Raw genomic sequence first — 57,671 nt, 5'->3', positions numbered from 1 at the left:
AGTACCTCTATGGCGGCATAAATTGTGAAAGGCCTTGAGCTCGTCATCATTTCCCGCAATTACCATCATCGAAGAGGTGCCGGATCGCACCGTTTGGTAGTCACCACTTGTCCCGAAATCGCCGGAAACGCCAATAAATGCCCAGGCATTGTCAAATATCGTTTTACGCTCATGCTCAAACCATTCCTGCGTGACGTAGGATTCTCTTGGTAGCCTGGTATTTCTGGGCATCAATTTGCCTCTAATGTGTCTAGAAGGAGGAGCGCGGCTTGCTTTGATTCCTTTGCAAGAGCCTTTACGTTGCCGAGCGGGTAAAGGGCCTCAGCATTAAAATAGATCCCCGTCACCCCGAGTGCGACTGCTGATACTTTCTCTGCATTCGCCTCCGGATATTCTTCGATGATTACCTGGTTTAGGACAGCGACGAAGGCGTGCATCCATCCACGCATCTTCCGGGCAAGTGCCTTGTTTGTCGACGCCGCTGCGACCAATGCGTTGGCAACAAGAACCAATTGTGCGTCAGAAGATGATGGATCAAACAACCAATCGCACAAAGTTCGAGTGCGGTTATGCTTTGGAAGCGCAGAAACCATACCTTCTGTGACATGGCGGCTGTTTTCAAGAAACTGCTCCAGCAAGGCATCCAGTAAATCTGTGCGGTTACCGACATTGTGCCGAATGAGTGCACGGGCCAATCCGGCCTGTTTTGCCGTCTTCTCTAAAGTCGCTCCTTCAACTCCATACCTGGCAACACATGTTGCAAATGCATCGAGTATCTGTTTTCGACGTTCGTCTTTGACAGTGGGTCGGGCCATGGTGTCTTCTTAGTTGTTTATCAAACTTGACAATCAATATAGTTGCTGCCATTTAATTATCAATAGTGATAATGAAAGTGAACGCGATGGATGCTCTTTTTTCTCCGATCAGCGAGACCAACCTGGAATGGCTGGAGGTCTTCATTGACGACTGGTTCTTTGTTTTCGCGTTGGTATTTCTGGCTTTCGAGTTCATCCGCTACGCGATTTACCGGAAGCTCAGTTGGACCCTGATAGGTGATACGGTCACGAATTACATTACGCTCGCATTCTTTATTGGATTGACGTTTTTGTTGCTGGGAACATTCTACGTCGGTGCGTATTATTACGCTTTTCAGTTCGCGGTCTTCGACATTGAGATCAACTGGGTGACGGTTCTGATCTGCGTTGTGCTGGCGGATTTGACTTACTACTGGGAGCACCGATTTATGCACCGGGTGAATTTTGCATGGGCGACCCACACCGTCCATCACTCTTCGCCTTTCTTCAATATTTCAGTCGCGTACCGCTTTGGCCCGATGGATTTCGTCTGGCCCGTATTCTTCCACCTGCCGCTGGTGGTTCTGGGTTTCAATCCGATTGTCGTGTTGTTCGCGGAGATGGTGGTACAGGTCTACCAGACCATATTGCACACAGAAGTTATTCGAAAATTGCCGCGGCCCATCGAGGCTATTATGAACACACCCTCTCATCACCGGGTGCATCACGGCTCCAACCGCAAATATCTCGATAAAAATTACGCGGGTATCTTCATAATTTGGGACCGGATGTTCGGGACCTTTGCCGAGGAAAAGGAAGAGGTTGTCTATGGCTTAGTGACGCCGATTAATTCCATCAATCCACTGGTTGCCTTTTTCCACGGTTTCTACCGATTGGGCAAAGGCGTATGGGAAATGAACGGATTCAAAAACAAACTTGGCGTAGTATTTGGTCCTCCGGGCTGGAAGCCTAGCGCGGCAAAATCTAAGAGCGTTTCAGCGGAATAAGCCGGGAGAGCAGAATGCCAAACACTAAGCAAAGATTTTTGGGAGTCGTTGCGACAATAGCAATCACGATTGGCGGGGCTTGGATGGCAAGTCAGATTCCATCTTCCGCGGCTGGCATAACAGTGGTTCCCAAACGCGTATCGAACGCCGGACTGAACATTCAAGTCAACAATGTCCGCAACACCAGGGAGAAAATTGTTGTGATCGTATTCGATAATAAGGCCGCTTATCAGAGCTTTGATGTTGAAAGGGCAGTTGGCTATCTCGAAATCGATCCGAAAATTGGTGGGCAGGCATCATTTCCTAATCTAACTCAGGGCCCCTACGTCGTTTTCCTTTTCCATGATGAAAATGGCAACCGTGACCTCGACATAAATGATGATACGCCGATAGAAGGATTTGCGACGTCCGGCGCAACCGATCCATATGAAACGCCTTCATTTGAAAAGGCATCGGTTTATCCCGGCGTTAATTCCCTCCAGATGAAATATCTCGAGTGAGATTTGAAGATTATCGCATCAGCAACTTCTGCTTTTGGCACTTTTAAGACTTCGAAAGTACCGGGATTGAATGTCTGTCAATAACCCATAAGCGACTTCACCCCTCCAACGCTAGTTTAGCTGATATCAGAAGAAAGATTGCATTGGGACATCTCGCTCTTCAAGTGTGGATAGCTGTCGTCCTGATCCTACAGGTAACTGAATTTGCGTAAATTGGACTTCAGGGTTTCTCGCCAGCTTAGGTGCTCACGTATACATGGCCCTTCGTGAGAATCCTGGCTGTTCGCGAAATGGTAGCGCGCATGACCGATTGGAAGGGAGACGATCTTTCACAGTTAACTAACTTATCGGAGACTCCGCTCTAATTGTTGTGCCTGATGCAGATGTTTCAATATGCGCATTAGCGATATTTCGGTGAAGAACGTATGTTCCGTTTGCAAAGTAATCTCAGACTCTGTAGAAATACCCGCTATTCGATTTTTGCTTTGCTCAGTCATTTCTGCAAGGAAATATCCGAAGTCCGCTTCATTTGAATTGTCCACTTTGTTTAATATCAAATGGATATGACTAGTAAGCCACGAAATAACTTCGCTTGCCGTCGATTTTCCAGCCGGATTGTCAGATTGGGCAAGAATGTAGCCATAGAGACTGTGCAACAGGTATCGGTAGTTTGTGACGCCTTCCTCTTTGAGTTCTAACAGGTCAACATCTCCATCCTCGTCAAAACTTTCTAGTTCGCGGATGGCACTAACCATGTTGATAAATAATCGTCTGTTTTGCCAGTGGTCGAGACGTGCCAGCGCATCTGGATTCCTGAAAATCCACTCGCATACTTCCCTCGTCGCTTGATTACTCTGACGGATCAAATGCTGCAAATGCGCTATAGGATGTGTCGGAACAAGCAACTTCTGAAAAAAAATGAGGCTCAAAACGCCAAGAAAAATACCGAGTAAGCGTTCAAAAGGAGGGCCAAGCGACTGCACCGGTGACAATTCTCCAAAGAGCCCGACGACGACCACGAGGAAGCACTGCATCCCGAAATAGGATATTTTGGGCTCGCCATAAAAAATCAGGCCACAGAAAAACACTACTGCAAAGAGCCAGGCTAGCATGACCGCAAGGTTTTCGATATTCAGTCCAAGAATTAGGAATGCAATGACAGCGCCAATTAAACAACCTGATAATCTTAAATATCCCTTAAACTGTGTCGAACCTATCGTTAGGGTAATGCAGGCAGCAATTGATATAACAATTTGCGAATAACCCGGTAGATCCAGATATAGCCACACAAAAGGTAGTGTCAGAACTGCAATGGCTCCAGAAAGCGCAAATCTGAATTTGTACGGATCAAGATAAAAGCCTGAAAAGCTATGGCTGAACGATCTGGTATTGAGGGTTACCACTGCTTTACCAGCCGGAGCTGCAAAAAAACTATGCGCAAGTTCCTGACATAGTAAACGAAAGCACCTGGCAATCTGAATGTAGTGAATGCGATCCTCTCGATTACTGGGATGAGTTTCTTCAAACGTCTTGATCAGGTTATCCAGCCGGACGACTTCGGATTCAGGGCAATCTATCGACTCTTCCACGGACAGGTTTTTTTGACCAAACGGCAAAATCGCTCGCAAACTGTCCCTGATCTCAATTAGAGCCTGGCGGCGTTCATCAGACAATGATCTATCGTTGAGCTGCACGATATTTTCATTGTAGCAATAGAGCATTATCTCAGCCATTCGGCGCAGGCCTAGGGCCATTTTCTGCTCGCGTATCAGCTTGGAATATTGCCCGGTTTCCAGGCCCGCATAATCAAGCAACTCGTCGAGGTCGAAGAGCTTGTCCATGAGCGATCGAGCTTGACGCTCAAATGCCTCTGTCGGATTAGAGGCTTTCGGCGATATTAATTGATCAAAAAAGCTGTTGCTAAGAGCCTCAAGTGCAAAAAATCCTTCTTCAAGTGCGTCAGAAATCTGCTTTCTCGCATGCTCAACAAAAATGGTATTACTGACCAAGAGGCCGACAAGAATACCGATCGCAATTTCAAAACTGCGGTAAAAGGCGAGATGAATAAAGGTTTGAGGCGTCGGATTTTCCAATCCACCGACAAGGACCAATAGTGCCGTTACATACAAAAATATCCAGGCATAAACATGGCGTCGAAAGACGGATGACAGATAGATTCCGCAAAAGGCAACCAACGTTACTACAAAAACTAAAATTAAATGATGTTCTACCAAGATGCTCGCCAAGATTAGCCCAAGCACTGCACCTGACACGGTTCCACCTATCCGAAGGAGGGCTTTGTAAATCGTGGCACCCACGGTTCTTTGCATTACAACAAAGGCGGATATTCCGGCCCAGTATGGTTGTTCCGCCTGCAAATACAGGGCCATAAAACAGGCAAGTACGCTAGCAATAGCGGTTTTAAGGGACCGCCTGACGGTCGGGTGAGAAAAATTCAGGTCCTTAAAGGCTAGTGTGATCCCTCCGGCTAATTGCCGGTAGAAGCCGTTCATCGAAGAATAATGACGCGGGCATCGATGCCAACTTGAAGTGTATCACCCTCTGGAATATCGATGAGGTTTATGCGTACCGGAATTCGGTAGCTATAGCGTATCCAGCTTGTTACCGGCTTGACATATGGTAAAGCAGGATCAGAAGTACTTATTGTACGAGACACTCCCCGTCCGAGACTTTCGACTTCGCCCTTAAAAAGCTGCCATGGATAGCTGGAAAGATAAACCCAGACAGGCTTGCCAGGATGAAGCATCGCTAAATTTGTATCTTTGATATTGGCGACAACCCTCGTCGTGTTCTCTTTCACAAAGCCAAACAGGGCTTCTCCCAGGTTGGCATAGTCACCTGAATAGAGACGCAGATTATTAATATAACCATTCCCCGGCGCATAAATTTTACTGATTCCCAATTGATATTCAGAAAGTCCCACAGCGCTTTCCAAATTTTCTATCTCGGCGGTAAAAATATCCGCCTGTTGCATGCTGAGTTCATACGCCTTTTGCGCTTGGACTACCTCAAGCTGTGTAATTTTTTGCTGCTCTTCTCGTTCCTGAAAGTTTTGCTGGGAAGTGGTTCCAGATTGAAATAACTTTTTGTAGCGGGCAAGTTCAACTGTTGCCAACTTGTTTTTAGCTTTGCTGATATTCAGCTCCGCCAGCAATTCTGCTGTTTCGGTCGTCAGATTAACTTGCTCCACCTTAACTTTCTTCAATTGTGCTTTGGCAGATTTGACCGCGAGAATAAAAGGTTCCTGATCAAGCGACAGAAGAAGCGTCCCGTCATTGACAAAATCATTATCGGCAACGGCTACGTCATTGACTATTCCCGGCACGCCAGCTGAAACACGGACAACATCCGCATCCACATAGGCATCGTTATTGTAGACGAAGAAATATCCGGAACTGTAATAGAGGCCCGCAAGTCCGATAATGAAAGGCACTAAATATTTCCAGAGTCTCATTTCCATCACACCAGGTTTAACAATCGCGGAAAAACTCTCCGGTAAGTTTTGCAGGTTTTCCTCGGCACAGTTTATTGTATAAGCGTATAATAACAATACTGTTTCTACAAATGTATAGTAATTTCTAGATTCTAAACAGTTTTTTGTAAATACCCAGAGGGCGTCATTTTGATATAGGTGGAATTAGTGTACTCGACGAAGTTCTAAAGTGTGCCCTTTACCTACGGAGGTCGAAGGCTCGACGAATAGGCCGCTTTTTGGAAAGATATCAAACTAAGAAAATTCAATAACATTTGTCGTTATGTACGATCACTAGGCTAGGACAGAAATCTGGTACAGGATTCAGTATTGCAAGGAGGCTATTAGGCTATGACCCTTTGATATAAATGAGGCGGAAGAATGCGGCGGTTTCTCTCCGACCCTTCGCCACCGACTTTTATATTTCGATAACTTAAGGCGATTTTTGTTTTTTAACCGCATTCTTACCCATCTCTAAAATTACGATGAAATGATGGAAATTTAGGGTTTCGCAAAACGGAGGCCCTGCCCTTTTCCGTCTTGCAGATTATATATTTAGGAAGTGGTCCGTACAATGGTATCATTATCAAACATCTATTTTGAGGATTGTCGCTGATGGAGATGCTTCCTGACATCGCCCCCATTTATCCGAGCTTAAAAGGTGCTGTACTGACACTGTTCCGCGACGCAGTGTCCGATCGAGCACTGCGATTAGAGCCCCGGAAACCTATTTTTAATGCTGTTTGAGGAAACATGAAGACGACAATTAAACACATTTTAATCGTAATGACGGTTCTTATAGTAATGATTGTCATTGCAGGTATGTATAAGTTTACCTACCTGTCTGGACTTCCAGGCTATGATGTGGATGGCAATCAATTGCCAAAAGCCGAAAGTACAAACGACTGAGGATTGGTTTGTCAGTATAATTAACCTGCTGCCAGTGGTGGAAATTTGCATAAATTTTCCACGGATAATTCCCACGACGATGTCACATTAACTTCCAATGGACGCAGATATCCCTCAGTTACAATTTCTCAGGTAGCGGCGCTTGCAGTTGCCCAAACATTAAAGGCTTCATTGCGGAGCTGCTTGAAATGAATTCGATGGAGTAGGTGGCGTTGGACATAGAAAGTATTGTAAGTGGCTGACTGAATATTGAGAAATCTTTGAGCAGATCCAGGTGACTTAAACTTCTGCATATTTCGTTCTCTTCGCCTGACAGGAAGATGTGAATTCTCTGCTCGATTGTTCGATCGTTTATTGTCAACGTGCTCAGCAGTTAAGCCCAAGGTTCGGAAGGCCTTGTGATAGGATTTCAGTTTATCTGTTACTATTTGCGTTGGCGCGAAACCATGTTTCTTCAATAATTTCCGCATTAATTTCAAGGCAGCTTTTGTGTTGCGCTTGGATTGCACGAAGAAATCCAGGACCTCTCCCTCATTATCAACGGCACGCCAGAGCCAGTGTCGCTTTCCTCGAATGACAATGACCATTTCATCCAAATGCCAAATATCATTGGGAGTAGGGCGACTTAGATCTAAGATTTCTGGCAATTGGTTCACCAAATTTAAGAAACCATCGTCGAACTGTTTCATAGGAGATATCCAACCCTCGCTGTGCCAACAAATCTTCAACATCTCGATAACTCAACGTAAATCGAGCGTACAGCCAGACAGCGTGCTGAATGATGTGAGAAGGAAAGCGATGACGCTGATAGGATATCTTTTGCATCAAGAAAGATTAATGCAGGGCCGGATTCTTATCCACGAAGTTATTGTGACAATACCCTGCTGCCTAAAAAAATACTGGGTCTTCTCTGCGCCTACAGTGAGTTAATGTGACAATGCCCACAAACGTGAAGCTGCCCTTGCCGAATGGCGACAGCTTGCCGCCTAAACGGTAGCACCTCAATTTCTTTCATTGCCTGCCGCCTTTCCACTGACAGTGCCCTTTTGCTCCTAATTGAAGTTAACGTGACAATGCGGACATCTTCCCTCAATGTCCACTCATGGCACAAAGCAGACATATCAGTTGCTCTAGAATTAGGTCAGCTAAGAACTATAAAGCGGACTAGTTATATCCGTGTCACAAATCTGGCACAATTGCTGACGAAAACCAGTGATATACTAGGAAAGCCGAAGAAACTCGATGCTCTGCAATCCCTTATTTTGTCTTTCACCGAGGCTCCTCACCTATCCTCATTTTTCATAAACATATTATTTGTAATCATCAGGTCCCGAGTTCGATTCTTGGTGGCGGCACCACATAAGCCCTTAAAAGACATTTTGTTTTTGAGGGCTTATGTGTTTCAAAAAACCTCTTCCAAATATTATTTGGTCAAAAAAATTCCTTATATTTAATCTTAAATAAATTCAATATGTTCTTGAAATTATTATCTAATGTACTGCCGCATACATTATCTTTTCTTCGGTCACATCAGTCGCGTCGAACTCTTCGACGATCCGCCCTTGGCGTGCTACGAGCACCCGATCGGCCAGTGCCATCACCTCTGGCAAGTAAGAAGAAATCACCAGGACGGTCACCCCTTCGGCCGCCAGATCGCGAATAATCTGGTGTATCTCCGGAATGGACCCCACATCAACACCACGGGTCGGTTCGTCGAAAATGACCAGTTTCGGTTGCTGTACAAGGGATTTTGCGACAACGACTTTTTGCTGATTGCCCCCCGACAATTCATTCACTCGGGTTTCGCCGGAAGGCGCCCGAACTGCCATTTTCTTAACCATGTCCGGCCCGAGTGTATTGCGCTGCTTTTTGGACACGAGAAAACTGCTGCCGAGTTTGCTGGCTAGCCAGGACAAATAGATATTATCGTTGATAGACATGGTTTCCAGAAAACCTTCGACCTTTCGATCCTCGGTAATATAGACGATGCCATCATCCACAGCCTGTTTGGGGACACGATATCGAACCGCTGTGCCATCGAGAAAGATACGGCCACCATGGAAAAGATTTCGCTTATAAGCACCGACAATTATTTTAGCAATTTCCGTTCGACCTGATCCGACAAGACCGGCCAGAACCGCAATTTCCCCCTCATAGGCGGAAAACGACATATTTTTGACCAAATTTCCCATCGTAACGTTTTCTACCGTCAGCATTTTTTTCTTCTTTTTGAACTCGTCCGCGGCTTTCGAAGAATCCTTGTGATGGTAGATGCTCTGTTCCTCGCTCCGGCCAACCATATGACGGACCAAATCATCCCGGGACATCTTACCGGTCTCTTCTGTAATAATATGTTTGCCGTCCCGCAGAACCGTAATCCTGTCAGAAATTTCAAGAGATTCCTCAAGCGCATGAGAAACGTAAATAATCGCGACGCCACGCGCCTTCAGATCGCGAACGAGGTCGAAGAAATGTTGCTTTTCTTCCGGCGTCAGTGTCGCCGTTGGTTCGTCAAAGATAATAACTTTTGCATCATGATAGACGGCACGGGCAATCTCGACCATTTGTCGTTGCGCAGCCCCAAGCATGGACACGGACATGGTCGGATCCACATGAAAATTCAGGGTCTGCAGCATCACCTGCCCTTCAATATACAGGCCCCGCATCCGGGTGAGGAACTGTTCTTTTCCCAGCCTCAGATTTTGGGCAACGGACATAGACGGAACAAGGCTCGTTTCCTGATAAACCATGGCAATGCCCGTATCCAGCGCTTCGCCAGGATCCGCGAAATTCCGCTCTGTGCCATCGAAATAAATCGCCCCATCGGTCAGCTTGATGGTTCCAGCTAACGATTTACACAAAGTCGATTTTCCGGCACCGTTTTCACCAGCCAGAGCGTGGATCTCACCCGGATATAAATCAAAACTCACGTCCTCAATGGCATGAACGCCGCCATAAATCTTGGTCGCACCTTTTATCTCAATAATTGGTTTAGGCGTGGTATTCTCGCTCATTATTGCCCACCCTGTTCAATATAAATTACTTTCTCGCTGCCTTTCGCCGCGGCAATTACATTGCCCGATCCGGACGCTACTCCGGTAACACCATGAACGGCTCCATCTGCACGACTATGCAAGCTGCCGACAATCTCAAATTCCGGATCCAATCGAACAACCAATCCGTAAGACCGCGGTGGGGCCCACGGCTTGATTATACCAAGTACTCTAAATCCACCGCCCTGAAGCGGTTCCAGAAAATGTCGTTCCGGCTCCAGTTTCGGACGCACCCAGTATTCTGGATCAATAGTTTCCATCATCTCCTGACGATAGTCGTCTTCCTCCAGTACAAACTCCAACATCTCCGTTCGCATCCCAAACAAGGTCAGCCAAAATCCGCCTTTTTCCCGGGCGCAGATCCGCCCCGGATACCCCGGTAAGTTGGGAATAAGAACTTCGCGCCTGAAGGGTATCTTCGGATTTGATGACATACGAAAAAGTGAATGCGACCAGCTTTCACAAATCACCAGCGTCTGTTCGCCGTCTTCCACCAGGACGCCTGAGGGATAGGCGAGGCCATCGGCAAGCACTTCGCAGCTTCCCTGCCCTGGATGCCAGGATAGCACTCTACCGGTCTTATTTTTCTGCATCAAATCATGCACCCAGTCATCGGCTTTATGAAGAGAAGATCCCTGGGTGATGAATATATGTCCATTGGCAGATTCCGTCACCGCTGTTGGGCTTAAAATTGGGGCACCGCCGGCCATGTTAATCCGGGCGCCATCTTGTGGACCGCCACTGATTTCTACACCTATACCATCCAGACAGACGGCCACCCCACCGTCGGCAAGGCAGGCAATAGCACCTGTCGGGCCTTCGAAATTACCAAATTCTGTTATGCCTGCATCCGCTGAATACCGAAAGACACAGTTGCCGCTTGAGATATACAAGATACCGCCCGGGCCGATTGCCACGTCATCGGGTTTACCAATGGCATCGTCATCAAACAGAATTTCGCAACTGTCCAAACCGCTGTTCGGTCTAAGTGGGCCATCCATCGAAGGGATCGCATGTGTCTCGCGGTCGGGAGAGACAATGTCGCGGATCATATCCATCCATCGTGCAGCCATTATTTGAGCCCCCAATAGTTTTCGGGGCCCGTCCAGTTCGGATCCGCGTCCGGAAGATCAATAACCCCAATCCGGTTATTCATTAGGCCACCAAGATAGAGTTTTCCGCGATGTTCACGCATGGAGGTAATTGCTGGATGACTCTCCCCTCCCTTATCCCAATAGCTTTCAAGCACTTCACCTTCACCGGAAAACTTGAGGACACACCCATTATTGATATTTGAATAGATCCACTCATCCGGCGGTACCCGCTTTACCATACGGGTTCGAAATCCTGGTTTCTTCATGGCCAAATCAAACGCCGGTGTCCGCATACCTGTCAGCGCGAGCCAGTAATTTCCGTCTGACGCCCGATTGATGTTGTCGGGATTACCGGGCAAGTTTTCAATAGCAACTTCCAGTTTGCCCTTGTTCGGGCCTGCAATCCAATACTGCATAACGTTACAGGCCCAAGTTTGGGCGAAAAACAGTGACTGACCGTCATGGGCAATACAGACCCCATTGGGGAACACCAAGTCACGCAAGACAGTTCGGGTTTGCTTTTTCGCTGGATCGTAGCAGACAAGGCGCCCATTACCGCGCCCTTCCAGACCGTCCATGGCCCAACTATGCATTTCATAGCGGATCGTCGCCTCACTAAAGTAGATCTTACCGTCCGGCGCGATATCCAAGTCATCAGCGAGACGAAGCCGGCTATCATCGTTGATCTTCCAGGGCGTTCGGTTGGTCTCTTCCGTGACCTTGTAGATTTCTCCATCGGGGCGAACGCCGTAAACTCCCATACCACCGATACAGATAATCAAATTATCATCGGCATCAAACGCCATACCCAAGGGGCGCCCGCCGATCCGGGCAAAGACTTCCTGATTTTCATGATTGTCGCCCGTAAAGCGAACAATCCACCCCTCGCGCGTACCAGCATATAGTCGGTTCTGACGATCCAGAATGACATCTTCCGGCCCATCTATGGTACCCAGACCGATGGCCCGTGCGTTATTCAACTTACTATTTTGTTCAAAAACAGTACCGGAATTGATCCGTGCTTCCGGCCTCTCCCCAATATCGAGGAAAGCCGGCACCACATAAATTTTTGAGATTGCCTTACTTTTGTTTTTCAACCACTTCACATCAATGCCCACGGCAATCAGCATAATCATACCCTGCATCACGAGGGTTGGGCCGCCCGTAACACCCAATCGAACAAGCCCGTTAATCAGCACGAGGATTGTCGTGGCACCGATCAGCGCCCGACCTACCGAGCCTTTACCGCCCGCCAGACTAACACCCCCCAGCACCGCCGCCGTCAATGCCATAACCTCCAATCCATCGCCAGTATTAGATGACGAGCTGTTGAGGCGTGTGGCGTAAACAAGCCCGGCCGTGGCACTTAAAGCACCGGAGAGAACATAGGTGCAAAATATTGTAAAATCGATCCGGATGCCCGCATGGCGCGCTGCCTTACGATTGGAACCAATGGCGGCCACGTGCCATCCCGGGCGCGATCGGCTGAGCAGAATATGGGCGATAATCGCTACAACAATAAGAATTATGATATTGGCCGGGATACCGAACAAAGTACCGTCGCCAATAAAGTCCCAGACTTCGCTTTCCTGATATCCAGTGGCCATTTCCACCGCGTAAATAGGCGTGGTGAGGTCAAATATCGCGCGGAAAAGCAGCAAGGTGACAAGGGTTGTGAGAAACGCCCCCAATTTCAGATACCCGATCAAAACACCATTTATTGCCCCCATCATGGCGCCGGTCAGAAGCACCAGTGGGATTACACCCCAGACTGGGATTTCGAAGACGTTAAACAATACCAGCGCCACAAAATCGGCAAGCGCAAACATGGCGCCGACGCTTAAGTCAATTCCGCCGACCATCAACACCAAGGTCATGGCCAAGACGACGAAGCCGAATTCCGCAAACTGGCTAAAGGTGCTGGAAAGGTTGGAGAAAGAGAGATACCCCGGGATTGCTATTGCGCAGAAAATTAACACCGCACACATCATGATGAAGGGAACGAGAGATTCCATCCAGCGCTTGGCGAGCAATTCGGCAACCGCCCGCTGAAACGACCATTTATACCGGACTGTCTGGATAGCTTCGGTGATAGATGTCATGGACGGTCTCTCTTCAATGTCAGGGAAGATGGTAGAAAAGGGCGGCAATCCGTATCGCCGCCCTTATTCGGTCTTTTTGCGCCGCTTAATTGCCGATCAAGTCATGGCAGTCCGTGGTTTTCACAGTCTTGGCATCATGGATCATGATCGGTGTATAGAGCGCGAAAGGTTTCTCGCCGGGCTCAACACCTGTCTGCGCAATCGCCTGAACAGCATTGACGACGTCCCGTCCCTGCAAGATTGAATCGTAACTGAAATGCTTGTCTAGAATACCTGATTCCAAAGCATCACATATCGGGCGGGAATTGCTACCACTACCATAAACCAGAACCTGATCGCTTAGGCCTGCTTCCTTAACAGCCTGGCCGGAGCCAAGCATCATGATTCCCCAAACACCAGCTGTGGCGCAAAGGTCCGGGTTCTGCTGCAGAACGGCGGCGGTGATGTCATGGGCTTTTGTCGCATCCCACTGTGCGGCCTGATCATTGACGATGGAAATGGCAGAATCTTCTGCCAACGCTTTTTTAAGACCAGCGTTAAACCAAACATTGGCCGCCGCTGTCAATTCGCCTTGAACAATGGCAACTTTGCCACTTTTTCCACTGCCGGTGCCGCATTCCTTGACAATGTCCTGGCCAATTTCTTCACCATGGCTAACCCAGTCAACGCCAACAAAACCGCTAGAGCGATAGTTGGATGCCATATTCAGCTGGATTACATGGGTACCGTTTTCTTCTGCCTTTTTCAGTAATTTCGCAAGTACCTGCACATCTGGATTCTGCACCACGAGATAGTCAACATTTTCAGAAATAAGTGCTGAGATGACTTGTGTCATGGCATCAACTTTCCAAGCCGGGTCCTTAACCACAAAGTTCATACCAGCAGCTTCGGCAGATCTTTTTATGCCATGATGCCAATAGTCAGATAACGGTAAGCCGAGAGATATTGGTACATATGCAATCGTTTTCCCTTCTAGTGATGTCACATAGTCACTGCGGACCATCCGCTCCGTCTTGCCACTGATCTTTCCCGCCGCAATTGCTGTGGATGCCATGGCAACCGCCACACCTCCAACCATCAATGCACTGCTGAGTTTTTTTAGGTTTGTTCTAACCATTTTTATATGCCTCCCTTTAAATTAAAATTGATTGTCCTTCCCCCAATTTCGAGCACCAAGTTGATGCGTCGGAATTGCTAATGGTCTCCTTGCTTATCCGTTTCCTCATCTTTCGGATGCAAGCGACGGTCAACAATGATCGCCGCCAACAGCACAACGCCTTTGGCGATATTCTGGACGTCCGAGTTAATGTTTAAAATGGTCATACCGTTAAGTAGAATACCAATTAGAATGGCACCGACCACGACGCTGGCGATCCCGCCACGACCACCACTCAGGCTAACTCCCCCCAACACAACAACCAACAACACATCAAAAATAAGCGTGGAATTGACAATTTCCGTATTCATTGACGCAACCGTTGCTGCTGTCGTAATACCGGCAATAAAAGCGGCTGTAGCGCTAATCATATAAGTGAGAATAATCAGTGGCCTAACCGAAATACCGATCAAACGCGCCGCTAACAAATTATCACCCAGACCGTAAATATGCCGTCCTATTGTCGTCCGCCGCAAGAATAGATGAATGACAATGGCAACTGCCAAGAAAGTCAGCACCGGCATCGGCAGACCGAAAAATAGACCCTGCCCCAAAAAAAGAAAATCTGTTGCTTCTTTAGGTGGATACGCATGAACACCGCTTAAAAGTACCCAGCGACCAAATCCGAAACAAACAAGGCCCGTAGCCAACGTGGCGAACAACGGCGGAATTTCAATGAACGCGACAATCCAGCCATTCAGGATACCGACAGTCAGCGCAAATCCAAGTCCCATAAGCAGAATCACGGCAAGACTCATATCGCTGGACATCAGGGTCAAAACCCAAGCAGACGAAATGGCCATTACCGAGACTTGCGATAGATCGAGCCCCCGCCCGATAACGACAACCGCCATCCCAGTGCTCAATATGCCAAGCACCGCAATACTGCGAAGCATGGTGATTAAGTTACCGAAAGAAGCAAATCCCGTCAGCGTTACCGCGAAAAACAAAAAGCAGGCTATTGCCATGGCCAGAACGATAAGTTCTTGACTCGGCGTTTTATTCCACCCTTTTTTTTCCTGAAAATTTGGGTTTAACGCAGTTTCATCTGAAGTGTTTGCTTGTCCCTGTTCACTCATGTGACAGGCGTCGCTCGATAGTTCCAGGCTAATGTCAAAGTATCTCCCCCGAGTTTTGACGTTCGTTTTTTATTTTTTTATGCCTTGGCTGCCACCTTAGCGCATAAATAACTCAATAAGCAAACGCGCAAATACAAAATTTCTAATACGAAAATAGTGCGCTGCAAGCCAGACCATCCACCTATGCAATTTAACGTGGGTTTGGTATAATGAAACAGATTATATCTTCTTTTTTTCAGTAAATAATTCAATTATATCAGAAGTGTAAGAGAAAATCTTCCAGCTGTTTATTGTATTGTTGAAACCGTATCGTCACTTAGGCGACCTCCTTTCCTGATAATTTTTATCCACTACATTCTGCGAATATCTTCTAATCAAAATACCGTTGATTTCCCTTTAGTTCGCTAGGGAAACCCATGCCAGAGGTTGCAGCTTTGGTAAAACGAAACTGGAAAGACTCCAGCTTCGTTCATCTACACACCGCCATTTTACCGGTGTCACAAATCTGGCACAACTGTTCATGAAGACCAGCCACATTCGGTGAATACCAGAAACAATTGATTCCTCAGGACTGGAACAAATAGCTTGCAAAGAATTGGGGCAAGCAAAGAGGCAATCGATTTGCAGCCCTTCGATATACGTACGGCGGAAAACTGCGACGGCTTCTCCTTCTCTCTCCACCACAGGTTCTCGAGCCCTTCCCATATTCGTCAAAATTGTCTAGCCTCTTCCATAGCGTTATTGCAACGAGCTTCTGGATTCTTTGATGCCAACGGGGAGATTTAAGATGCTACTAAACGCCTCCGAAATTGAACAGTTTGATCGGGACGGGTATATTTCGCCGGTTTCTGTGTTGAAAAATGACGAAGTTGCGGGATTAAGAGACCAGCTGGAAACTGTAGAAGCCCGGCAACATGGCGCGTTGTATCCGGAGCAACGTAGCAAATCCTACCTGTTGTTTAAATGGTTGCATGATCTAGTGCAGGACCCTCGTATTTTAGACCCTGTTGCACAGCTTATTGGCTCTGACATCCTACTATGGAACACTCTATTTTGGATAAAAGAGGCGGGTAGTAACAGTTTTGTCTCCTGGCATCAAGATACGAAATATTGGGGTTTATCAAGTGACCAGGTGATTACCGCTTGGATTGCGTTGTCCGATGCTGGTATCGATGAAGGCTGCATGCGGGTTATGCCAGGAACGCATCGCGGAGAAGTACTTTCACATGAAGACAGTTATCATGACGATAACATGCTGACCCGTGGTCAGGAAATCAACCTTGAAGACAAAGAAATGGAAGCCGTTTATATGCCGCTAAAAGCAGGTGAGATGTCGATCCATAACTATAGATTGGCACATGCCTCAGGCCCGAATATAGCAGCTGACAGGCGCATTGGTATTTCCATGCATTTTATGCCGCCAGATACTCGCCAAATTGTTGGCAACTGGGATTGTGCGATGCTGGTGCGAGGCCAGGACATTTACAGCAATTTTGAATCAACGCCAATTCCCGCTTGCGATTTCGACCCCGAAGCCGTGGCGTTTCACAAAAAGGCGTCAAAAGCAGTCAACGAAGTCCTTTATAAAGGTGCGGCGGTGAACGATGCTAAACTTTAACCATCCGCTCGCGAATTTTTATTAGCAAGGTTTAGGTTTGACGTAACCATCTATTGATTTCAGATCAGGTTTCTTAAATTCAGCGTAGCAACAGATATTGGCCCATCTATATTACTCTTTTTTCATGGCAATTTTTCACACATTAGATAAGTCAGTTGCGGCTAAGAGCCGAGCCGAGCCGAGACAAAACCTCCATTTGGCAGTCCGGCGCTAGTTATGATGCGGCGGCCGAACAATCCGCTGATATTTTCCCTTTTCATGATTGTACTTAAGCAATTCACCTGTTTCGATATGAAAATACCAGGCGTGGAGATCTAATTTGCCGTTTTCCATCGCAGCGCGAACATAGGGATACTGTGTCAAGTTGCCGAGAGATACCAACGCGCCTTCCATTTCGCAGACTTGACATTGCTCTTCAAAATCCCGATCTCCCATGCTTTGTTTTACGGCGTCACGGGCAACGCCGAGAACGTTAACCCATCCCTGAATATAGTCGTCTTCCGGCCGTTTTTCTACGTCATCCTCTGTCTGTGACATCAAAGCTTTGACACCGCCGCAACCACTATGCGCCATGACGATAATGTGCTCTACTTCAAGGTGAGAGACAGCGAATTGCACTGCCGCGCCGATGGAGAGATGGGAATGCTGTCCGGCCTCATATGGCGGCACGATATTCGCGACATTATTCGCCGTAAAAATCTCACCGAGCCCTGCATGAGTGAGGATTGCTGGATTGACCCGGCTATCACTGCAACCAATAATCATAACCTTTGGGCTTTGAGATGTTGCGGCCCAGGCGCGATACTCTTCAAAATCTTGCTGCAGGTATTTCTGGCGAAATGCCTTGTACCCTTCCACCAGCTCCTGATAGCTATCCATAGAACTCGTTTCCTCTTTACAGCGACCCTGCAAGATCAAACCCCGAGATCCGTGCATTTCCCGCCAGGTTCAGAACATAAGATCTAATTCCTTCACGAATACTTCTTGTATGCAGGTAATCCCGGATTTTATCCTCCACCAGCTCAAATGGTAAAAACGCGTTGCTCGCATCAGACGTCCTAAACCGATCTTTGTTCTGATCATAATAGGTTTTGCAAAAGTCGACCGTCGCGGTCGGCACGGCGACATCATTTTCGATCAATGCCATGAGCGCGGCATCTAACGCCTCTTCCGCATCGCCAGTCCTGCTTAAGCCTCGATTGACCGCCTCCTGGCGTAAGAGTTCTCGCACGACCAGTGCTTGAGCCGCTGCGTCCCGCGCTTGCTCCATTGAATCTCCAGAATGATACTGCATTTCAGAAAAGACCGTATCATCCTCAATCTCGGTTTCATTGACAAATATTGGCATGGTTACCCTCTCTTTCGGACAATCTGATACCCGGGTCGCAGAATATATTTAATCGGTGCGCTGAAGACATGAACTAACCTGGTAAACGGAAAAATCAAAAAGATCGTCAGGCCCAGAAAAATATGTGCTTTAAAGATTAACGCCTCTTTCATCACGAAATCTGCCGCTCCGCCTTGGAAAGTAACGATATGCTGCGCCCAGTTCGCCAGTGCAATCATACTACTGCCATCTGGATGCTGGGCAGATGCGGGAATGGTCCCGAGCCCAAGGATTAGTTGTAGATAGAGAACCACAAGGATCAGAATATCCGCAAATTTGCTGGTTGCCCGAATGCGCGGATCAGTCAGCCGACGATAAAGAAGGATGGTCAAACCAACGAAACACATGGACCCGAAAATTCCGCCGGCGATCATCGCCATTTTTTGTTTAGCGGCGGCCGTCATCAACAAATGATAGACGCTTTCCGGTGTCAACAATCCCACAAGATGGCCGACGAAAAGCAAAATAATCCCCACGTGGAAAAGATTGCTACCCCAGCGCATTCCACGGCTCCTCAGAAGTTGAGAGCTATCCGCCTTCCAGCTATAGGGATTTTGGTCATACCGGAAAATACAGCCAAGGATCATCACAAGAACAGCAATATAAGGATAAATCCCAAACAGAAATTCGTTTAAATAGGCATTCATCAGACTCTCCTAATCTGCTTGTTTGGATTGAACATCAGCGGAGCCGAAATTGTAGGATCCAGCGGAGGGACATGTAGCGCAGGCTGTTGTATCCCCGATGCCATCAAACGCCGGCGTTTCTTCCCATTCCTTGTCAAGAGCTTCAAGGCTATCGTCGCGGGCATCGTCTTCGATCAAAGCATTACGAACAAATTCCTGATCGATGCGAACATCCGTTAGCTTTGCAAGCGCAGCGAAGATCACATGATACCCGGAACCTTTTTTCTTCAGCTTCGCAGCGATAGCTGCAACAATATGCACGACATCGCCCAGATTTTCCTGCGCTTCTGCTACTGGACAGATCGACAGGAACTCCAAAAACAAGGGCAGGTAATCGGGAAGTTCTTGAGCCGTCAAATTCAAGCCTTTTTCCTTATAGTGATCAATCAGATCGACCATGGCTTGTCCGCGGTCACGTGACTCGCCGTGGATATGTTCAAACAGGTAAAGCGAGTGTCCCCTTCCCCGATCAAACAAAGACACGTAGTCTTCCTGCGCTTCCAGAAGGTTGCGGGCCGCAAGGTCACCCATAAAAATAATGACCGCTTTTTCCAGCTTGCGGGGAAGAAGGCTTTCGTCCGACAGGGAGGATATCAGAATTTTCATATTATCCTGCAGCTCTTGGGTTGGATAAGTGAGTAGCAAACCGAGTATTTTAAAGGTTTTCATTTTTCTCTCCTAACCTGGCCATTCATGGTGTTCTTGTGAGTAGGCGTTCCGAATAGGTTCTTTTTCTTAGAGCCACCAGAGCATCCGTCGCCAAAACTGAAACCACATTCCGACCGTGTTTCAAAAGCGATCTCGTTATCAAATGGCGTCTTGCCTGCATATTCTCGGTGATTTGTCGGGATGACATAACGGTCTTCGTAGTTAGCAATAGCCATAATCTGATACATATCCTCGACCGTCGCCTTATCGAGTCCGACATGGTCCAGAATGGCAGCATCGGGGTTACCGTCCACATGCTTGGTACGCATGTATGCGCGCATGGCCAGCATCCGTTCCAGAGCATGTGTAACAGGCTGCTCTTTGCCTGCCGTCAATAAATTGGCCAGATACTTAACTGGTATACGAAGCTTGCTAACGTCCGGAATAACCCCATCATCTTCCAGTTGACCGTTATCCCAACGACTTTGGATAGGAGAAAGCGGCGGAATATACCAAACCATCGGAAGGGTCCGGTACTCCGGATGCAGCGGGAAGGCGACTTTCCATTCCATGGCCATTTTATAGACTGGCGATTTTTGAGCCGCGACAATCCAACTATCTGGAACGCCGTCTCGTTTGGCGGCCTCAATGACTTCCGGGTCTGAAGGATCCAGGAAGACATCAGTTTGCGCTTCGTATAGATCCTGTTCATCGGATACACTCGCAGCGGCTTCTATGCGATCAGCATCATAGAGAATCACACCAAGATAGCGGATACGACCAACGCAAGTTTCGCTACAAACAGTCGGTTCTCCAGCTTCAATCCGCGGATAACAGAAAGTACATTTTTCCGATTTTCCAGACTGCCAGTTGAAATAGATTTTTTTGTACGGACAGCCGGACACGCACATCCGCCAGCCGCGGCATTTATCCTGATCTATCAACACGATACCATCTTCTTCACGCTTGTAGATGGCGCCTGATGGACAAGAAGCCACGCAGGCCGGATTCAAGCAATGCTCGCAGAGCCTTGGGAGATACATCATAAAGGTGTTCTCAAACTCTCCATACATCTCCTTCTCAATGCCCTTAAAATTATAATCCTGGCTACGTTTTTCGAATTCGCCACCTAGAATTTCTTCCCAGTTCGGACCCCACACCGGCTTTTCCATTTTTTCACCGGTCAACACAGAATGCGCCCTTGCCGTTGGAATGTCCTTGGCCTCACCTGAATTTTGGAGATGAGCGTAATCAAACGTGAAGGGTTCGTAGTAATCATCAATTTCTGGCAAATCCGGATTGGCAAAAATCTTCGACAATAACCGGAATTTTCCGCCCATTTTCGGTTGGATTTTTCCATTCGATTTACGCGACCAACCGCCATTCCATTGTTTTTGGTCTTCCCAATTGCGCGGGTAACCGACGCCAGGTTTTGTTTCGACATTGTTGAACCACGCATACTCGACGCCTGCCCGGCTGGTCCAAACATTTTTACAGGTTACCGAACAGGTATGACATCCAATGCATTTGTCCAAATTCAGGACCATGCCGATTTGGGCTCGTACTTTCATCTTACTCTCCTATTCGGCAGCTTCGGTGACATGGTTCTCGTCGCCGAAATCTACATTTTCAATTTTTCGAACCATGACGAATTCATCCCTGTTGGATCCAACAGTGCCATAGTAATTAAAGCCATATGAAAGCTGAGCATATCCACCGATCATATGGGTAGGTTTGACAACGGTTCGGGTAACCGAATTATGGATACCGCCGCGCACCCCGGTTGTTGGAGACTTCGGTGTATTGATAATCTTCTCCTGGGCGTGATACATCATGGTCATGCCTTCCGGTACACGCTGTGAGACGACGGCACGAGCAACGATGGCACCGTTTACGTTGTAAAGTTCAAGCCAGTCATTATCCTCGACATCGATCTTCCGGGCATCTGTTTCACTGATCCAAACAACCGGCCCACCACGATTAAGAGTTAACATTAATAAATTATCAGAATATGTTGAATGTATTCCCCATTTCTGATGAGGCGTTATCCAATTCAGCGCCACTTCCTTGTTGCCAGACATTCTGTCTGCAAGCGGTGCCAATGTCTTAGTATTGACCGGTCCCTTGTACACACAAAAACCTTCACCAAAATCGCGCATCCACTCATGATCCTGATAGAACTGTTGCCGGCCGGTCAGCGTGCGCCACGGAATAAGCTCATGCACATTAGTGTAGCAGGCGTTGTAGCTGACATGTTCATCCTCCAAGCCAGACCAGGTTGGCGAAGAAATGATCTTCCTTGGCTGTGCTTGCAAGTCTCGGAAGCGGAGCTTTTCATCCTCTTTTGGTCTCGCAAGATGCGCATGCTCTCGCCCTGTAGCTTTTTCAAGGGCCTCCCAAGATTTAACAGCAACTTGGCCGTTTGTTTCAGGTGCAAGTGATAAGATCATCTCGGAAGCATCGATGTCAGTTTCCAGCTTGGGCCGCCCCGCATTTGAACCGTCCAAATGAGTACCGTTCAGAAGCCCCAAGAAAGCAACTTCATCATTGGTATTCCAAGTAATCCCTTTACCTCCATTCCCAAGCTTTTCCAGCAAGGGTCCGATGGAGGTAAACCGCTGATAGGTGTTGGGGTAATCCCGCTCGACAGTGATTAAATTTGGCATGGTCTTGCCAGGGATCGGCTCGACGTCACCAGTTTTCCAATCCTTGACGTCCAGCGGTTGCGCCATTTCCCCTGGCGTGTCGTGCAAGATAGGGAGTGAAACAATATCCTTTTCAACACCCAGATGACCTGGGCAGATATCCGAGTAGGCCTTTGCGAGTCCCTTGTATATTTCCCAGTCACTACGGCTTTCCCATGCAGGATCAACCGCTTGGCTTAAAGGGTGAATGAACGGATGCATGTCCGACGTATTCAGATCGTTTTTCTCGTACCAGGTAGCACTCGGTAAGACGATATCAGAGTAGATGCAAGTTGTGGACATCCTGAAATCAAGAGTGACAACAAGATCCAATTTTCCTTCTGGCGCTTCCTCATGCCAAACGACTTCGCTTGGTTTCTGCTCGTCGCTGTTGCCAAGATCTTTACCCAACACACCGTTCTTTGTACCGAGCAAATGCTTGAGCATATATTCATGCCCCTTGCCGGATGATCCCAACAAATTTGATCGCCAAACAAATAGGTTTCGTGGAAAGTTTTTCGGGTTATCTGGATCTTCGCAAGCAAATTGAAGGTCTCCAGATTTCAGCCTATTAACGACATGTGTTGCGCCATCAATGCCGGCCGCATCTGCCTCACGTGCTAGCTCTAACGGATTTTGACCGAGCTGCGGTGCTGACGGTAACCAACCCATCCGCTCTGAACGAACATTGCAGTCAAGCAGGGATAGGTTTTCCCATTTTTCCTTATCGGCTGTTGGTGATAAAATTTCGTTCAGCTTCAGCTTTTCATAGCGCCACTGATCTGAATGGCTATAGAAAAAGCTGGTAGAATTCATATGCCGTGGCGGACGGCTCCAATCGAGACCGAAGGCAAGAGGCTGCCAACCGGTTTGCGGTCGAAGTTTTTCCTGCCCGACGTAATGGGCCCAACCGCCGCCGGACTGGCCAATACAGCCGCACATGATCAACATATTCATGATCCCGCGATAGATCATGTCCATATGATACCAGTGATTGACACCGGCTCCCAAAATCACCATCGAACGACCATGGGTTTTATCGGCATTGTCGGCGAACTCGCGGGCCACCTTAATTACTTTATCAGCGGGAACCCCAGTAAACCGTTCCTGCCAAGCCGGTGTGTAGGGTATATCTTCATCAAAAGAAGCCGCGACATTTTCCCCGCCTAGGCCGCGATCAATGCCATAGTTTGCGATCATCAAATCGAACACCGTCGCCACCAGAACATTTCCATTTTTGGTTTGGAGTGTTTTCACGGGTACTTGTCGATCCAGAATGCCGTCATGATCGGAATTCTTGAAAATTTCCTGCTCGTTTTCCAGGTTACCAAAATACGGGAAACCGACTGTTACGACCTCGTCCTTGTTGTCGATGAACGACATCTCCGGCAAAATATCCGACCCATCGACAGCGCATTTCATTTCAAGGTTCCATTTGGCGCTTTTGTCCCAACGCGATCCAATGGTGCCATTTGGGGTTTTAACGCCCTTTGAAAGCGCATCAAAAACGACGGGTTTCCAATCCGCGTTTTCGGTTTCACCGGCGTCGGCGTCAAAATCAGTCGCCCGTAAAGTCCTACCCGCAATATAACGACCGTCCTTTTCATCCAGTTGCACCAAAAAAGGCATGTCCGTATATTGCTGACAGTAGTCGTGAAAGTAGCTGGATTTTCCGGTTAGATGGAACTCCTTCAAAATTACATGGCCCATGGCCATGGCCATGGCACTGTCAGTTCCTTGCCGCGGATTAAGCCAGAGATCCGTAAGCTTGGCGACTTCCGAATAATCCGGCGTAACAGAGACTGTCTTTGTTCCCTTGTATCTAACTTCCGAGAAGAAATGAGCATCAGGTGTACGCGTCTGCGGAACATTGGAGCCCCAGGCGATGATATATCCGGAATTATACCAATCTGCACTTTCCGGGACGTCCGTCTGCTCTCCCCACGTCTGCGGCGAACTTGGTGGCAAATCGCAATACCAGTCATAGAAGCTCATGCAGACACCGCCAATTAGAGACAGATAACGGCTACCCGCAGCATAAGAAACCATCGACATGGCCGGGATCGGAGAAAAGCCTATGACCCGGTCAGGTCCATATTCCTTTGCAGTAAAGATATTTGCTGCGGCAATAATTTCGTTGACTTCAGACCAATCTGCACGAACAAAGCCCCCGAGCCCCCGCACCTGTTTATATTGACTCATCTTTTCTTCGCTCAACGCGATGCTGGCCCACGCTTCCACCGGATCCGCATGTTGTCTTTTGGCATCACGCCAAAGTTTGATCAGGCGGCTACGAATGAGCGGATATTTTAGACGAGCCGCACTGTAAAGGTACCAGCTATAACTTGCTCCGCGGGCGCAACCGCGTGGCTCATGATTGGGCAAATCCGGACGTGTACGCGGATAATCAGTTTGCTGTGTTTCCCACGTTACAAGGCCATTCTTGACATAGATTTTCCAAGAACAGGATCCCGTGCAATTTACACCATGTGTCGAGCGCACGATCTTGTCGTGGGCCCAGCGCCCACGGTATGCCTTTTCCCACTCCCGGTTTTCATCTGTCGTGATGCCATGTCCCTTCGAGAATTTCTCAGGATTGGAGGTGAAATAGCTGAGCCGATCTAACAGATTGCTCATGGAGTTACTCCCTTATCGATGGATTATGGGTTTTTGACATAGGCGTTTTTACGTAAGTAAAACCACCAGTTAATCAGGATGCAAACCCCGTAGAAAATAGCGAAGCCATAGAGCGCGTACTCTGGAGTTGTCGCCTTGATTTGCTCGCCGAAAACTTTGGGAATGATGAAGGCACCGTAGGCTGCAATTGCAGACGTCCAACCGAGAACAGGGCCAGCCTGCTCCTTGTCAAAGACCATGGCAATGGTCCTGAAAGTCGAGCCATTTCCGATGCCCGTCGCTGCGAAAAGAATGATAAACAGGATCAAAAACGGAAAGAAGTATTCTTCCGGTGTCATTGATGCGTAGGCTTGCTTCATAAAATAGGCGACGCCTAATGCGGAGCACACCATGACGATGCTGATGATCTGTGTCACCATCGCACCGCCCATTTTATCAGCGAGTTTGCCTCCTATCGGGCGAATGAGCGCGCCAATAAAAGGCCCCATCCAAGCGTACATCAGCGCACTTGGTCCATTAGGATTAAGCGCATCATGGGTCATCACGCCGTCAACCATGCCGTGCTGGAAGCCAAATATAACTTTTATTGCCAAGGCCAAAGCCGCAGAAAACCCGATGAAGCTACCAAACGTCATTGTGTAGATAACCGTCATGGCCCAGGTATGCTTGTTGCCAAATATTTTGAATTGGCGTTTTAGATTTGTCTGCGTTTTACCAGGGATAAGTTTCAGCAAAGCCAAGGTAAGAATTATGACGATCGGCAGAACCAGCCATTTAGATAACATGAACCCGGAGCCACCGACACCTGTGGGCAACATCAACCAGAGCCCGAAGACCGAAGTGGCCAGTCCGATAAACAACATGCCGAGGATTTTTCCAAACCCGCTGAGTGCCGAATTGGCATCCGGAGAGACATGCTCGTCGCGGATATTGTTCATGCCAAACCAGGTAGCTATCGCAAGTGGAACAAGAAATAGCAGCCAAACATATCCGGCGTTCTGGATATAGGTTTCCGTTCCCGCCGGAATTTTTCCGATCAATGTACCAGAGGCATTTTGCAATATTCTGGACTCACCCCCAAAAAGGCCGAACGTCATGACCAAAGGCACCAAAATCTGCATGGTTGTGACACCAAAATTACCAAGCCCCGCATTCATACCCAACGCATAACCCTGAATTTTCTTTGGGTAAAAGAAACTGATATTGGACATGGAAGAGGCAAAGTTACCGCCCCCCAATCCACTCAATAGCGCCATGATCTGGAACTGCCAAAGCGTCGAATTCGGATCTTGCAGCAAAAAGCCTGTGCCAGCCGCGGGAACAATCAGCAAGGTTGTCGTAAAGAAGATGGTGTAACGCCCACCGGCAAGACGAATGAAAAACGAGCTGGGAATACGAAGAGTAGCGCCGGATAGTCCGGCAATTGCCGTTAGGGTAAATAGCTCGCTCTGGGCAAATGGGAAGCCCAAATTCATCATTTGAACGGTGATTATGCCCCAATATAGCCAGACAGCAAAACCACACAACAAGGCCGGAATAGATATCCAAAGGTTCCGAGTAGCGATAGATTTTCCTCTCGCCGCCCACTGGGCATCATCATCCGGATTCCACCCCCTTAAATCATGACCTTTTAAATCAGACATACTCTTCTCCTTATTACTTATCGGCGACGCATTGCCCAAGGGCTGTTCGCTGCGGTTAATCATGCAAGCTTTCAAGCTCAGGCAAGTTGCGGGGGCCTCGAAGCTCAGGCGTCCGTTTTTTCTCCAAGCTGAGGACGGTGAAATGCATCCAGGTCAATGCGATCGCGATGATGACCGTCAACAACATGAAACAACTGGTCCAAACCCCGATAACGTCATTCATAAAGCCAAATGCGATGGGTAAGCAGAAACCGCCTAATCCCCCGATTAGGCCGACAATGCCGCCGACGGACCCAACATGATTGGGATAGTATGTGGGTATATGCTTGTAGACCGCGGCTTTCCCAAGTGACATGAAGAAGCCGAGAACAATTGTTAAAGCGACAAAGAGCCATAGGGGGATTGTAATGTTGAAGTTGATCGGACCTTCAATGCCGGCGATGGTGTAATCGGTAGCTGGATACGATAAGAAGAATGTGCAGATAACGCTGGCGATAAATGTCCAGTACATGACTGTCCTGGCGCCCCACTTGTCTGATAACCAGCCACCAAGAGCCCGGAAAATTGAACCCGGCAAAGCATAAGCTGCCGCAAGCATGCCCGCAGTTTTTAACTCCAGGCCGTAGGCGCCGACATAGTATCGCGGAAGCCATAGCGCGAGAGCGACAAATGCTCCGAATACGAAAAAGTAGTAAAGTGAAAAGCGCCATACCTGCTGATTTTTAAGCGGCTCGAGCTGCTCGAGAAACGACGCATGTTTTACACCAGCTTGTTTTCGAGCGGCAACATCCGGGTCTTCTTTCGTAAAGACGAAAAACAAAACGGCAGCAATAACCATAATTACAGCATAAACTTGCGCGACACCTTGCCATTGGCCACCAAAGGCCAACATTAGAAACGGCGCGCCGAAGTTCGTCACAGCAGCGCCGACATTGCCCATTCCGAATATACCGAGCGCTGTTCCCTGCCGCTCCTTCGGATACCATTTGGCGACATAAGCAACACCAACCGCAAAACTACCGCCGGCCAACCCTACTCCTAAGGCGGCCACCAGAAACATCGTGTAGGAAGAAACAAGTGTTAACAGGAATACGGCAAACGCTGTTAGCAGCATTTGAACGGTGTAGATCAATCGGCCCCCATATTGATCTGTCCAGATACCAAGAAAAATCCGACTGACGGAACCGGTCAATATCGGTGTTGCCACCAGGATACCGAATTGAGTATCTGTTAGTCCTAGATCGGCCTTTATCTTGACACCTATGATCGAGAATATTGTCCAGACCGCGAAGCAAACCGTAAAAGTCAGGGTACTGGCAGTCAGTGCCCTTTTTTGGTCACTGGAATTTGTTATTGTCTGGTTCATCCTATCCCCTACGCCTCAAATAACTACCGACAGAAGTCTAATTTCTGGAATTATTGTCAGGAAAACTGATGGAGGGTGGTTGATCCAAATCAACGCAGGCTTGGTTTCTCGGTCAAACATGGCAACGGCCAAATTATTGCAACGGTGTTTCAGCTAAATATCAAGCTTGTCTCTTGCCGATTGTTGGGGATCACGGTAGGTTAGATGATATTATTCTTGATAATTATCAAGTGAGATCTGTGATGCGCTCTTCTGACTTGCCTGAAGTCAAATCAATCCACCTGTTTGAATCTATGGAAGACTCCAGGTTCGAAATACTGCTGAACGCGGCCTACCTACAGACATTCCCAGCTCAAGTCGATCTTATCCGCGAGGGTGATCCGGCTGACTTCCTTCATGTTGTTTTGGATGGCCGCGTGGAATTATTTGCGCAATCCAATGGGCGTGAGACAACGATGGCAATGGTACCGCCCGTTGGTACTTTTATATTGGCGGCTGTCTTGAAAGACGCTGCTTATTTGATGTCGGCACGGACAAGCCAGAAATCACGAATTCTGATGATCCCGTCTGAAAATATCCGAATTGCTTTTGAGGAAGATCCGAAATTTGCCCGCGCCATCATTGACGAACTGGCGAATTGTTATCGTGCGGTAATCAAGGCCCATAAAGATCTGAAATTAAGAACGACCGTCGAACGTCTTGCGAACCGGCTCATTCGATACAATTCGGAACAAGGAAACAATGGCTCATTGCGCCTTCCCTATGACAAGCGAACTTTTGCCTCCGCCTTGGGGATGACACCTGAGAATCTTTCCCGGGCCTTTAAGACCTTAAAGCCCTATGGCGTCAGAGTAGATGGCGCGACCATATATCTCGACGATCTTACAGCCCTTGAGGTGCTTGCAAAACCCAATCCGCTTATTGATGATCGGTCAGTTTGATTATCGGACACTGCCCAACGTTTCAGAAAGACAAAAGTTCAATTTTCAAGCTGATACCGTTTCAGGTCGTTGAGATAAGGAAGCCGTGGCCTTTCGCAAAAAGGCGTCAAAAGCAGTCAACGAAGTCCTTTATAAAGGAGCGGCAGTGAACGATGCCAAACTTTAATCCTTTTCTCGCGATTTTTTATTAGCAAGGTTTAGGTTTGACGTAACTATCTATTGATTTGGCGACACTATACTTGCCGTACCCTTAGATGAGATGGCGTGAACGTACTGAATCACCAATTGGGGAGTTTGCTGGTGCAAACAACGTATGGGGACAGATCACGGTCCTTCGCCATGCATCAATTGAGTGCCACTTCATGGTCGCGCTGAGGGCGTTCATGGACAAGTCCGCGGATGATCACATTTGTGTGCTCGGTGGGGCGGTTGCAAATGTGGCTAGCTGTGCCGCATTTTCCGCCGAATGGGAAGAAATACTTCCGCTTGGTCCGATCCGAAAGGATGGCAAACACCACTTCAAATTCTCCAGCATGGCCGGTCGGATTGATGGCATGCCTGCATTCTGGCATGTGGGAAAGACATCTGGATAAAGGTTTTGTGCGAATTAACAACGGTCAAGTTCCAAAGCGCTAAACCATCCCAAAAAATCACCGTAATTCATTCAATTGTTCACAATCACAACACCACCTCAATAGCCGTAATATCTTAACCTCAATCGTGAAACGGCGCTTTCAAGAATGGTGGCAGTTAGCTGTGTGATGCATAATCCTTATTTCTTTTTCGCCACACCGTCATTTTTCTCCAACAATGCCTGATAATGCCGTCCGGACTGTTCGCCGGTATGTCGCCGGGGCCGTTTGGAACTGCTTCTTGAAAACCCTACTAAACGCCGCTTCGGACTGATAGCCAACACTTTCGGCAATATTGATAATGGTGGTGTTGCTTTCTTCCAACTGTTGCCGGGCAATCTGCATCCGCCAGTGCGTCAGATACTCAAATGGCGTCATCATCAGGCAGGAGGAAAACTTAGTAACAAAGGACGTCCGCGACATTCCCGCAAGCGCGGATAATTCCTCCAGTGACCAGCCATGGTCCGGATCGGCATGAATGGCCTGGAGCGCTTTAGCGATATTAGGATCAGCAAAGCCAGACAGAACGGACATGGTCATGCCGTCCGAAGCAAGATAAGCGCGTAGAGCTTGCGCGAAAATAATTTCCGACATTTTAAGAGCGATCAGATCACTGCCGAGCTTGTCCCGCCCCGCCTCCAAACCAATAACCTTGAGGGTATTTTCCATCCAGATCCCCGAAGCCTCACCATAGTTCCTGATATGGATAAAGGGAGGCAGTGCAGTTATCAGCGGATGGCTCGCATTCCTATCAAAGGAAAAATGCCCGCACACCAGCTGAGTTTCCTGATTTGTCCCCTGCTCCCCATACACCAGCGCCCCATTACCATCATAGCCCGACATCTCGACGACCTGATCAAGCTTCAAAGCCTGATTTTCGGTGGTCGGGTCACAAAACAAGGTATGGGCCGCACCGCGGGTAATAATGATCAGATCGCCTTGTTCGATAAAAACCGCCTCCTCCACCCCGTCAATGCGGACGAAACAACGTCCTTTATGGGCGAAATGAAACCGCGCAACATTTTCAAAACTAGGCACCTGAACACCCCAGGGTGACGTAAAGGAAGTCCGAAAATACAAAGTCCCCTTCAATCGCAAATGCGCCAAAATATCGCTCAGCAAATCCATAACAAGCTCCCTTTCCGAACGAACTATACAGCATGTTACGTAGATCCGAAGTATTTTGAACTATTGATCAAGAAATTCGAACTGAAGATCATTCATAAGTCACATAATTTGTTGTTCAATGCGTTATCGGAAAATTTAATTTAGGAGAATATTATGAAACTAGCATCCCTTCTTGCCACCGCAGGCGCCGTTCTACTGCTATCCTTTAGTCCAGCGCAAGCCGACAATCCGGCCGAGCTTAATGACCTACAAATTGCCCATGTCGCCTATGTCGCTGACAATATCGATATTCGTTACGCCCATCTCGCGCTGGCATTGTCCGAAGATCCTGCGATCCGCGAATTTGCCAAAACCATGATCCGCGATCATACGGCGGTCAATGAACAAGCATTGGCACTGTTGGCGAAACTTAACGCCCAGCCTCAGGACAATTTCCTCAGCCAGGCTTTACAGAAAAATTCCATCGTGATTATCGACGAGATGAGCCAGCTCCGCGGCAAGGCATTCGATCAGCGCTATGCGGCCAATGAACTGGCCTATCACAAGGCGGTCAACGATCTGGTGGAAAACGCCTTTATTCCCAACATCGAAAATGGTGAGGTTAAGGTTTTGTTCGTCGCCGGTTTGGAAATCTTCAAAGTCCATGAAGGCCATGCTGCCATGATGGTCGAGAAGCTAAAATAGGCATGCGCATCACTCGGCGCGTTGTTTTTTCTAGGGCGGTGGCAGCGTTGGCAGCTGCCGTCCTGGGCCCCGCTGTCGTCCGTGCGACTGCGGCGAAACAACCTCAAAATACAGAACATTTGGTGGAAATATCTGAATTCGCATTCACCCCGACAGAATTGATGGTGCGCCCCGGTGACACAATCACCTGGCTAAACCAGGATATTGTGCCGCATACGGCAACGGCACTGGACAAGACCTGGGATACAGACACGATCGAACGTGGGATGAGCAAAAGCCTGGTCGTGACGGACGGGATGAATCAGTTATATTACTGCCGTTTCCATCCCAAAATGACAGCGAATATTACCATTTCCTCCTGAGCGGTGGGGAAATGGCGCTGTCTCATGGGCGGGGATGACCATATCAGGGCATCCTTAGTCCGCATGGCGGTCACGGCGGAAATAATTAAGGAATAGCTAGCTTCGCTGCCTGAATAACGTTACTGAAATTCGTCACGCCTACAGGAATTTAATGTGAAAAAGAATACCTCGTCGGGTCGGTTCAATGGCAACAACCAACCCAGTTGGACCAGCCCCGACAATGAAAGCTGGCTTGTTAGGAATTGTTTTGACGACCACCGCGGTTCACTCTCTTTAATAACTCTCAAATAATTTCTTCAGCACTACCATAGTATCCGGCGGCATTATAAACGTAAAATTGCGTGAACCGTACCGAAGCTGGAATTACGGTTCACTTATGAACAGCCTATTTCGCGACGCCCCCCAAAAGCATCCGTCTGGCAGTTATGATATATGTCCGATATCCACTTTGCGTTGCGCTAAGAATAGCGACAAATTAGGTAACAATCGTGTCCTAAAATTGGTACCCAAATGAAAGAGCCCCGAATAAAGAGGGATCGTCCTGCCCCTTAAACTCTTTTGTCCTATATACGAGAGTATAACTCACTCTGTATTTCCCATATGTCAATGCGACACCCGCATTGGTATCCATCACGAAATAATTTTTGTCTACACTATGTGAATCACTAAAAGTATTACCATCAAGAAAGATATTTCGTCCGATAACCCGACCATCGACACCAGCGAATACAAGCCAGCTCCAACTATTCTGTAGTCCTTCAAAAAAACCTGTTCCCGGCATCGCTGGTCTTACTCGTATGGGAGTATCCTCCCATACATCATCCCGCGGCCCCAAAGTTACGCTGAAACCCGTGTTAGCGAACGTATAAACATTGCCGAGGGTAATGCCGTAGTGTGGTGTTGTTGATAAAGACAAGCCGCCCCACGAGGCTTTTAGGAATTGCGGATATTGACGTTGCCAGCCCACCAAAACAGCGGGCTCATTATCAAGCTGGTTAGACCACCCTTTAGGATCTGGACTGTCTGGCGTTATGTATTTATGTACGAAGCTTTGCGTTTGTTTACCTAATGCCCATGGACCGACCACACCCAAAGAGACTTCCACTTCATCCAGGTGGTTATCGGTTATGGTGATCAAGCCCATGGAAACGTATAGATGTGCGGCCCAAGGTCGATCATCGGGATCTTGTGTAGATTGCGAAAGCTCACTAGGGGTGTAAAGGTTCTGACCGAGAGAATAAAAAACACTTGAACTCTCATTTATCTCGAAGGTCGGGATATAATCATCAATTTGATAAGCGAGCTTGGGCATTTCGGCGGTCGTGTCAAAATAGCTTAAACGAACGCCGCTTGTATAATTTTCATCTGTCCCTTTGCCACCGATAGAGTCGTTTTCAATGACAACCGTGAAAATTTTTGTCCCAGGCTCTGCAATTGCATCAGCGGCCTCCTCCGATCCGTTTGTATCTACCTCAACACCGAGATCAGGCAACAGTTCCTGAGACGCCACTTCCAGAGAAAATAGAGCCGTCAAACAAATAAACGTAGGGAAAATGGACTTCATTTGAGGGTTTTACCATTATAATGCCGCCAAAAATAAGGCCGCTTCTCCAACATTTCCGCTCCTACGCGAATGTTGAATAAAAGCAAACTTTATCGATCTTACTTTTATTCTGCATTATCATACTAACTCAATGCTCACTAATTTTAGTCGAATTGTAGGAATTAAGTAACTACTAAACCGGTAAAATACAACATACCAACTTGTAATCAACACCGAGATTTTGCGTCCAAAATGTTAATGTGACGACATCGGCCGTTCTATGACGTATCAGTTCATAGCAATCGTTATTTTCTTATTTTTATCTTGCCCTATTTCAATCCGGGATCGTCGGATGACAACCCAGGAACCCTGCAAGGCAAGGCACGCCATAATCGCACCAACAAAAACATCAGGCCAGCCAGATCCGGATCCGAAGACGCCTACTGCAGCCAGCAATACCGCTATATTGCTAATCACGTCGTTCCTTGTACACAACCAAACTGAGCGTCGATTACTGTCTCCGCCTCGATGGTTCCAAAGTAGTATGAAAACAGATGTGTTTGCGATCAATGCAAGAGTTCCAACTAATCCCATCGCTCTTGCATCAGGAAATGTTCCTAAAATTACGTGAAAAAATACTGAAGCAATAACCCAAAGGCCGAAAAGCCCCATTATTACGCCCTTGAAGAACGCCGCTCGGGCACGAATTTTTAAGGACATCGAGAGAACGAACAAGCTGACAGCATAGTTTCCCGCATCGCCAAGAAAATCCAATGCATCTGCTTGCAATGAAACAGAGCCAAAAGTTAGACCCATAGCAATCTCAATGAAAAACATTCCGCCATTTACGATCAAGGCGAACCAAAGAACCCGACCATAACGGAGGTCATCCTGAGCGGATTGGGGTTCATATTCACTTTCATCGCAACATTGTACGCCCATATTTTCCTCGCAAATTTTCAGTAAAGAGCATAACTTAATGTCTATACCTACTATAGGGTCAAGGACATTCATATGACGTTCAAAATTGGCGATCTATCAAAGATAGCAAGTACGAAGGTCGTGACTATTCGTTACTACGAAAAACTAGGGTTACTGTCAAAACCACTACGCACAAGTGGAAATTACCGGATCTACAGTGAAGAGCAAAAAGACAGATTGTGCTTTATTCGGCGCTGCCGCAACCTCGGCTTTTCGCTCGATCAAGTGAGGGAACTTCTAGATCTTTCCAGCCAGAAAAACCAAAAATGCATTGAGATTGACAAGATCGCTGGTGAGCATCTTTTAGCGATCGAGCAAAAGACCAGGGATCTAAATCGTCTCGCCCATGAATTGCGAAAGATAAACCTAAGTTGCCAGGGCGGCGGACGAATAGAGAACTGCAGGATCATAGAGGCTTTGTCCCCGGGCCAATCTATCTGAATGGCAAAAGCGGGTATTGTCACATTAACTCAATACTCGTTCAACTTGGTCTTATCAGGAAGATTGAGAAACTCCTAAGCCGTTGAATTACAACAACCCGTTTTTATTAGACATCGAGATTCAACGTTTAAAAGTTCGGGTTACAACACCGACTGCCTAGTACCAAGCATCAGGCATCGCGGCTTTGCGCGTTGCCACGAAATCAGTGAGGGCTTTGTAGATACCCTCTGCCATCGGCGGGGCCTTGTAATCATCCAGCATCCGCTTCCAACGCGCTGTTGCACGTTGGTCGGCAGTGTGGCTTCCGTTCTCGACCCATGTTTCATAGGGGCCTGCTTCGGGGATGTCGGGCTGAAAATTAGCCGTCGCAAAATGGCGCAGCGTGTGCTGGGTCGAAAGAAAGTTCTGACCGGGGCCCGTCTCATGATATGCATCGCGGCCAAAAGCTTCTTCATCCGTTTCAAATCCCTGCAACAGGGTCATCATCGCGCCGCAATGGTCGAGATCCATAATGAATTTTTCATATGACATGACCAGCCCACCTTCGAGCCAGCCTGCAGCGTGCCAAACTTGATGTGCACCCGACAACAAAGTCGCCCACATCGCGCCTGTGCTGTCCTGCATGGCCTGTCCATCAGGCGCGTTCGAGGCCGAGATTTGTCCGCCACCGGATCGAACGGGAACACCCAAACGGCGCCCGAGTTGCGAAAGCGCCATCGTGACCAGATTGGCCTCGGGCGAGCCAAAAGCCAGCGCGCCGGATTTAAGGTTCATTGTGGAATGAAAACTGCCAAAAACGACAGGGCACCCCGGCCGGACTAATTGAGCCAGTGCAATGCCGACCATGCCTTCGGCCAGGGTCTGTGCTGCAACGGCAGCTGGTGAAAGCGGACCCATGGCGCCTGCAAAAATAGAAGGCGAAACGCAGACGCACTGGTTGGCGGCGGCATAAACCCGAAGCGCGCCGGACATCGTATCATCAAAGATTAGCGGGGAATTGACATTGATATTGCCCTGCATGACAGCATGATCTTCCATGAACGCCGCGCCAAACACGAGGCGGGCCATGTCGATGCCGTCTTGCGCGCGCTCTAGCGATGTCACCCCGCCCATAAAGGGCTTACTCGACAGTGTGAGATGGGCCAGTACCATGTCCAGATGCCGCTTATTAACCGGTACATCCGTTGGCTCGCATACCGTTCCGCCGGAATGGTGCAGCCAAGGCGTGCTATAACTCAACTTCACGAAATTCTCGAAGTCCGTCAGCGTCGCGTATCTCCGGCCCTTTTCCAGATCGCTGACGAAAGGTGACCCATAGCCAGGCATCAAAACAACCTTGTCTCCCCCCAACAGCACCGTATTGGCCGGATCGCGGGCGTGGAGTTCAAATTTTGCAGGGGCAGTAGCGCAAAGTTGCCTTGCCAGCCCCGGCTCAAACGTAACTTTTTCTCCTACGACTGTTGCGCCAGCAGCAGCGAACAAGTCAAGCGCCGTTTTATCACTGCAAAATTCGACACCAATGTTTTGCAATATCCAGTCTGCTTGATCCTCAATAGCCTTTAACGCATTCTCATTCAACAATGTATATGCGGGAATCTTACGCGCACGTGGTGACTTGATGTCAGGCACAACGGATCGCCGAGCGGCACGCCCACGCCTGGCTGTCTTGCGCAAATCTGGTTGGCCGTTTGCGTCCAAAATTTTCAACTCGCTATCATTCCTACATACGCTTCAATCGATAATATAAAATACTTTTCAGTTACTTCAATCAAGTTTATTAATACCTTGCGTTCAAATTTTTTATACGGTTCTGCCATGCCAATTGCCTTCAAACATCATGACACGCTTCGGTTGTTCGTCGAAATCAGTCGGTATAGCAGCTTTTCCGAAGCTGCTGACGCGCTGCACATGACCAAAGGTGCCATCAGTTACCAGATCAAAACACTTGAAACGGATTTGGATCTCAAGCTGTTCGAACGAAATTCACGAGGTGTTGCTCTAACATTTGAGGGGCAACAGCTTTTGACCGCCAGTTATTCCCACTACCGAGATATTGAAGCTGAACTGACAGCTCTCAGGGGCCCCACAACGCAATTGCTTACCGTCGGTATGTCGAGTTACTTTGCCTCCCGATGGTTGTCGCCGCGATTGATGACCTTCATGCAAATCCACCCTGAGATCCAGCTGCGCATACAGCCAATGACTCAGTTGTTCGACCTGGACCGTCAAGGGGTGGATCTTGCTATTCGTTGGGGTAATGGTGTTTGGGACGACGTCGAGATAACTCCTTTTATGCCAATGCCTGCTTGGCCTGTTGGCAACCTCGATGCAGCGGAAAAGGTCCGTCAGATCGGGCCGGAACGCGCCTTTTCAGAATTTACGTTGCTGCGCGATCATGATGACAGCAATGCCTGGTCCGATTGGCTCGACGCCGCGGGCTTATCCCACCAGAACCGCAAGGACACTTTGATCATTCCTGATCCAAACGTCAGGGTGCAAGCCGTCATAGACGGCCAAGGCATTGCGTTAAACGACGATCTGGTCACGCGAGAACAGGAGAGCGGACAACTTGTCCGCCTCTCCGACATCGAACTTGTATCCTACGGCTATTTCTTAGCCAGACCACGAATTACAAGCCATCCTGAGAGCGTAAATGCCTTTATTCGTTGGGTACAACGGCAATGACCGTGTCGCCAAATTAACTTCACGGTGAGAAAATTAACGAAGGAGCGCGGCTTAGCATTGACACAAATCGTCACTGATAAACTGAAATTCTATAATTAGGCTTTTCGAACTCTCGGCTAACACCGAGCACGTCGACAACAAGCGATCGAATAATCGGACAGAAAACTCACATCTTCTGATAAAGCGAAGAGACCGAAAAATGCAAAAGTTCAAGTCATCAGGTTCTGCCCAAAGATTTCTCAATATTCGGTCAGCTGCTTACAATAATTTTTATCTACAACGTTATTTAATTTCATGAATATGCTTCAAGGAATGCCCGCAGAAGCGTTTGGCATGCGGGAAACTGCAAGTACCCCGGCTCGAGTAATGCAGCTGAGGTTTCTTCGCGCCTAACTTGAGTTAATCTGACAATGCCCTATTACTTGCATGGTCTTGGTTTAAAGTTGAGTATTGGTTGCAACGTTCGCGGTAGTTGATAGAATTCTTACTAAGAATCAAGCCAACAAAAAAAGTATTGTGTCGGGGGATAAAGCGACCTTATGAGCAAAGCCAAGTCAAAAACCAAAGAGGATATCGAAATCAAAGATCTGATCCTCAACCAAGATCCTCATAGAACTAAGGGGCAGAAAGAAAAGGTGCTCGAAGTTGCGATTGGACGCGAAATTCGCGCACATAGACGACAATACGGCATTACTGTCGCAGAACTTGCAAAGTCCGCCGGGTTATCAATTGGCATGCTCTCTAAAATCGAAAATGGCGTAACGTCTCCTTCCCTCACAACCTTGCAGACACTTTCTAATGCGTTAAGTGTCCCATTGACGTCATTTTTTCGGCGATTTGAAGAAAAAAGAGAAGCTGTTTTAGTAAAAGCCGGGGCTGCTTTGGAAACTGATCGAGCGGGAACACGTGCTGGCCACCAATATAATTTACTTGGCCATATTGGCTCTAACTCAAGCAATGTTATTGTCGAGCCGTATTTGATTACCCTTACGGAAGAATCTGACGTTTTCGCAACATTCCAGCATGATGGAATTGAATTGCTCTATATGCTCGAAGGAGAAGTTGAATATCGTCATGGTGATAATACCTTTTTACTTCAGCCTGGAGACAGTCTGTTTTTCGACGCAGACGCACCTCACGGTCCTGAAAATCTTGTTAAATTACCGGCGCGTTATCTTTCGATTATCTCATATCCGCAAACAAACTAAGTAAATATCTAAGTCTATTCGGGCCAAACGCCATCCGACGTCTGTGCGCCATCATCATACCTTGAAAGCCATTCAATTATCATCGGACGGTTATCGATAAAACCTTTGTAGGTAGCTAACTCTGCGGGTAAATCTCGTATAACCCGATGGAAACGACGCCCCCATTTTGGGACTGTTACCAATTCATCCATCTTTATCAGATAGCAACGAATGGGGAAAACCAACGCATTGGATCGCGGTAACCTGAAAAATGTTTGCAACTCAACGCGCAAATGCATTTTTTGGCCCATATTTTCCGTCGTTAATTCAGATTTTTGTATGCCCCATTTAGAATAATTTTCGGGGCTAGAATCAAGTAACGGATTGACAGTCATCGTCCAATTCAATCGACGTGCAGGGCTTCCCTGTTGGATACTCAATAAAAATTTGAGTGCGCGCACAAAAATACCCATTTCATGCGCCTTCGGAACCGGGGCATGCCATTCGAAGAAATTCATACCGAGGTCGAAATCTAAAGACCAATCAGCCTGGGTGGTGACCATTCCGGCATCCATCCACAAATTATCGTCTCTTTGATCTAGCAGGCAAAAATCACCCTGAGTTTGACGTGTGATATACTCCATTGGGCCTTGCGGTAAAGTGGTTTCATCACCGAAAACAAATTTCTCATCGATACCAAGCGGCTTGTTTATCCAATGCCACTTATCGCCATCGCAATGGAGCTCAAACAAATCAGGATAGTCATTTGCCTTTGCGGTCATAATCAATTCAAGCAAATCCCAACCGGCAAGTGTCATATGTGGAAGCGATTGGCATCTCAACGGATCTTCTGCCAGAACCATAGCGCGATCTTTCATTTCTGCGACATAGTGTTCGTCGACATCAAATGAAGTTTCATAGACGCTGCTAGATCTTTCCTTTGGCGTGTGTGCTTCCATATTTACAGCATACATATAACTGTCTTCATGGAATGGAAAAGGGAAGCGACGAATTTGCTCAGGTGAATTTGAAAAAGTATAATCGTTGCGGAAGGTTTCGTCTTTAAAGTTAATGCCCATAATATATTCCTATCGATCCAAGACGAGTGTTTTTCCGTCGAAACGTGAGACACAAGGCATTATTTTCTGACCTGAAGCACGTTCCTCTTCATTCAACCAGTGGTCTTTATGTAAGAAATTTCCCTCATGTTCGAGAACACGGGTTTCGCATTGTCCGCATGCCCCACCGCGACATAGATACGGTGCTTCGACACCCGCCACTTCGATTGCTTCAAGTAAGCTCTGTTGCTCGCCAACTTCGATTAATAGATTGGAAACGGCTAGTTTGGCGGAAAAAGGATTTCCAGACTCCGGCGCCAAAAATTCCTCATAATGAATAGATTCCCGCGGCCATCCTGCCTCTTTCGCTGTTTGCCTAACCCAATTGATCATTCCTTTTGGACCACACACATACAAATGAGTTCCCAACGGCTGTCCTTCAAGCAGGTTTTCCAAATCTACGGCTTGCTGCTGGTCATCAAAATAAAAATGAGTGTTTGATGGAAAATGGTCGTGCAACTCTTCGACATAAGAGCCCAATGCCGCATTACGAACACTATAATGAAGTTCAAAATTCCCATTTGATGCAGCCAATTGTTTTATTTGAGCAAGAAATGGTGTGATACCAATTCCACCGGCGACCATGAGGTGTTTTTTTGCCCGCAAATCCAGCGAAAACAAATTGACCGGATTGCTAATGGTCATCTTCAAGCCCACGTTTACTTGGGTATGCATGAACAAAGAACCGCCCCTGCCCTCATCATCCCGCCGAACCGATATTGTGTATGCAGAGCGCTCCAAAGGACTGCTCATTAGTGAATACGGATTTAAGCGGCGCCTGTCCTTATCTTCCATTTCTACAACAGTATGTGCCCCGCCAGAAAATGTTGGAAGTAGAGCGCCCTCCGCATGTTCAAATCGAAACCTCTTCACCAGCCCATTTACATCTACAATGTCCGTCACTATCACCGGAATTTTTGCGGCCCCTGCGCTCATTTAAATCGCTCCACACTTTCAGGAATATTTCCAGGATATTCAGCATCTATTCGGACTGCCTGATACGCGGCCAAGCGTCTCGAATAATGATCCCGAACAAAAAGCGACAATCCGCAATGTGAACAAATGAACGGATCTGTCGTCACATCTTCTGTTATACCTTTGCAATGTACACATTGCATACGTCGGGCAGTAGATCCTCGATGCTCTGTTTGAATTGCAGAATGCGGGATACCGACTAATATCGCTTCACGCATTGCTTGCCCAATTAACCCTTCTGTACCTGCCAAATAGATCTGCAGCCCCATATGCTCTTCCTCAAGCGTATGGCGAAGGCGCTGCAAAGATGCTTCGTAAGAAGGACCAATATATAATTGCGCGACCCCAATAGACTGAAGATTGGCCAAGTATTTTTCTTCGGATCTTTTTGGGATATACATTATATGAGTAATCGCTAGAAATTCTGGTGGCGCGTCGGACAGTACACCCAAAATGGCTTCAGCGCCTTCCGCATCAGCAATCATCAGATGGGTTTTTCCCACCTCTCTACTTAACTCTCCATAGACAGGTCGGCTCTTTATCGAAGGTTCAAATACTGTCTTCGGCATCAGCGATGCTTCTCCTCTTGCGTCCAATTTGTAGTAAAAAACCTAGTTTTTGCGCGACTTACCTCTATCCCTTCACAGTACGCCGTTCTTTTTTCTTATCATAGAAAGGAAGCTCTTCCGCAGTACAAGAAATGTCTCCCCCGGAATTCCGCACCGTCAGTTTTGTCCCCGGAACCGCGCAATCTACAGGCATACGGGCAATCCCTACATTATGCTTATTTAGGGATGAATACATACCTATGGTGACAACGCCAACTTCCTTACCGTCTTGAAGAAGTGTCGCTCCCTCTTCTGCAACTTCAGTACCGTCAAGAAGAACACCGTATATCTTAAACCGCTCCTTGCCCTTTCGGCGATAATGTTCTTCCGCTCCTCGGAAACCCGTCTTTCCAGGAGAAACGCTGAAGTCCAAACCTAGTTCCCACAGCGTATCTCCACATTGTTCATTTTCGTAGGGGTACATTTGGGAATTGTCGTATGGGAAGAAAAGCAAATAGCTTTCGGCACGCAGCCAATCAAGTGTTGTGAATCGCGTCGGAATAATGCCCATCGGTGCTCCGCCACTAACCAAGGCATCCCATATGGTTGTTGCATCTTGGGACCGGCAGAATATTTCGTATCCGCGTTCTCCAGTATACCCCGTACGTGATATTGTAACGGGACAGTCAAATAACGTCGTGTGCATGTGATTAAAATAGTTAAGGTTTCGAATCCCCTCGACATGTTTTTCGAGGAGATCTACGGACATCGGCCCCTGCAGTGATATATCGTGCATATTGTCATCAAACTGGATCGAGACATCCTTGCCGGCAGCAGCCCTGACAAGTTGCTCCATGCCGCCGCCTGTACCAATAACCACCATCCAAGAATTTGGACCCATCCGATAAATTACACAGTCATCTATGAAAGTTCCGCGATCATCCAACATGCAAGCGTATCTCGATCTTCCTGGAGGAATCTTCTCAGAATTTCTAGTTGTCGCACGATCGATAACAGAGGCGGCATGCGGTCCCACAAGATGGACTTTCCGTAAGCCCGAGACATCCATAATTCCAGCTTTCGTACGAATTGCCAGATATTCTTCCTCTTGATCCTTGTCGTAACTCCAAGCTGTGCCCATCCCGCCCCAGTCTTCGAGATCTGAGCCTAAGGCGCGATGCCTATCTGCAAGGGCAGAAAATCTCCAGGATGTCGTCATAATGTATTCCTCCACTGGCTTGTAATTATATTATCGCTTTATCTTGACTCAAAATGACACAGAAAATCAATAATAAGATGCAAATTATTTTCATAAGAGGCAAATTTTGTAACATTCTAAATTGAGTAAAGGTTAATGCTTGGCGACCTTCACTCTAATCGTCAAAAGCCACCGAGGAAGTTTTATTCACCGAATTTCTCGTACGATTCCTTTTCATGTCGACTGCCCATCCAAATTGCCACTAAACACATGGCAATAGATACAAACAGCCATATTGGCTCCCAGGCGGTATTGGCTCCAACATAATAGGCGCCTTCAGCATTATTCCAGGATGCTGGCTCAATCGGTGAATTCATAGCTAAACTTCTTCTGACAGTTTTACTCTGCGGCCGATGCCGATGATTTAAAGACGTTTTCCGGATAGGCGACTAAAGGTACTTCGGTAATATCCAACCCTGCAATTTCGACGTTCTCTGGAACCCGAAATTTACCCATTGCTTTCATCACTGACGAAATTAGATAACCTGGTACAAATCCGCACAGAGCCATGACAATCAATCCTACAAGTTGACCCAAAAAACTTGTTGTCGCTACGCCAACATCTCCCGAAAGCGCCGGATATCCCACAGCAAAAATTCCAACGGCAATAACGCCCCAAGCGCCGACAACACCATGGGCTGTGACAGCGCCCACAGCGTCATCAATCTTCAGTTTTTCAAGAATCTTTGCTGAATAAGGCATGATAATGAGCCAATAAAGCCAACAGCAAATGCCAACGGAGGCCACCATATATCTAGTCCGGATGCACAAGAAATAATTCCGCCCAAGGCGCCAGACATCATCCAAAACGGATCGCGGGTCAGCATCCAGGCACCAATTATTCCGCCAGCAAAACCCATCAATATATTGAAAGCCAAAGCCGACAACGTGACGGGGGTACCATATATATTAGTGAATTCAACAGCTGACCAAGACCAGACTTCTCCTGGATAAATGACACAGGCCATCAAAAAGCCCCAAAATCCGGCGATGATCAACATCAAACCCACCAGTGTTAGCGGCATGTTATGGTCCGCTATATGATTAGCACTACCATCTTTGTTGAATTTTCCAATTCTCGGACCCAGATTGACTAAAACGCCGAGAGCAAAAAACCCAGCAACCATATGGACGACGCCGGCAGCCCCAAAATCGTGATATCCGAATTTAGTTACAAGCCATCCATCTGCATGCCATCCCCAAGCGGCTGCAACCACCCAAGCAAAAGCGCCCAGAGCAATTGCAAGGATAATAAACGCATTTAACCTGATCCGCTCAATAACGGAGCCTGACATGATGGAGGCCGTGGTAGCGGCAAACAACGTAAAAGCCCCCCAGAAAACACCAGTGGCATTATCCGCAAGACTAGGACCCATGACTTCGCCAGCAGGATTAGCTGCGCCAACCGCATAATCCCACCCGCTAATTTCGCTCGGACCCACTCCGAAATCAAGACCTGTTGGGAAGGCCCAATAAACAAACCAGCCAAAGTAATAGAAACTCGGCACTAATAAAGGCGAACGCCAGAATATTCTTCATACTTGAAGCGAGAAGGTTTTTTGTTCTTGAAGCTCCCATTTCATAGGCAAGAAAACCTGCATGAATGAGAATCATGAGTGGTATTGTTACGTAGTAGAACATTTCTGCGGCAACAGTATTCCCAACTGCATTCGCGCTCTTCACGGCAGCTAATTCGGCTGCCAGTTTCGCTAATTGCTCTTCCATTAGCCCTCCCTTCACCGCAAACACCAGCCCCCCGGCTCAAAATTCTCGGTGATTTTATTTTCGTGCGGCCAAGTCAAACATTTTAGTATCCATTTTTCCAACATTTTTTGCCTGAGATGAAAAAAAATTTCTTCCTAGTTGAGAACTTAAAAGTTTGGTGCTAGCGTATTTTAAAGAAATCAAAGGAGTTGAATTCCATGTGCGGGATCGTTGGACTATTTCTTAAAGACAAATCTTTAGAACCAAGATTAGGCGAAATGCTGAGCGATATGCTTGTGACCATGACCGACAGAGGCCCTGATAGCGCGGGTATCGCTATCTACGGCAAGAACGGTGACGGTTTCGAGAAAATGACGATACAATCGGACAATCCTGTTGACGATTTCAAGAACCTGGACAAGGAATTAAGTAAAGCCATTAGTACAGAGGTTGGTCTGCATCTAAAAAGCACACACGCTGTTCTGAAGATGGCCAGCACTCATTCGGATCAAGCTCGCACGGCTTTGGCCAAGGTTCGACCGAACGTTCGCATCATGAGTACAGGTCATAACATAGAAATCTATAAAGAGGTTGGTCTACCGGAAAATGTAGCTAAACGATTTGAAATTTCAAATATGGGCGGTAGTCATGGTATTGGTCATACGCGCATGGCAACAGAATCAGCCGTCACCACTATGGGGGCACATCCCTTTTCAACCGGCGCGGACCAATGTCTTGTCCATAACGGATCTCTTTCTAATCACAATAGTCTACGGCGCAAGTTAAAACGAGACGGCATGTCCTTCGAAACAGAAAACGATTCCGAAGTTGCGGCCGCTTATTTAACCTACAAAATGCAGCACGGCTCCAATCTAGGTGAAGCGATGGAAGCGAGTCTGAACGACCTTGACGGCTTTTTTACTTTTGTCGTCGGCACGAAAGATGGTTTTGGCGTTGTACGGGATCCGATTGCCTGTAAACCGGCAGTTATGGCAGAAACTGATCGCTACGTAGCTTTTGGATCTGAATACCGTGCACTCGTTAATTTGCCGGGCATAGAGGAAGCCCGTGTTTGGGAGCCAGAGCCGGCAACAGTATATTTCTGGGAGCATTGAGAACATGCAAACGTTCGATCTATCCGAGCAAGGGCTACGCGCATTGAACTCAACTTTGCATACCCAACATTCGGATACAAACCAAACAAGCTGGGAAATAGTGAATCCGAAGGGCAGTCATGCGATAGCCGTAGGCCTTGATAGTCCCATAGACGTTACGGTCAAAGGTTCAACTGGCTACTATTGTGCGGGAATGAACAAGCAAGCGATTGTGAGGATTAAAGGCTCGGCTGGCCCTGGCGTGGCTGAAAACATGATGTCGGGCGCAGTCATTGTCGATGGTGATGCCAGCCAATACGCAGGTGCCACTGGCTGCGGAGGATTACTTGTAATCAAAGGAAATGCCTCTTCGCGTTGCGGTATTTCCATGAAAGGTATCGATATTGTAGTTCATGGCAGTATCGGGCATATGTCAGCTTTTATGGCACAATCGGGAAACCTTGTCGTTCTTGGCAATGCGGGTGATGCTCTCGGCGACTCACTTTACGAAGCACGGTTATTTGTGCGTGGCAACGTAAAAAGTCTCGGCGCTGATTGTATCGAAAAAGAAATGCGGCCAGAACATCTTGAAATTCTTGCAAAGTTGCTTGAGCAAGCGGAAGCAGATGCGAAACCGGAAGATTTTCGACGGTATGGATCAGCACGTAAGCTCTATAATTTCGACATTGATAACGCCAGTGCGTATTAAGGCATTTAAATATGAATGATATCCCGACAACTTTGCCAAGAAAGCCTTGGACATTCAATGACTATACGAACTCAGAAATTCGTCGGGCGGCAGCCACAGGTATATATGATATTCGTGGGGGAGGTGCAAAAAGGCAGCTTCCGCATTTTGATGATCTATTGTTTTTAGGCGCCTCAATATCTCGTTATCCTCTTGAGGGGTATCGCGAAAAATGCGACACGAAGGTTGCTCTTGGCACCCGATTTGCTAAAAAGCCGATCGAACTGGACATACCCATTACCATTGCAGGAATGAGCTTCGGGGCTTTATCAGGTCCCGCGAAAGAAGCGTTGGGGCGTGGAGCGACTGCAGCCGGCACTTCGACCACGACAGGTGATGGTGGCATGACGGAAGAAGAACGCGGGCATTCAGAAAAACTTGTCTACCAATATTTACCATCCCGTTATGGCATGAATCCTGACGATCTGCGTCGGGCGGACGCAATCGAAATTGTTGTCGGCCAAGGCGCTAAACCTGGCGGCGGCGGTATGTTATTAGGCCAAAAAATCTCCGACCGCGTTGCCGAAATGCGGAATTTACCAAAAGGGATTGATCAAAGATCTGCCTGCCGACACCCTGATTGGACCGGGCCAGACGATCTTGAAATTAAGATATTAGAGCTCCGTGAGATTACCGGATGGGAAAAACCGATTTTCATTAAAATTGGCGGCGCTCGTCCATATTTTGATACAACATTGGCTATCAAGGCGGGCGCCGATGTAGTCGTACTGGACGGCATGCAGGGCGGTACGGCGGCAACCCAAGAAGTATTTATTGAACAAGTCGGCCAGCCAACTCTTGCCTGCATACGCCCCGCCGTTCAAGCATTGCAAGATCTGGGAATGCACCGCAAAGTACAACTCATTATTTCGGGGGGCATCCGAACCGGTGCAGATGTGGCGAAAGCCCTTGCCCTCGGCGCTGACGCAGTGTCCATTGGCACAGCTGCACTGGTTGCTCTTGGTGATAATGATCCGCGTTGGGAATCTGAATACAATAAAATGGGAACAACTGCAGGCGCGTATGATGACTGGCATGAAGGTAAAGATCCCGCTGGCATAACGACGCAGGATCCAGACCTAATGAAGCGATTTGATCCGATAGCCGGAGGTCGGCGTTTATCTAATTATCTAAAGGTAATGACCTTGGAAGCGCAAACAATAGCGCGCGCCTGCGGCAAGAACCATATTCATAATTTAGAACCTGAAGATTTATGCGCCTTGACCGTTGAAGCATCAGCAATGTCCGGCGTGCCGTTGGCAGGAACGAACTGGATACCAGGCAAGACAGAATATTAAGTGAATTACGGGAGGCAAAGTACGTCCATGGCAATAGATTTAGCCGCTTTTGCGAAACAAAATAACGTAAAATATTTCATGGTTTCCTTCACCGATTTATTCGGCGGTCAGAGAGCCAAACTTGTGCCAGCTCAAGCAATCGCGGGAATGCAAAAAGATGGCGCGGGCTTCGCAGGTTTCGCCACTTGGCTTGATATGACACCCGCCTACCCCGATATGCTGGCAGTGCCGGATCCTGAATCAGTGATTCAACTCCCTTGGAAACCCGAAGTCGCATGGGTTGCCGGAAACTGTGTCATGGAAGGTGAGCCTGTCGATCAGGCACCCAGGAATGTACTTAATAAACTAGTCGCCGAAGCAGCGTCAGAAGGGTTGCATGTTAAGACTGGTGTCGAGGCAGAATTCTTTTTGCTGACACCTGATGGGCTGCAAATTTCAGACGAGTATGATACTGCTGAAAAACCCTGTTATGACCAGCAAGCCGTCATGCGCCGTTATGATGTCATTACCGAAATTTGTGATTATATGTTGGAATTAGGATGGGCGCCTTACCAAAATGATCATGAAGATGCTAATGGCCAATTCGAAATGAATTGGGATTTTGATGACTCACTGAAAACTGCCGACAAACATTCCTTCTTTAAATTTATGGTCAAATCTGTCGCAGAGAAACACGGTCTGAGAGCCACCTTTATGCCGAAGCCAATCGAGGGTCTTACCGGCAACGGATGTCACGCACATATCTCCGTTTGGGACAAAGAAGGTAAAAACAACATTTTCTCAGATGACAGTAAAGAACTTGGCCTATCTGATAGCGGTCGTCACTTCCTCGGCGGCATCATGGCACATGCTTCCGCACTGGCCGCAATTACGAACCCAACAGTAAACTCTTATAAACGTATCAACGCTCCGCGGACAATGTCTGGAGCGACTTGGGCTCCCAATACGGTGACTTGGACCGGTAATAATCGCACACATATGGTTCGCGTTCCCGGACCTGGCAGATTCGAATTACGTCTTCCAGACGGCGCAGTTAATCCGTATCTTCTGCAAGCTGTAATCATTGCGGCCGGTTTAGACGGCATCCGCACAAAAGCAGATCCAGGCAAACGGTATGATATCGATATGTATCAAGAAGGCCATAAAGTGAAGAATGCGCCCCAGCTTCCTTTAAACTTACTGGATGCGTTGCGTGAATATGACAAAGACAAAACTCTGAAAGCAACAATGGGTGTTGCTTTTTCCAACGCGTACTTAAAAATGAAACGGCAGGAATGGGATTCTTTTGTTTCACATTTCACCCAATGGGAACGCGACAATACTTTGGATATATGAGCATTTGGTAATTTTTATCTGTTTACAGATAAAAAAACGAAAATTTATCAATTTTCCAACTCTAATTAAGTCATCAACCTTGCTATAAGCCAAAACATATGCGTATTCTTCTTAGGAGGATTTTTTTAATACCAGGAAAATTATCACCTCGTGATTTAGCCGGATTAGAGCAATAAAATATGCCAGTCATCCGTTATGCCGATTATCTAACAAGGGAGACAACAAATGAAATTCGATAAGATTTTTGCGATTACTGCGGTGGTCGCCGCCAGTTTCGCGTTCACCACTTCTACTTATGCTGCACCGGAATCCGACGAACCAATTATCATCGTTCAAAATAACTGGACAAGTCAGTTAGTACTTTCCAATGTCGTTGGTCAGATGCTTGAAAGCAAAGGCTATACTGTTGAGTATACGCCGTCTGATAGTCAGTTACAATTCACCGCAATTGCCAATGGAGACATGCATTTTCAGGTGGAAGCTTGGGAAGGCTCGATGAAGACAGCCTTTGAAAAAGCTGTTGCTGACGAAGGAATGGTCGACGCGGGAAAACATGGCGCCGTAACTCGGGAAGAATGGTGGATTCCTAATTATGTCCTTGATGTATGCCCAGACGCTGGAAACTGGGAAGGCTTGAACAAATGCGCAGCGTTGTTTGCCACTGCAGAAACGTCGCCAAAAGGTCGTTTTGTTGGCCCACCTGCTGACTGGGGTAAAAACTATGCTGCTCGTATTGACGCTTTGAATATGGATTTCATTGCGATCAATGTTGGTCAGGCAGCAACGCTTTGGGCCGAACTCCAGGCAGCATACGATCGGAAAGAGCCGATCGTTCTTTTCAACTGGACACCAAACTTCATCGAAAGCAAATTTGAAGGCCGCTTCGTTGATTTTCCAGAGCCTGAAGCTGCGTGTTTCGACGATAAGGCATGGGGTCCAAATCCAAAAGCGACAGGTGATTGCGGCGCACCGCACGAAGCGTGGCTTAAGAAAGCAGCATGGAAGGGCATCGCTGAAACATGGCCAGGAGCTTGGGAAATTCTTCAGAAAGTTGACTTCAACAACGCACAGATCGCGCGTGCCGCTCTTCTGGTCGATGTCGATGGCATGACACCTGAAGATGCTGCCAAAACTTGGATCACTGAAAATCAGACACTTGTTGACGGCTGGTTAAATTAGACCTTTCGAAACTAGTGGATATCTGGTCCAATGAAGATACTGGCCGGGTGTGGAGCGCCACACTCGGCCATAATTTTAGTAAGGGTGGTGGAATGAATTCTGACGTGAAAATAAAGTGCCGAAATTTATGGAAAATATTTGGCGCTGACCCGGAAAGTTTCATGCAGAAATACAAAGGCAACCCTTCTCCCCAAGATCTAAGTAATGAAAAATATATTGGTGCCGTCCAGGATGTGTCGTTTGATGTCCATGCGGGCGAGATTCTCATTATCATGGGATTATCGGGATCCGGTAAATCGACGCTAATTCGGTGTATCACGCGCCTAAACGATCCAACTACCGGTAAGATCGATTATGAGGGCAAAGACCTATTAGAGGCGACGGCTGAAGAGCTGATTGAACTACGCCGACACAAAATGGGAATGGTGTTTCAAAGCTTTGGCCTTTTACCCCACAGAGACGTGCTTTCTAACGTTGCTTTTCCTCTGGAGGTGCAAGGCCTTAAAAAACCAGAAAGAGAAGCCAAAGCCCGTGAAATGATTGAACTTGTTGGATTACAAGGTCGAGAATCGTATTTTCCAAGAGAGCTTTCCGGTGGCCAGCAGCAACGTGTCGGTATCGCACGCTCCCTCGCCGTTGGACCAGATGTTTGGTTTCTAGATGAGCCATTCTCTGCTCTGGATCCCTTAATTCGCGCCGAAATGCAGGATGAGTTTATCCGCCTGCAAAAGCTTTTGAAAAAAACAATCGTCTTTATCACTCATGATTTTGAAGAAGCTGTAAAACTCGCGGATCGTATTGGCATCATGAAAGATGGCCGTATGGTACAGTTGGATACGCCTGAACAAATAGTCCTTCATCCCGCAAACGAATATGTTGCAGAATTTTCTCGTAATGCGCCACATGAGCGCATTGTCACCGTCCGAGCGATTATGCAACCAATTGAACATGAAATTTCCGCAGAAAATGGCATAGATGCCGGTGCCCTAATTGGTAAAGTTGCTAAAAAAGTACTTGATGCGTCAGAACCTCTCCCCGTCATTGAAAACGAAAAAGTCGTTGGCACTGTTGACCGAAAGGCAATGATGGACAGCTTATTTGGTCAGGACGAATAAGATGGTTGGCCGCGATACCACCAGTGTGCTCAGCCGCGTTCCAATTTTATACCAATTCATTGTTATCATCATTGTTGGTTTCCTCTTAGCTTACTTCTGGGATGGCGCTACACGCTGGCCAGAAGACTGGGTTATTCCGATGAAACAATGGATTACCGATTTTTTTTACTGGCTTGGAAAAAAAGCGGGAATTGGTGATTACAAATTTCGCGATCTCACGCGTTTAATTGCCACCGGTTTGAAGCAACCTCTTCTTTGGACTGAATATGTTTTATATCGGGGCTATAGACCACTCGCAATTTCGCCCATTCCCTGGATTTCTCTTGTGCTGGCTGTCGCTATTCTCGGGCATTGGATAGCAGGTTGGCGGCTCGCCCTATTTGCAGCATTGTGTTTCATCTATCTCTCAGTTTTCGGCTTATGGCGCGATTCCATGCGGACGTTATCAATCGTTATCGTTGCTGTCCCTATTGCAGTGATGATCGGCTTATGGCTCGGAATTTGGGTAACACGGTCAAAACGGGCAGCGTCATTTATCACGCCCATGTTTGATTTGATGCAAGCTACACCACATATGGCCTATCTGGTTCCTGTCGTCATATTGTTCGGTTTTGGTCAAGTCCCCGCCATGATTGCAACTGTGATTTTCGCGATGCCACCGATGGCTCGTTGTACAATTCTTGCTATTCAAACCGTCCCCCCCGAAATCATTGAATCTGGCCGAATGTCGGGCTGCACACCGCGTCAGTTGCTGTGGAAGGTTCAAATTCCGTCGGGCAAGCGTATTTTGATGCTGGGTGTAAATCAGGTTGTGATGCAGACTTTGGCAATGGTTGTCATTGCGTCACTTGTCGGTGCAACAGGCCTAGGACAGAAGCTTCTTAATTCGTTACAGCAGTTGAAACTTGGAGCGGCTGTTGAACAAGGCTTGGCTATTGTACTTATAGCGATCGTTTTGGACCGATTGACCCAAGCCTATGCAAATCGCCCTAACAATTATTCAATCAGAGAGCCAAACTGGCTATTGAGGCACAAACATCTCGTGGCTTTTCTTGGAATGATGGTTGTCACCGTCACTCTTGCATTTTTTGTCAAGGGAGCCGCAGTCCTCCCAAAGAATATGACGGTCACTTTCGGCACTGATCTAGACGTTGCTGTTCGCTGGGTATCCAAGAATGCTTATGACTATATTCGACCGGTTCGGGATTTCATCACAGTCTTCATGTTGTTGCCCTTGAGAAATTTCTTCCTCTGGATTCCTTGGCCAATCGTTGTCGTTATGGTTGGAGCCGCCGGTTTACGCTTAGGTGGGAAGTCTACGGCTTTGCTTTGCATGGCATTAATCGCCGCCATTATCCTCTTTGGTTTTTGGGAACCTGCAGTAATGACAGTCTATCTTGTCTTTTCAGCAGTAGTTATCTGCATCTGCATCGGCATACCCGTTGGGATTTGGGCTTCACGCTCTGAGCGTGTTGCTAAAGTGGTTTTGTCTGTTTGCGATACGTTGCAGACATTTCCTTCGTTCATCTATCTTATTCCAGTCATCATGTTGCTGAAGGTCGGCGATCTTTCAAATATTGTTGCCATTCTGGCGTATGCCACCGTCCCTGCAATTCGCTATACTTATCTTGGGCTCAAGCGAATACCCGAAGTAACTAAAGAAGCCGCAATTGCCAATGGGACGACGCCACGACAAAGATTGTTGAAAGTAGAGTTGCCTATTGCTTTGCCTGAAATAATGCTGGGCGTTAACCAAACCATCATGATGGCACTAGCAATGGTTGCGATTACGGCACTGATTGGCTCACGAGATCTTGGTCAAGAGATATATCGGGCATTACCAACCGCAGACACTGGCCGCGGAATCTTGGCTGGCCTGGGCATTGCGGCGATTGGCATCATTGCGGATCGGCTAATTCAAGCCTGGTCATCAGAGCGCAAACGAACTTTGGGTATTGAGTAAATAAGGATTCTGTAAGTCCCACTTCAGACTTACCCACTTCGCTTTATGGAGGTGAAATTTGAAAGGAGAAAATAGTGACAAAAAGAGTAGCCGTTATTGGAGCGGGACCATCTGGTCTGGCGCAGCTACGTGCCTTTCAGACTCAAGCGAAAAGAGGCGAAGAAATTCCCGAAATTGTGTGCTTTGAAAAACAGGATAATTGGGGTGGTTTATGGAATTACACCTGGCGCACCGGCCTCGATGAATATGGCGAAGCAGTTCATGGTTCCATGTATCGTTATTTATGGTCAAATGGCCCCAAAGAATGTTTGGAATTTGCCGATTATTCATTTGAAGAACATTTTCACAAACAGATAGCCTCTTATCCACCGCGAGCCGTTCTATTTGACTATATTCAGGGGCGCGTTGAAAAAGCTGGTGTTCGTGACTGGATTAGATTTAGAACACCTGTTCGGCATGTGGAATGGAATTCAAATACGGGAAAATTCAACGTCACTTCTCATAACCTTGTTAAAAATGTAACCATAACGGAAGAATTTGATTTTGTGGTCGTCGCTAGCGGCCATTTTTCGACACCAAATGTACCACAATTCGAAGGTATGGATCGCTTCAATGGTCGCATCCTCCATGCCCATGATTTCCGCGATGCTGTTGAGTTCAAAGATAAGGATATTCTGGTTGTTGGTACGAGTTATTCTGCAGAAGATATCGGCTCGCAATGTTGGAAATATGGCTGCAAATCTATTACGGTTAGCCATCGAACGGAGCCCATGGGATTTAAATGGCCAGAAAACTGGGAGGAAGTTCCATTATTAGTGAAGGTGGAGGGGAATCTCTGTACTTTTAAAGACGGCACGACCAAAACTGTTGACGCCATAATTTTATGCACCGGATATCAGCACTATTTTCCGTTCATGGCAGAAGAATTACGATTAAAAACCGCGAACAGGCTGGCAACAGCCGATCTCTATAAAGGCGTGGTTTTTACTCATAATCCGGCGTTGATGTATATTGGAATGCAGGATCAGTGGTACACATTCAACATGTTTGACGCACAAGCATGGTATGCGCGGAATGTCATCAATGGCTCGATTAAAACGCCCTCAAAAGGGGAGATGCAAGAGGATGTTGTGGCACGGGTCGCCGCAGAGGATGCCATTGAAGATGACTACGGCGCCATACGTTATCAAGGCGATTACGTAAAAGAACTGATTGCTTTAACGGATTACCCCAGCTTTGACATTGATAGCGTAAATGAAGCTTTCTACCAGTGGAAGAAGCATAAAAAGGAAAATATCATGACTTTCCGGGATAACAGTTATCAATCTGTTATTACAGGAACGATGGCACCGGTTCATCACACACCCTGGAAAGAGGCAATGGACGACTCACTTGAGTCTTATTTGGAAAACTAGAGCAACCCCACTTAGGATTTAGGATCGCGGTCGAGATTTAGTCGGATCATAATGGGCAAACGGAACAATTTTGGCGGGCAGTCTTTGTTGCTGCCCGTCTAACTTACCAATTTCAACTTCCGTATCGACTTCTGCATGTGCAATATCGACACGCGCAAGTGCAATATTTTTCTTCAATATAGGAGACCTCATAGAAGACGTAATCTCGCCAATCTGGGCTCTCCCAATATGTATGCAGTCGCCATGCAAGACATTGACGCTACTATCTATATCTAATCCAACCAATTTACGCGATGGATGTTCCTTACGCCGAATGAGCGCATCCCGGCCAATAAAGTCATCAGTTTTACTCTTTAGTGGTACAGTAAATCCAATACCGGCTTCAAAGGGGTCTGTTTGATCAGAAAAATCATAGCCGGCAAAAATTAAACCCGCTTCTATTCTTACCATATCAAGAGCTTCCAGCCCCATTGGCGTCAAACCAAGGGGTTCACCAGCTTCCCATAACGCGTCAAAAACAATGTCTGCATGCTTTGGGTGACACCAAACCTCGTAGCCTAGTTCACCTGTATATCCCGTGCGAGAGACCACAACCGGAACTCCCTGATCATCGCCTATTCGACCCACAGTAAAGCGGAACCATTCTAATTCCCCAATCGTAGGCTGAACAGGCTGCGTCCACACGAACTTTTTAAGAATTTCTCGGCTGTTTGGTCCTTGAACCGCAATATTGTGCATTTGATCTGTAGATGATCTGACCAGAACTTTAAGATCCAATTTATCGGCGACTTCTCGCAGCCAAATACCGCTATAATCATCCCCACCGATCCACCGGAAATTATCTTTCCCTAAGCGTAAAAGCGTTCCATCATCGATCATACCGCCATGTTCGTAGCACATTGCTGTATAAACGACCTGCCCGACGGCTAATTTTTTGATGTTCCGGGTCAAAGTATACTGCATGAGGGCTTCTGAATCAGGGCCCGTGATTTCAAATTTCCGTAGCGGTGACAAGTCAATAACCACAGCTTTTTCCCGGCAGGCCCAGTATTCATCTAAAGGTCCGGATTTAGAAAAGCAATTGGCCAACCAATATCCTTTATACTCAACAAAATTTCGTGTGTGTTTTGCAAAACAATCGTGAAAGGCGGTCTGTTTGGTCATTTTTGGTTCCGAATTTGGAGTAGTGCGAGTCGCAATTGCGCGGGCAAAATTCTCTTTGCCTGCGTATGTACGAACATGAATATCCGTGGGGTTCCAGCCATTGGCTGCTGTTGTATCATCTGGGCAGGCCGATGTGACGCAAACCAGATCTGTTAGGGCACGTAACAACACAAAATCACCCGGGCGCGACCAAGGTTCATCGCTATACATAACACCATGTTCGTCTATGCCGGTATTGAAGAAGAAATTAATGGCCATCCATCCCGTCCGCGCCACCACGTCATATTCGGACAAAGCACCATTAAAATTCTCAGAACAGTTTGCATGTCCGGGATATCCCATATCATCGTAATATTTTGCGGCGCAAGCCAAAGCAAATGCATCATGACGACCACATGTGTCCTGGATAACCTCGACCAAAGGTATCATTTCCTGGTCGTAATATTTCGCGTGCAATCCGGGCATCGGATAAGAATGCCCCATCAAAGAACGCGTGGTTGTAACATCCAACGCGTGCTCCAGACCGTTATCTAGCTTTCGGGCAGAAAAGCACTGAAAGTCTGTACATTGGCGTCCATCGACATCGAGTATTTGAAGAAAGTCACCTGCCTTAACAAAATAAGTTTCTGCTGTTCTCGTTTGGACGCGCAAATCAAGGACAGGATCGGCCAGGGGATCGGGCAGTTCAAAACTCTTACGTGGTTTGATAAGCGCCCTATGAATCGTGACCGATAACGAGGTCGTCGCGTTCTGCGTTTCCATATCCATCGGCTCACCAGGCGCCGAGATAATAACAACGCCTTTACGCGAAGCACGAAACTCTACCTCCACACCCGGCGAAGTCAACGTATCGAAAACACGGAAACCGCCCGCGTCAGCAAGATTTATCCCCCGCCATTCAATTCCCATCCGGATCGTTTGCAAACTTGCTTCGGATTTACTCAATAGCTTCTTCAATCCTGCACAATCGCTATTACTGCTCTCTCCCAGAATTTCCGGATCGATTATTCCGTCTGCTCCGGCAACGACGAGTTCGCAGACTTGGCCGCCCTCATCATTTGATATGGAAAAACGATCCCCTGCCTCGATTGAGATCAAGGCAACGCCAGATCCTTTTACGACATAGCACTCGGTACCAGCCGGTATTGAAAAAATACTGGGCTGTATTATGCTGCTGGGTTTTGGTGGTCCTGAATTAATTTCTGGATAACTTGAATCGAGCATCTATCACTTCCAGTTCCAACAATGTTGCACTTGCGGAATAAAATATTAATATGAAGAATACTACGTCATTAAAGAGCAAGCAAGCAACTTCGATTAAATCAAATCATATGGGAATTTAGAATGACGAACAATCAAATCAATTTTTTTGGCTGGATCCTTTTCGTCATATCAGCCATTGGATTCATTATTGCCAGCCTTGGTCAGTTCTGGGCGATGTTCGGAAGTGTTGTTTTCCTAATTGCATGTCTGGTTTTTATGATCCCCTTCTTTCGAAAGGAATAGAAAGTTATTTTGCTTTCAATCCACCTTCTCATAAAATCTGAAAGGAGCTATAACCAACCAACAGACATTTGTCGTTGATGCGCTCGAGTTGCATTCCGCATCAAAATGGCGACAGTTACCGGTCCAACTCCACCAGGTACAGGCGTAATCCAGCTGGCCACCTCTAAAACATTTTTCGTATCGACATCTCCGACGATACGGACATTACCGTCATCATCAGTGATTTGATTAATTCCGATATCTATAACTGCAGCGCCAGGCTTGACCATATCCGCTCCGAGAAAATTCGGTTGACCGACGGCAACCACGACAACGTCCGCCCTTCTTGAATGCATTGCAACGGAGCGTGTCATATGATGACATACTGTGACAGTTGCCCCCTCTGCCATTAACAAAAAAGCTGCGGGTTTGCCGACGATTTCCGAATGGCCAACCATCACAACTTCTAAGCCTTTGAGACTTAGCCCTGTTTCTTTAATCAATTCAACGGAGGCCGCCGCAGTACAAGGGGCAAGGGCTACATCGGAGTAGACAATATTACCTATTGAAGCAGGATTCATCCCTTCCACGTCTTTTAGCGGATGAATGGCGGATTGCAAGGATCGAACATTGATATGCTCCGGAACAGGCCTTTGCAAGATAACGCCGACGATACCCGGATCGTCGTTGAGTTTAGCAATCTCATCCTTACATTCTGCCTGGCTGATAGAAGCTGGCCATAGAACTTCACTAAAAGGAATACCGACTTGCTCAGCTGCCTTTGCTTGATTTCGAATATACACGGCAACAGCTGGAATATCTCCAAAGCATA

The 57,671-nt window shown here is 47.4% G+C and carries 49 protein-coding genes and 2 pseudogenes (1 of these 51 running past the window's edge); 20 read left to right on the top strand and 31 right to left on the bottom strand.

Annotation, left to right across the window (positions count from 1 at the left end):
- Both V7723_RS14055 and V7723_RS14050 read right to left on the bottom strand, forming a co-directional pair.
- On the bottom strand, positions 1-231 hold the 5' portion of the coding sequence (locus V7723_RS14055) for an aromatic ring-hydroxylating oxygenase subunit alpha (RefSeq protein ID WP_335685119.1). Its footprint begins 909 nt before the window's first position; 231 of the gene's 1,140 nt are visible here — the first part of the coding sequence; it begins with the start codon at positions 229-231; its stop codon lies off the left edge, out of view.
- Positions 231-815 carry a TetR/AcrR family transcriptional regulator gene (locus V7723_RS14050; RefSeq protein ID WP_335685118.1) on the bottom strand — a complete coding sequence of 195 codons (585 nt, stop codon included), beginning with the start codon at positions 813-815 and terminating at the stop codon, positions 231-233. Before V7723_RS14050 ends, V7723_RS14055 begins: the two co-directional genes overlap by 1 nt.
- Positions 816-901: 86 nt before the next feature.
- Between V7723_RS14050 and V7723_RS14045 the strand changes: the two genes are divergently transcribed.
- On the top strand, positions 902-1,801 hold the full coding sequence (locus V7723_RS14045) for a sterol desaturase family protein (protein ID WP_335685123.1): 900 nt from the start codon (positions 902-904) through the stop codon (positions 1,799-1,801).
- Between the two features lie 14 nt (positions 1,802-1,815).
- Positions 1,816-2,301, top strand: a complete 486-nt coding sequence (locus V7723_RS14040; RefSeq protein WP_335685117.1) for a DUF2141 domain-containing protein — start codon at positions 1,816-1,818, stop codon at positions 2,299-2,301.
- A gap of 344 nt (positions 2,302-2,645) precedes the next feature.
- On the opposite strand, the gene V7723_RS14035 is transcribed toward V7723_RS14040, so the two are convergent.
- From V7723_RS14035 to V7723_RS13995, 9 genes and pseudogenes are all read right to left on the bottom strand, one after another.
- Entirely contained in the window at positions 2,646-4,814 is a 2,169-nt protein-coding gene (locus tag V7723_RS14035) for an FUSC family protein (RefSeq protein WP_335685116.1), read from the bottom strand.
- Complete coding sequence (locus V7723_RS14030) at positions 4,811-5,755, bottom strand: HlyD family secretion protein (RefSeq protein WP_335685115.1); 945 nt, start codon at positions 5,753-5,755, stop codon at positions 4,811-4,813. The genes V7723_RS14035 and V7723_RS14030 overlap by 4 nt, the downstream gene beginning before the upstream one ends.
- A gap of 1,076 nt (positions 5,756-6,831) precedes the next feature.
- Positions 6,832-7,528, bottom strand: a pseudogene (locus V7723_RS14025) (IS6 family transposase).
- Between the two features lie 665 nt (positions 7,529-8,193).
- A complete protein-coding gene (locus tag V7723_RS14020) occupies positions 8,194-9,717 on the bottom strand; it encodes a sugar ABC transporter ATP-binding protein (RefSeq protein ID WP_335685114.1) in 1,524 nt (507 codons plus the stop codon).
- Positions 9,717-10,829: an SMP-30/gluconolactonase/LRE family protein gene (locus V7723_RS14015; RefSeq protein WP_335685113.1), complete on the bottom strand. Its 1,113-nt coding sequence runs from the start codon at positions 10,827-10,829 to the stop codon at positions 9,717-9,719. Before V7723_RS14015 ends, V7723_RS14020 begins: the two co-directional genes overlap by 1 nt.
- A complete protein-coding gene (locus V7723_RS14010; RefSeq protein ID WP_335685112.1) occupies positions 10,829-12,952 on the bottom strand; it encodes an ABC transporter permease in 2,124 nt (707 codons plus the stop codon). Before V7723_RS14010 ends, V7723_RS14015 begins: the two co-directional genes overlap by 1 nt.
- An 85-nt stretch (positions 12,953-13,037) precedes the next feature.
- Complete coding sequence (locus tag V7723_RS14005) at positions 13,038-14,069, bottom strand: sugar ABC transporter substrate-binding protein (RefSeq protein ID WP_335685111.1); 1,032 nt, start codon at positions 14,067-14,069, stop codon at positions 13,038-13,040.
- 77 nt (positions 14,070-14,146) lie between these two features.
- Positions 14,147-15,187: an ABC transporter permease gene (locus tag V7723_RS14000; RefSeq protein WP_335685110.1), complete on the bottom strand. Its 1,041-nt coding sequence runs from the start codon at positions 15,185-15,187 to the stop codon at positions 14,147-14,149.
- A 396-nt stretch (positions 15,188-15,583) separates the two neighbouring features.
- Entirely contained in the window at positions 15,584-15,901 is a 318-nt protein-coding gene (locus tag V7723_RS13995) for a hypothetical protein (RefSeq protein WP_335685109.1), read from the bottom strand.
- Positions 15,902-15,974: 73 nt separating this feature from the next.
- Between V7723_RS13995 and V7723_RS13990 the strand changes: the two genes are divergently transcribed.
- Positions 15,975-16,805 carry a phytanoyl-CoA dioxygenase family protein gene (locus V7723_RS13990; protein WP_335685108.1) on the top strand — a complete coding sequence of 277 codons (831 nt, stop codon included), beginning with the start codon at positions 15,975-15,977 and terminating at the stop codon, positions 16,803-16,805.
- Between the two features lie 210 nt (positions 16,806-17,015).
- Here the strand turns inward: V7723_RS13990 and V7723_RS13985 are convergent, their stop codons facing one another.
- The 8 genes from V7723_RS13985 to V7723_RS13950 are packed head-to-tail and all read right to left on the bottom strand — an operon-like array spanning position 17,016 to position 27,856.
- Positions 17,016-17,684 (bottom strand): carbonic anhydrase, encoded by a 669-nt coding sequence (locus V7723_RS13985; RefSeq protein WP_335685107.1) that lies wholly within the window; start codon positions 17,682-17,684, stop codon positions 17,016-17,018.
- A 16-nt stretch (positions 17,685-17,700) separates the two neighbouring features.
- The gene (locus tag V7723_RS13980) at positions 17,701-18,153 is read right to left on the bottom strand and encodes a hypothetical protein (protein WP_335685106.1); all 453 of its coding nucleotides are present in this window, start codon (positions 18,151-18,153) and stop codon (positions 17,701-17,703) included.
- A gap of 2 nt (positions 18,154-18,155) precedes the next feature.
- On the bottom strand, positions 18,156-18,839 hold the full coding sequence (gene narI / locus V7723_RS13975; RefSeq protein WP_335685105.1) for a respiratory nitrate reductase subunit gamma: 684 nt from the start codon (positions 18,837-18,839) through the stop codon (positions 18,156-18,158).
- Between the two features lie 9 nt (positions 18,840-18,848).
- Positions 18,849-19,547 (bottom strand): nitrate reductase molybdenum cofactor assembly chaperone, encoded by a 699-nt coding sequence (gene narJ, locus V7723_RS13970; protein WP_335685104.1) that lies wholly within the window; start codon positions 19,545-19,547, stop codon positions 18,849-18,851.
- A complete protein-coding gene (gene narH / locus V7723_RS13965; RefSeq protein ID WP_335685103.1) occupies positions 19,544-21,097 on the bottom strand; it encodes a nitrate reductase subunit beta in 1,554 nt (517 codons plus the stop codon). Before narH ends, narJ begins: the two co-directional genes overlap by 4 nt.
- Before the next feature lie 9 nt (positions 21,098-21,106).
- Positions 21,107-24,847, bottom strand: coding sequence for a nitrate reductase subunit alpha (locus V7723_RS13960; protein WP_335685102.1), 3,741 nt, complete (start codon positions 24,845-24,847; stop codon positions 21,107-21,109).
- A gap of 23 nt (positions 24,848-24,870) precedes the next feature.
- Complete coding sequence (locus V7723_RS13955; RefSeq protein ID WP_335685101.1) at positions 24,871-26,490, bottom strand: hypothetical protein; 1,620 nt, start codon at positions 26,488-26,490, stop codon at positions 24,871-24,873.
- Between the two features lie 55 nt (positions 26,491-26,545).
- Complete coding sequence (locus tag V7723_RS13950) at positions 26,546-27,856, bottom strand: MFS transporter (protein WP_335685100.1); 1,311 nt, start codon at positions 27,854-27,856, stop codon at positions 26,546-26,548.
- Positions 27,857-28,098: 242 nt separating this feature from the next.
- Between V7723_RS13950 and V7723_RS13945 the strand changes: the two genes are divergently transcribed.
- Complete coding sequence (locus tag V7723_RS13945) at positions 28,099-28,797, top strand: cyclic nucleotide-binding domain-containing protein (protein ID WP_335685099.1); 699 nt, start codon at positions 28,099-28,101, stop codon at positions 28,795-28,797.
- A gap of 254 nt (positions 28,798-29,051) precedes the next feature.
- Positions 29,052-29,390: a hypothetical protein gene (locus tag V7723_RS13940; RefSeq protein ID WP_335685098.1), complete on the top strand. Its 339-nt coding sequence runs from the start codon at positions 29,052-29,054 to the stop codon at positions 29,388-29,390.
- Positions 29,391-29,591: 201 nt separating this feature from the next.
- On the opposite strand, the gene V7723_RS13935 is transcribed toward V7723_RS13940, so the two are convergent.
- Positions 29,592-30,557 (bottom strand): AraC family transcriptional regulator, encoded by a 966-nt coding sequence (locus tag V7723_RS13935; RefSeq protein WP_335685097.1) that lies wholly within the window; start codon positions 30,555-30,557, stop codon positions 29,592-29,594.
- A gap of 153 nt (positions 30,558-30,710) precedes the next feature.
- On the opposite strand from V7723_RS13935, the gene V7723_RS13930 reads away from it, so the two are divergent.
- Positions 30,711-31,241: a DUF4142 domain-containing protein gene (locus tag V7723_RS13930; protein ID WP_335685096.1), complete on the top strand. Its 531-nt coding sequence runs from the start codon at positions 30,711-30,713 to the stop codon at positions 31,239-31,241.
- Positions 31,242-31,243: 2 nt separating this feature from the next.
- Entirely contained in the window at positions 31,244-31,603 is a 360-nt protein-coding gene (locus V7723_RS13925; RefSeq protein ID WP_335685095.1) for a plastocyanin/azurin family copper-binding protein, read from the top strand.
- Positions 31,604-32,096: 493 nt separating this feature from the next.
- Here V7723_RS13925 and V7723_RS13920 read toward each other — a convergent pair whose 3' ends face one another.
- Complete coding sequence (locus tag V7723_RS13920; RefSeq protein ID WP_335685094.1) at positions 32,097-33,167, bottom strand: lipid A deacylase LpxR family protein; 1,071 nt, start codon at positions 33,165-33,167, stop codon at positions 32,097-32,099.
- 267 nt (positions 33,168-33,434) lie between these two features.
- A complete protein-coding gene (locus V7723_RS13915; protein WP_335685093.1) occupies positions 33,435-34,088 on the bottom strand; it encodes a cation transporter in 654 nt (217 codons plus the stop codon).
- A 72-nt stretch (positions 34,089-34,160) separates the two neighbouring features.
- Here V7723_RS13915 and V7723_RS13910 point away from each other — a divergent pair, with 72 nt between their 5' ends.
- Complete coding sequence (locus V7723_RS13910; protein WP_335685092.1) at positions 34,161-34,568, top strand: MerR family transcriptional regulator; 408 nt, start codon at positions 34,161-34,163, stop codon at positions 34,566-34,568.
- A 156-nt stretch (positions 34,569-34,724) separates the two neighbouring features.
- Here the strand turns inward: V7723_RS13910 and V7723_RS13905 are convergent, their stop codons facing one another.
- Complete coding sequence (locus V7723_RS13905; RefSeq protein ID WP_335685091.1) at positions 34,725-36,275, bottom strand: trimethylamine methyltransferase family protein; 1,551 nt, start codon at positions 36,273-36,275, stop codon at positions 34,725-34,727.
- Between the two features lie 108 nt (positions 36,276-36,383).
- Here V7723_RS13905 and V7723_RS13900 point away from each other — a divergent pair, with 108 nt between their 5' ends.
- The 3 genes from V7723_RS13900 to V7723_RS13895 all read left to right on the top strand — a co-directional run bounded on the left by V7723_RS13900 (position 36,384) and on the right by V7723_RS13895 (position 38,461).
- Positions 36,384-37,253, top strand: a complete 870-nt coding sequence (locus V7723_RS13900; protein ID WP_335685090.1) for a LysR substrate-binding domain-containing protein — start codon at positions 36,384-36,386, stop codon at positions 37,251-37,253.
- Between the two features lie 91 nt (positions 37,254-37,344).
- Positions 37,345-37,551, top strand: coding sequence for a DDE-type integrase/transposase/recombinase (locus V7723_RS19825; protein WP_443024230.1), 207 nt, complete (start codon positions 37,345-37,347; stop codon positions 37,549-37,551).
- 241 nt (positions 37,552-37,792) lie between these two features.
- Positions 37,793-38,461, top strand: a complete 669-nt coding sequence (locus V7723_RS13895) for a helix-turn-helix domain-containing protein (protein WP_335685089.1) — start codon at positions 37,793-37,795, stop codon at positions 38,459-38,461.
- Between the two features lie 14 nt (positions 38,462-38,475).
- Here the strand turns inward: V7723_RS13895 and V7723_RS13890 are convergent, their stop codons facing one another.
- The 6 genes and pseudogenes from V7723_RS13890 to V7723_RS13865 form a co-directional block, all read right to left on the bottom strand.
- Positions 38,476-39,519, bottom strand: coding sequence for a heme-dependent oxidative N-demethylase family protein (locus tag V7723_RS13890; protein ID WP_335685088.1), 1,044 nt, complete (start codon positions 39,517-39,519; stop codon positions 38,476-38,478).
- A gap of 9 nt (positions 39,520-39,528) precedes the next feature.
- Complete coding sequence (locus V7723_RS13885) at positions 39,529-40,494, bottom strand: PDR/VanB family oxidoreductase (RefSeq protein ID WP_335685087.1); 966 nt, start codon at positions 40,492-40,494, stop codon at positions 39,529-39,531.
- On the bottom strand, positions 40,491-41,102 hold the full coding sequence (locus V7723_RS13880; RefSeq protein WP_335685086.1) for a dimethylamine monooxygenase subunit DmmA family protein: 612 nt from the start codon (positions 41,100-41,102) through the stop codon (positions 40,491-40,493). Before V7723_RS13880 ends, V7723_RS13885 begins: the two co-directional genes overlap by 4 nt.
- A 64-nt stretch (positions 41,103-41,166) precedes the next feature.
- Positions 41,167-42,300, bottom strand: a complete 1,134-nt coding sequence (locus V7723_RS13875; protein WP_335685085.1) for an aminomethyltransferase family protein — start codon at positions 42,298-42,300, stop codon at positions 41,167-41,169.
- 182 nt (positions 42,301-42,482) lie between these two features.
- Positions 42,483-42,656 carry a hypothetical protein gene (locus V7723_RS13870; RefSeq protein ID WP_335685084.1) on the bottom strand — a complete coding sequence of 58 codons (174 nt, stop codon included), beginning with the start codon at positions 42,654-42,656 and terminating at the stop codon, positions 42,483-42,485.
- Positions 42,657-42,678: 22 nt separating this feature from the next.
- Positions 42,679-44,064, bottom strand: a pseudogene (locus tag V7723_RS13865) (ammonium transporter).
- Between the two features lie 197 nt (positions 44,065-44,261).
- Here V7723_RS13865 and V7723_RS13855 point away from each other — a divergent pair.
- From V7723_RS13855 to V7723_RS13820, 8 genes are all read left to right on the top strand, one after another.
- Positions 44,262-45,158, top strand: a complete 897-nt coding sequence (locus V7723_RS13855) for a class II glutamine amidotransferase (RefSeq protein WP_335685082.1) — start codon at positions 44,262-44,264, stop codon at positions 45,156-45,158.
- Between the two features lie 4 nt (positions 45,159-45,162).
- Entirely contained in the window at positions 45,163-45,846 is a 684-nt protein-coding gene (locus V7723_RS13850; RefSeq protein WP_335685081.1) for a hypothetical protein, read from the top strand.
- Positions 45,847-45,857: 11 nt separating this feature from the next.
- Complete coding sequence (locus V7723_RS13845) at positions 45,858-47,183, top strand: FMN-binding glutamate synthase family protein (protein ID WP_335685080.1); 1,326 nt, start codon at positions 45,858-45,860, stop codon at positions 47,181-47,183.
- Positions 47,184-47,210: 27 nt separating this feature from the next.
- Complete coding sequence (glnT, locus tag V7723_RS13840; protein ID WP_335685079.1) at positions 47,211-48,518, top strand: type III glutamate--ammonia ligase; 1,308 nt, start codon at positions 47,211-47,213, stop codon at positions 48,516-48,518.
- Between the two features lie 225 nt (positions 48,519-48,743).
- Positions 48,744-49,697, top strand: a complete 954-nt coding sequence (locus tag V7723_RS13835; RefSeq protein WP_335685078.1) for an ABC transporter substrate-binding protein — start codon at positions 48,744-48,746, stop codon at positions 49,695-49,697.
- Positions 49,698-49,789: 92 nt separating this feature from the next.
- Positions 49,790-50,812, top strand: a complete 1,023-nt coding sequence (locus tag V7723_RS13830) for a quaternary amine ABC transporter ATP-binding protein (protein WP_335685077.1) — start codon at positions 49,790-49,792, stop codon at positions 50,810-50,812.
- A gap of 1 nt (position 50,813) precedes the next feature.
- Complete coding sequence (locus tag V7723_RS13825; protein WP_335685076.1) at positions 50,814-52,775, top strand: ABC transporter permease; 1,962 nt, start codon at positions 50,814-50,816, stop codon at positions 52,773-52,775.
- 74 nt (positions 52,776-52,849) lie between these two features.
- The gene (locus V7723_RS13820; protein ID WP_335685075.1) at positions 52,850-54,190 is read left to right on the top strand and encodes an NAD(P)/FAD-dependent oxidoreductase; all 1,341 of its coding nucleotides are present in this window, start codon (positions 52,850-52,852) and stop codon (positions 54,188-54,190) included.
- Between the two features lie 18 nt (positions 54,191-54,208).
- Here V7723_RS13820 and V7723_RS13815 read toward each other — a convergent pair whose 3' ends face one another.
- Positions 54,209-56,578, bottom strand: coding sequence for a DUF1989 domain-containing protein (locus tag V7723_RS13815; protein ID WP_335685074.1), 2,370 nt, complete (start codon positions 56,576-56,578; stop codon positions 54,209-54,211).
- Positions 56,579-56,698: 120 nt separating this feature from the next.
- Here V7723_RS13815 and V7723_RS13810 point away from each other — a divergent pair, with 120 nt between their 5' ends.
- Positions 56,699-56,860 carry a hypothetical protein gene (locus V7723_RS13810; RefSeq protein ID WP_335685073.1) on the top strand — a complete coding sequence of 54 codons (162 nt, stop codon included), beginning with the start codon at positions 56,699-56,701 and terminating at the stop codon, positions 56,858-56,860.
- Between the two features lie 47 nt (positions 56,861-56,907).
- On the opposite strand, the gene V7723_RS13805 is transcribed toward V7723_RS13810, so the two are convergent.
- A partial coding sequence (locus V7723_RS13805; RefSeq protein ID WP_335685072.1) for a bifunctional 5,10-methylenetetrahydrofolate dehydrogenase/5,10-methenyltetrahydrofolate cyclohydrolase occupies positions 56,908-57,671 on the bottom strand: 764 nt, incomplete at its 5' end.

Origin of the sequence: Sneathiella sp., from assembly GCF_036960985.1 — a bacterium.
In the GTDB taxonomy this organism is placed as follows: Bacteria; Pseudomonadota; Alphaproteobacteria; order Sneathiellales; family Sneathiellaceae; genus Sneathiella.
This window is presented reverse-complemented; position numbering and strand designations above follow the sequence as displayed.

What these genes read in the sequence shown, in the direction of transcription:
- V7723_RS13925 (WP_335685095.1), top strand. Translation starts at nt 31,244, where the DNA reads ATGCGCATCACTCGGCGCGTTGTTTTTTCTAGGGCGGTGGCAGCGTTG.
- V7723_RS13885 (WP_335685087.1), bottom strand. Translation starts at nt 40,494, where the DNA reads ATGAGCGCAGGGGCCGCAAAAATTCCGGTGATAGTGACGGACATTGTA.
- V7723_RS13985 (WP_335685107.1), bottom strand. Translation starts at nt 17,684, where the DNA reads ATGGATAGCTATCAGGAGCTGGTGGAAGGGTACAAGGCATTTCGCCAG.
- V7723_RS14050 (WP_335685118.1), bottom strand. Translation starts at nt 815, where the DNA reads ATGGCCCGACCCACTGTCAAAGACGAACGTCGAAAACAGATACTCGAT.
- V7723_RS13870 (WP_335685084.1), bottom strand. Translation starts at nt 42,656, where the DNA reads ATGAATTCACCGATTGAGCCAGCATCCTGGAATAATGCTGAAGGCGCC.
- V7723_RS13895 (WP_335685089.1), top strand. Translation starts at nt 37,793, where the DNA reads ATGAGCAAAGCCAAGTCAAAAACCAAAGAGGATATCGAAATCAAAGAT.
- V7723_RS13940 (WP_335685098.1), top strand. Translation starts at nt 29,052, where the DNA reads ATGAGATGGCGTGAACGTACTGAATCACCAATTGGGGAGTTTGCTGGT.
- V7723_RS13845 (WP_335685080.1), top strand. Translation starts at nt 45,858, where the DNA reads ATGAATGATATCCCGACAACTTTGCCAAGAAAGCCTTGGACATTCAAT.
- V7723_RS14020 (WP_335685114.1), bottom strand. Translation starts at nt 9,717, where the DNA reads ATGAGCGAGAATACCACGCCTAAACCAATTATTGAGATAAAAGGTGCG.
- V7723_RS14040 (WP_335685117.1), top strand. Translation starts at nt 1,816, where the DNA reads ATGCCAAACACTAAGCAAAGATTTTTGGGAGTCGTTGCGACAATAGCA.
- glnT (WP_335685079.1), top strand. Translation starts at nt 47,211, where the DNA reads ATGGCAATAGATTTAGCCGCTTTTGCGAAACAAAATAACGTAAAATAT.
- V7723_RS14015 (WP_335685113.1), bottom strand. Translation starts at nt 10,829, where the DNA reads ATGGCTGCACGATGGATGGATATGATCCGCGACATTGTCTCTCCCGAC.
- V7723_RS13955 (WP_335685101.1), bottom strand. Translation starts at nt 26,490, where the DNA reads ATGTCTGATTTAAAAGGTCATGATTTAAGGGGGTGGAATCCGGATGAT.
- narI (WP_335685105.1), bottom strand. Translation starts at nt 18,839, where the DNA reads ATGAATGCCTATTTAAACGAATTTCTGTTTGGGATTTATCCTTATATT.
- V7723_RS13920 (WP_335685094.1), bottom strand. Translation starts at nt 33,167, where the DNA reads ATGAAGTCCATTTTCCCTACGTTTATTTGTTTGACGGCTCTATTTTCT.
- V7723_RS14000 (WP_335685110.1), bottom strand. Translation starts at nt 15,187, where the DNA reads ATGAGTGAACAGGGACAAGCAAACACTTCAGATGAAACTGCGTTAAAC.
- V7723_RS13810 (WP_335685073.1), top strand. Translation starts at nt 56,699, where the DNA reads ATGACGAACAATCAAATCAATTTTTTTGGCTGGATCCTTTTCGTCATA.
- V7723_RS13825 (WP_335685076.1), top strand. Translation starts at nt 50,814, where the DNA reads ATGGTTGGCCGCGATACCACCAGTGTGCTCAGCCGCGTTCCAATTTTA.
- V7723_RS13930 (WP_335685096.1), top strand. Translation starts at nt 30,711, where the DNA reads ATGAAACTAGCATCCCTTCTTGCCACCGCAGGCGCCGTTCTACTGCTA.
- V7723_RS13875 (WP_335685085.1), bottom strand. Translation starts at nt 42,300, where the DNA reads ATGACGACATCCTGGAGATTTTCTGCCCTTGCAGATAGGCATCGCGCC.
- V7723_RS13900 (WP_335685090.1), top strand. Translation starts at nt 36,384, where the DNA reads ATGCCAATTGCCTTCAAACATCATGACACGCTTCGGTTGTTCGTCGAA.
- V7723_RS13835 (WP_335685078.1), top strand. Translation starts at nt 48,744, where the DNA reads ATGAAATTCGATAAGATTTTTGCGATTACTGCGGTGGTCGCCGCCAGT.
- V7723_RS13850 (WP_335685081.1), top strand. Translation starts at nt 45,163, where the DNA reads ATGCAAACGTTCGATCTATCCGAGCAAGGGCTACGCGCATTGAACTCA.
- V7723_RS14010 (WP_335685112.1), bottom strand. Translation starts at nt 12,952, where the DNA reads ATGACATCTATCACCGAAGCTATCCAGACAGTCCGGTATAAATGGTCG.
- V7723_RS13915 (WP_335685093.1), bottom strand. Translation starts at nt 34,088, where the DNA reads ATGGGCGTACAATGTTGCGATGAAAGTGAATATGAACCCCAATCCGCT.
- V7723_RS14035 (WP_335685116.1), bottom strand. Translation starts at nt 4,814, where the DNA reads ATGAACGGCTTCTACCGGCAATTAGCCGGAGGGATCACACTAGCCTTT.
- narH (WP_335685103.1), bottom strand. Translation starts at nt 21,097, where the DNA reads ATGAAAGTACGAGCCCAAATCGGCATGGTCCTGAATTTGGACAAATGC.
- V7723_RS13880 (WP_335685086.1), bottom strand. Translation starts at nt 41,102, where the DNA reads ATGCCGAAGACAGTATTTGAACCTTCGATAAAGAGCCGACCTGTCTAT.
- V7723_RS13815 (WP_335685074.1), bottom strand. Translation starts at nt 56,578, where the DNA reads ATGCTCGATTCAAGTTATCCAGAAATTAATTCAGGACCACCAAAACCC.
- V7723_RS13855 (WP_335685082.1), top strand. Translation starts at nt 44,262, where the DNA reads ATGTGCGGGATCGTTGGACTATTTCTTAAAGACAAATCTTTAGAACCA.
- V7723_RS13890 (WP_335685088.1), bottom strand. Translation starts at nt 39,519, where the DNA reads ATGGGCATTAACTTTAAAGACGAAACCTTCCGCAACGATTATACTTTT.
- narJ (WP_335685104.1), bottom strand. Translation starts at nt 19,547, where the DNA reads ATGAAAACCTTTAAAATACTCGGTTTGCTACTCACTTATCCAACCCAA.
- V7723_RS14045 (WP_335685123.1), top strand. Translation starts at nt 902, where the DNA reads ATGGATGCTCTTTTTTCTCCGATCAGCGAGACCAACCTGGAATGGCTG.
- V7723_RS13950 (WP_335685100.1), bottom strand. Translation starts at nt 27,856, where the DNA reads ATGAACCAGACAATAACAAATTCCAGTGACCAAAAAAGGGCACTGACT.
- V7723_RS13960 (WP_335685102.1), bottom strand. Translation starts at nt 24,847, where the DNA reads ATGAGCAATCTGTTAGATCGGCTCAGCTATTTCACCTCCAATCCTGAG.
- V7723_RS14005 (WP_335685111.1), bottom strand. Translation starts at nt 14,069, where the DNA reads ATGGTTAGAACAAACCTAAAAAAACTCAGCAGTGCATTGATGGTTGGA.
- V7723_RS13830 (WP_335685077.1), top strand. Translation starts at nt 49,790, where the DNA reads ATGAATTCTGACGTGAAAATAAAGTGCCGAAATTTATGGAAAATATTT.
- V7723_RS13980 (WP_335685106.1), bottom strand. Translation starts at nt 18,153, where the DNA reads ATGCCAATATTTGTCAATGAAACCGAGATTGAGGATGATACGGTCTTT.
- V7723_RS13945 (WP_335685099.1), top strand. Translation starts at nt 28,099, where the DNA reads ATGCGCTCTTCTGACTTGCCTGAAGTCAAATCAATCCACCTGTTTGAA.
- V7723_RS13910 (WP_335685092.1), top strand. Translation starts at nt 34,161, where the DNA reads ATGACGTTCAAAATTGGCGATCTATCAAAGATAGCAAGTACGAAGGTC.
- V7723_RS13935 (WP_335685097.1), bottom strand. Translation starts at nt 30,557, where the DNA reads ATGGATTTGCTGAGCGATATTTTGGCGCATTTGCGATTGAAGGGGACT.
- V7723_RS13990 (WP_335685108.1), top strand. Translation starts at nt 15,975, where the DNA reads ATGCTACTAAACGCCTCCGAAATTGAACAGTTTGATCGGGACGGGTAT.